This window comes from Streptomyces sp. NPDC028289 (genome assembly GCF_055565975.1).
Window position 1 is genome coordinate 111,501 of record NZ_JBVHTI010000003.1, and the last position, 55,738, is coordinate 167,238.

General features: G+C 70.2%; 55 protein-coding genes (2 of these 55 only partly in view). 32 read left to right on the plus strand and 23 right to left on the minus strand.

The window, feature by feature from the left end:
- Position 1: a 1-nt sliver of a MaoC family dehydratase gene (locus ACZ4UV_RS14590; protein WP_467838112.1), read on the minus strand. It extends 839 nt beyond the left edge of the window; only 1 of the gene's 840 nt is visible here; the start codon is cut by the window's left edge — 1 of its three bases falls inside, at position 1; the stop codon falls past the left edge of the window.
- A 505-nt stretch (positions 2-506) separates the two neighbouring features.
- Between ACZ4UV_RS14590 and ACZ4UV_RS14595 the strand changes: the two genes are divergently transcribed.
- The 3 genes from ACZ4UV_RS14595 to ACZ4UV_RS14605 all read left to right on the plus strand — a co-directional run bounded on the left by ACZ4UV_RS14595 (position 507) and on the right by ACZ4UV_RS14605 (position 4,769).
- Positions 507-2,411 (plus strand): AMP-dependent synthetase/ligase, encoded by a 1,905-nt coding sequence (locus ACZ4UV_RS14595; protein ID WP_390043459.1) that lies wholly within the window; start codon positions 507-509, stop codon positions 2,409-2,411.
- Between the two features lie 154 nt (positions 2,412-2,565).
- Positions 2,566-3,549 (plus strand): DUF1259 domain-containing protein, encoded by a 984-nt coding sequence (locus ACZ4UV_RS14600; protein ID WP_467838115.1) that lies wholly within the window; start codon positions 2,566-2,568, stop codon positions 3,547-3,549.
- A 26-nt stretch (positions 3,550-3,575) separates the two neighbouring features.
- Positions 3,576-4,769 carry a cytochrome P450 gene (locus tag ACZ4UV_RS14605; protein WP_390043175.1) on the plus strand — a complete coding sequence of 398 codons (1,194 nt, stop codon included), beginning with the start codon at positions 3,576-3,578 and terminating at the stop codon, positions 4,767-4,769.
- 9 nt (positions 4,770-4,778) lie between these two features.
- Here ACZ4UV_RS14605 and ACZ4UV_RS14610 read toward each other — a convergent pair whose 3' ends face one another.
- On the minus strand, positions 4,779-5,480 hold the full coding sequence (locus ACZ4UV_RS14610) for a TetR/AcrR family transcriptional regulator (RefSeq protein ID WP_390043177.1): 702 nt from the start codon (positions 5,478-5,480) through the stop codon (positions 4,779-4,781).
- A gap of 93 nt (positions 5,481-5,573) precedes the next feature.
- Here ACZ4UV_RS14610 and ACZ4UV_RS14615 point away from each other — a divergent pair, with 93 nt between their 5' ends.
- Entirely contained in the window at positions 5,574-6,413 is an 840-nt protein-coding gene (locus ACZ4UV_RS14615; RefSeq protein ID WP_467839362.1) for an SDR family oxidoreductase, read from the plus strand.
- Positions 6,414-6,754: 341 nt separating this feature from the next.
- On the opposite strand, the gene ACZ4UV_RS14620 is transcribed toward ACZ4UV_RS14615, so the two are convergent.
- Genes ACZ4UV_RS14620 through ACZ4UV_RS14630 form a run of 3 tightly spaced genes read right to left on the minus strand, consistent with a single transcriptional unit; the run spans position 6,755 to position 8,428 of the window.
- Positions 6,755-7,393, minus strand: a complete 639-nt coding sequence (locus ACZ4UV_RS14620) for a class I SAM-dependent methyltransferase (RefSeq protein WP_451021518.1) — start codon at positions 7,391-7,393, stop codon at positions 6,755-6,757.
- Positions 7,394-7,430: 37 nt separating this feature from the next.
- The gene (locus ACZ4UV_RS14625) at positions 7,431-7,745 is read right to left on the minus strand and encodes an AzlD domain-containing protein (RefSeq protein ID WP_467838120.1); all 315 of its coding nucleotides are present in this window, start codon (positions 7,743-7,745) and stop codon (positions 7,431-7,433) included.
- Entirely contained in the window at positions 7,742-8,428 is a 687-nt protein-coding gene (locus tag ACZ4UV_RS14630) for an AzlC family ABC transporter permease (protein ID WP_451021520.1), read from the minus strand. The genes ACZ4UV_RS14625 and ACZ4UV_RS14630 overlap by 4 nt, the downstream gene beginning before the upstream one ends.
- A 71-nt stretch (positions 8,429-8,499) precedes the next feature.
- Here ACZ4UV_RS14630 and ACZ4UV_RS14635 point away from each other — a divergent pair, with 71 nt between their 5' ends.
- On the plus strand, positions 8,500-9,081 hold the full coding sequence (locus ACZ4UV_RS14635) for a helix-turn-helix domain-containing protein (RefSeq protein WP_390043184.1): 582 nt from the start codon (positions 8,500-8,502) through the stop codon (positions 9,079-9,081).
- Between the two features lie 93 nt (positions 9,082-9,174).
- Here the strand turns inward: ACZ4UV_RS14635 and ACZ4UV_RS14640 are convergent, their stop codons facing one another.
- On the minus strand, positions 9,175-9,378 hold the full coding sequence (locus tag ACZ4UV_RS14640) for a cold-shock protein (RefSeq protein WP_003992177.1): 204 nt from the start codon (positions 9,376-9,378) through the stop codon (positions 9,175-9,177).
- A gap of 316 nt (positions 9,379-9,694) precedes the next feature.
- On the opposite strand from ACZ4UV_RS14640, the gene ACZ4UV_RS14645 reads away from it, so the two are divergent.
- Both ACZ4UV_RS14645 and ACZ4UV_RS14650 read left to right on the plus strand, forming a co-directional pair.
- Positions 9,695-10,543, plus strand: a complete 849-nt coding sequence (locus ACZ4UV_RS14645) for a menaquinone biosynthetic enzyme MqnA/MqnD family protein (RefSeq protein WP_390043186.1) — start codon at positions 9,695-9,697, stop codon at positions 10,541-10,543.
- Positions 10,544-10,690: 147 nt separating this feature from the next.
- Positions 10,691-12,352: a serine/threonine-protein kinase gene (locus tag ACZ4UV_RS14650; protein WP_467838125.1), complete on the plus strand. Its 1,662-nt coding sequence runs from the start codon at positions 10,691-10,693 to the stop codon at positions 12,350-12,352.
- A 30-nt stretch (positions 12,353-12,382) separates the two neighbouring features.
- On the opposite strand, the gene ACZ4UV_RS14655 is transcribed toward ACZ4UV_RS14650, so the two are convergent.
- Positions 12,383-16,963, minus strand: coding sequence for an FtsK/SpoIIIE domain-containing protein (locus tag ACZ4UV_RS14655; protein ID WP_467838128.1), 4,581 nt, complete (start codon positions 16,961-16,963; stop codon positions 12,383-12,385).
- 241 nt (positions 16,964-17,204) lie between these two features.
- On the opposite strand from ACZ4UV_RS14655, the gene ACZ4UV_RS14660 reads away from it, so the two are divergent.
- Positions 17,205-17,507 (plus strand): WXG100 family type VII secretion target, encoded by a 303-nt coding sequence (locus ACZ4UV_RS14660; protein WP_093499785.1) that lies wholly within the window; start codon positions 17,205-17,207, stop codon positions 17,505-17,507.
- Between the two features lie 66 nt (positions 17,508-17,573).
- Here ACZ4UV_RS14660 and ACZ4UV_RS14665 read toward each other — a convergent pair whose 3' ends face one another.
- On the minus strand, positions 17,574-18,266 hold the full coding sequence (locus ACZ4UV_RS14665; RefSeq protein ID WP_451017442.1) for a hypothetical protein: 693 nt from the start codon (positions 18,264-18,266) through the stop codon (positions 17,574-17,576).
- Between the two features lie 321 nt (positions 18,267-18,587).
- On the opposite strand from ACZ4UV_RS14665, the gene ACZ4UV_RS14670 reads away from it, so the two are divergent.
- Positions 18,588-19,964: a hypothetical protein gene (locus ACZ4UV_RS14670; protein ID WP_467838132.1), complete on the plus strand. Its 1,377-nt coding sequence runs from the start codon at positions 18,588-18,590 to the stop codon at positions 19,962-19,964.
- Between the two features lie 712 nt (positions 19,965-20,676).
- Here the strand turns inward: ACZ4UV_RS14670 and ACZ4UV_RS14675 are convergent.
- The 6 genes from ACZ4UV_RS14675 to ACZ4UV_RS14700 form a co-directional block, all read right to left on the minus strand.
- A complete protein-coding gene (locus ACZ4UV_RS14675) occupies positions 20,677-21,351 on the minus strand; it encodes a hypothetical protein (protein WP_467838135.1) in 675 nt (224 codons plus the stop codon).
- 31 nt (positions 21,352-21,382) lie between these two features.
- Positions 21,383-22,048 carry a hypothetical protein gene (locus ACZ4UV_RS14680; RefSeq protein WP_451017445.1) on the minus strand — a complete coding sequence of 222 codons (666 nt, stop codon included), beginning with the start codon at positions 22,046-22,048 and terminating at the stop codon, positions 21,383-21,385.
- 24 nt (positions 22,049-22,072) lie between these two features.
- Positions 22,073-23,416, minus strand: coding sequence for a putative T7SS-secreted protein (locus ACZ4UV_RS14685; RefSeq protein WP_467838140.1), 1,344 nt, complete (start codon positions 23,414-23,416; stop codon positions 22,073-22,075).
- Entirely contained in the window at positions 23,413-23,730 is a 318-nt protein-coding gene (locus ACZ4UV_RS14690) for a hypothetical protein (RefSeq protein WP_451017447.1), read from the minus strand. Before ACZ4UV_RS14690 ends, ACZ4UV_RS14685 begins: the two co-directional genes overlap by 4 nt.
- A gap of 805 nt (positions 23,731-24,535) precedes the next feature.
- Positions 24,536-24,925, minus strand: a complete 390-nt coding sequence (locus ACZ4UV_RS14695) for a hypothetical protein (RefSeq protein ID WP_451017448.1) — start codon at positions 24,923-24,925, stop codon at positions 24,536-24,538.
- Entirely contained in the window at positions 24,925-25,272 is a 348-nt protein-coding gene (locus ACZ4UV_RS14700) for a hypothetical protein (protein ID WP_451017449.1), read from the minus strand. The genes ACZ4UV_RS14695 and ACZ4UV_RS14700 overlap by 1 nt, the downstream gene beginning before the upstream one ends.
- 181 nt (positions 25,273-25,453) lie before the next feature.
- Here ACZ4UV_RS14700 and ACZ4UV_RS14705 point away from each other — a divergent pair, with 181 nt between their 5' ends.
- Entirely contained in the window at positions 25,454-25,711 is a 258-nt protein-coding gene (locus tag ACZ4UV_RS14705) for a winged helix-turn-helix domain-containing protein (protein ID WP_451017450.1), read from the plus strand.
- 172 nt (positions 25,712-25,883) lie between these two features.
- Here the strand turns inward: ACZ4UV_RS14705 and ACZ4UV_RS14710 are convergent, their stop codons facing one another.
- From ACZ4UV_RS14710 to ACZ4UV_RS14735, 6 genes are all read right to left on the minus strand, one after another.
- Positions 25,884-26,774 carry a hypothetical protein gene (locus ACZ4UV_RS14710; protein WP_451017451.1) on the minus strand — a complete coding sequence of 297 codons (891 nt, stop codon included), beginning with the start codon at positions 26,772-26,774 and terminating at the stop codon, positions 25,884-25,886.
- Between the two features lie 36 nt (positions 26,775-26,810).
- Complete coding sequence (locus ACZ4UV_RS14715) at positions 26,811-27,479, minus strand: hypothetical protein (RefSeq protein ID WP_451017452.1); 669 nt, start codon at positions 27,477-27,479, stop codon at positions 26,811-26,813.
- A 9-nt stretch (positions 27,480-27,488) separates the two neighbouring features.
- Complete coding sequence (locus tag ACZ4UV_RS14720; protein WP_451017453.1) at positions 27,489-28,631, minus strand: enoyl-CoA hydratase/isomerase family protein; 1,143 nt, start codon at positions 28,629-28,631, stop codon at positions 27,489-27,491.
- A gap of 58 nt (positions 28,632-28,689) precedes the next feature.
- Positions 28,690-28,992 (minus strand): hypothetical protein, encoded by a 303-nt coding sequence (locus tag ACZ4UV_RS14725; RefSeq protein ID WP_451017454.1) that lies wholly within the window; start codon positions 28,990-28,992, stop codon positions 28,690-28,692.
- A gap of 61 nt (positions 28,993-29,053) precedes the next feature.
- Positions 29,054-30,043, minus strand: coding sequence for a hypothetical protein (locus ACZ4UV_RS14730; RefSeq protein WP_451017455.1), 990 nt, complete (start codon positions 30,041-30,043; stop codon positions 29,054-29,056).
- 53 nt (positions 30,044-30,096) lie between these two features.
- Complete coding sequence (locus ACZ4UV_RS14735; RefSeq protein WP_451017456.1) at positions 30,097-30,756, minus strand: hypothetical protein; 660 nt, start codon at positions 30,754-30,756, stop codon at positions 30,097-30,099.
- Between the two features lie 363 nt (positions 30,757-31,119).
- Here ACZ4UV_RS14735 and ACZ4UV_RS14740 point away from each other — a divergent pair, with 363 nt between their 5' ends.
- From ACZ4UV_RS14740 to ACZ4UV_RS14760, 5 genes are read left to right on the plus strand one after another with little or no spacing between them, the layout of a single operon-like run.
- Positions 31,120-31,422, plus strand: a complete 303-nt coding sequence (locus tag ACZ4UV_RS14740) for a hypothetical protein (RefSeq protein ID WP_351487450.1) — start codon at positions 31,120-31,122, stop codon at positions 31,420-31,422.
- Complete coding sequence (locus ACZ4UV_RS14745) at positions 31,419-32,822, plus strand: hypothetical protein (protein WP_451017457.1); 1,404 nt, start codon at positions 31,419-31,421, stop codon at positions 32,820-32,822. The genes ACZ4UV_RS14740 and ACZ4UV_RS14745 overlap by 4 nt, the downstream gene beginning before the upstream one ends.
- Positions 32,823-32,857: 35 nt before the next feature.
- A complete protein-coding gene (locus ACZ4UV_RS14750; protein ID WP_390043223.1) occupies positions 32,858-33,703 on the plus strand; it encodes a hypothetical protein in 846 nt (281 codons plus the stop codon).
- Positions 33,700-34,353, plus strand: coding sequence for a hypothetical protein (locus ACZ4UV_RS14755; protein ID WP_467838150.1), 654 nt, complete (start codon positions 33,700-33,702; stop codon positions 34,351-34,353). Before ACZ4UV_RS14750 ends, ACZ4UV_RS14755 begins: the two co-directional genes overlap by 4 nt.
- Complete coding sequence (locus ACZ4UV_RS14760) at positions 34,353-34,952, plus strand: hypothetical protein (protein WP_467838153.1); 600 nt, start codon at positions 34,353-34,355, stop codon at positions 34,950-34,952. Before ACZ4UV_RS14755 ends, ACZ4UV_RS14760 begins: the two co-directional genes overlap by 1 nt.
- A gap of 9 nt (positions 34,953-34,961) precedes the next feature.
- Here ACZ4UV_RS14760 and ACZ4UV_RS14765 read toward each other — a convergent pair whose 3' ends face one another.
- Entirely contained in the window at positions 34,962-35,633 is a 672-nt protein-coding gene (locus tag ACZ4UV_RS14765; protein WP_467838156.1) for a hypothetical protein, read from the minus strand.
- Positions 35,634-36,127: 494 nt separating this feature from the next.
- Here ACZ4UV_RS14765 and ACZ4UV_RS14770 point away from each other — a divergent pair, with 494 nt between their 5' ends.
- The 9 genes from ACZ4UV_RS14770 to ACZ4UV_RS14810 are packed head-to-tail and all read left to right on the plus strand — an operon-like array spanning position 36,128 to position 42,638.
- Positions 36,128-36,859 (plus strand): hypothetical protein, encoded by a 732-nt coding sequence (locus tag ACZ4UV_RS14770; RefSeq protein ID WP_467838159.1) that lies wholly within the window; start codon positions 36,128-36,130, stop codon positions 36,857-36,859.
- Between the two features lie 17 nt (positions 36,860-36,876).
- On the plus strand, positions 36,877-37,728 hold the full coding sequence (locus ACZ4UV_RS14775) for a hypothetical protein (RefSeq protein ID WP_467838162.1): 852 nt from the start codon (positions 36,877-36,879) through the stop codon (positions 37,726-37,728).
- Positions 37,725-39,032 carry a CpaF family protein gene (locus tag ACZ4UV_RS14780; protein ID WP_351487472.1) on the plus strand — a complete coding sequence of 436 codons (1,308 nt, stop codon included), beginning with the start codon at positions 37,725-37,727 and terminating at the stop codon, positions 39,030-39,032. The genes ACZ4UV_RS14775 and ACZ4UV_RS14780 overlap by 4 nt, the downstream gene beginning before the upstream one ends.
- A 6-nt stretch (positions 39,033-39,038) precedes the next feature.
- Entirely contained in the window at positions 39,039-40,046 is a 1,008-nt protein-coding gene (locus ACZ4UV_RS14785; protein ID WP_351487474.1) for a type II secretion system F family protein, read from the plus strand.
- Positions 40,043-40,963 (plus strand): type II secretion system F family protein, encoded by a 921-nt coding sequence (locus tag ACZ4UV_RS14790; RefSeq protein WP_467838166.1) that lies wholly within the window; start codon positions 40,043-40,045, stop codon positions 40,961-40,963. The genes ACZ4UV_RS14785 and ACZ4UV_RS14790 overlap by 4 nt, the downstream gene beginning before the upstream one ends.
- Positions 40,964-41,022: 59 nt before the next feature.
- Complete coding sequence (locus ACZ4UV_RS14795; RefSeq protein ID WP_390043234.1) at positions 41,023-41,274, plus strand: hypothetical protein; 252 nt, start codon at positions 41,023-41,025, stop codon at positions 41,272-41,274.
- A 36-nt stretch (positions 41,275-41,310) separates the two neighbouring features.
- Positions 41,311-41,760, plus strand: a complete 450-nt coding sequence (locus tag ACZ4UV_RS14800; RefSeq protein ID WP_467838169.1) for a TadE family protein — start codon at positions 41,311-41,313, stop codon at positions 41,758-41,760.
- Entirely contained in the window at positions 41,761-42,180 is a 420-nt protein-coding gene (locus ACZ4UV_RS14805; RefSeq protein ID WP_467838172.1) for a TadE/TadG family type IV pilus assembly protein, read from the plus strand. It begins immediately after the preceding gene.
- Positions 42,177-42,638, plus strand: a complete 462-nt coding sequence (locus ACZ4UV_RS14810) for a TadE/TadG family type IV pilus assembly protein (RefSeq protein ID WP_351487486.1) — start codon at positions 42,177-42,179, stop codon at positions 42,636-42,638. The genes ACZ4UV_RS14805 and ACZ4UV_RS14810 overlap by 4 nt, the downstream gene beginning before the upstream one ends.
- Positions 42,639-42,752: 114 nt before the next feature.
- On the opposite strand, the gene ACZ4UV_RS14815 is transcribed toward ACZ4UV_RS14810, so the two are convergent.
- A complete protein-coding gene (locus tag ACZ4UV_RS14815; RefSeq protein ID WP_467838175.1) occupies positions 42,753-44,294 on the minus strand; it encodes a sigma-70 family RNA polymerase sigma factor in 1,542 nt (513 codons plus the stop codon).
- A gap of 196 nt (positions 44,295-44,490) precedes the next feature.
- On the opposite strand from ACZ4UV_RS14815, the gene ACZ4UV_RS14820 reads away from it, so the two are divergent.
- From ACZ4UV_RS14820 to ACZ4UV_RS14840, 5 genes are all read left to right on the plus strand, one after another.
- The gene (locus ACZ4UV_RS14820) at positions 44,491-44,841 is read left to right on the plus strand and encodes an SsgA family sporulation/cell division regulator (RefSeq protein WP_351487492.1); all 351 of its coding nucleotides are present in this window, start codon (positions 44,491-44,493) and stop codon (positions 44,839-44,841) included.
- Positions 44,842-45,061: 220 nt separating this feature from the next.
- Positions 45,062-48,037 (plus strand): BTAD domain-containing putative transcriptional regulator, encoded by a 2,976-nt coding sequence (locus ACZ4UV_RS14825; protein ID WP_467838178.1) that lies wholly within the window; start codon positions 45,062-45,064, stop codon positions 48,035-48,037.
- Positions 48,034-48,897, plus strand: coding sequence for a prepilin peptidase (locus ACZ4UV_RS14830; protein WP_467838181.1), 864 nt, complete (start codon positions 48,034-48,036; stop codon positions 48,895-48,897). Before ACZ4UV_RS14825 ends, ACZ4UV_RS14830 begins: the two co-directional genes overlap by 4 nt.
- An 84-nt stretch (positions 48,898-48,981) precedes the next feature.
- Entirely contained in the window at positions 48,982-50,181 is a 1,200-nt protein-coding gene (gene mqnC, locus ACZ4UV_RS14835; protein WP_467838184.1) for a cyclic dehypoxanthinyl futalosine synthase, read from the plus strand.
- 7 nt (positions 50,182-50,188) lie between these two features.
- Positions 50,189-50,638, plus strand: coding sequence for an imidazolonepropionase-like domain-containing protein (locus ACZ4UV_RS14840; RefSeq protein ID WP_467838187.1), 450 nt, complete (start codon positions 50,189-50,191; stop codon positions 50,636-50,638).
- A gap of 92 nt (positions 50,639-50,730) precedes the next feature.
- On the opposite strand, the gene ACZ4UV_RS14845 is transcribed toward ACZ4UV_RS14840, so the two are convergent.
- Positions 50,731-51,777, minus strand: coding sequence for a chitinase (locus tag ACZ4UV_RS14845; protein ID WP_467838190.1), 1,047 nt, complete (start codon positions 51,775-51,777; stop codon positions 50,731-50,733).
- Between the two features lie 305 nt (positions 51,778-52,082).
- Between ACZ4UV_RS14845 and ACZ4UV_RS14850 the strand changes: the two genes are divergently transcribed.
- The 3 genes in view from ACZ4UV_RS14850 to ACZ4UV_RS14860 are tightly spaced (at most 22 nt apart) and all read left to right on the plus strand, a layout consistent with a single transcriptional unit that may run on beyond the window.
- On the plus strand, positions 52,083-52,460 hold the full coding sequence (locus ACZ4UV_RS14850) for a hypothetical protein (protein WP_351487509.1): 378 nt from the start codon (positions 52,083-52,085) through the stop codon (positions 52,458-52,460).
- A 22-nt stretch (positions 52,461-52,482) separates the two neighbouring features.
- Positions 52,483-54,900 (plus strand): bifunctional polysaccharide deacetylase/glycosyltransferase family 2 protein, encoded by a 2,418-nt coding sequence (locus tag ACZ4UV_RS14855; RefSeq protein WP_467838194.1) that lies wholly within the window; start codon positions 52,483-52,485, stop codon positions 54,898-54,900.
- Positions 54,900-55,738, plus strand: the 5' portion of a protein-coding gene (locus ACZ4UV_RS14860) for an acyltransferase family protein (protein WP_467838197.1). 541 nt of this gene lie beyond the right edge of the window; 839 of the gene's 1,380 nt are visible here — the first part of the coding sequence; it begins with the start codon at positions 54,900-54,902; its stop codon lies off the right edge, out of view. The genes ACZ4UV_RS14855 and ACZ4UV_RS14860 overlap by 1 nt, the downstream gene beginning before the upstream one ends.

The following is a 55,738-nucleotide window of genomic DNA, read 5'->3' on the forward strand; positions in this document are numbered from 1 at the left end:
CAGAGGTTCACCTTTCGATGCCGTCGGCGAGAGCGCCCCGTCAGGGGCGCTGGGGGTACCCCCAGCCGAAGGCTGGGGGAGGAACCGCGCGATCAGCCACAACGCACCCGCACCCGCACCACAACCGTCACGCCCCCAAAAAAAGGCTCTTCCCGCATGTCGTCCGATTCCTGACTCTGGAGTAAGGTTACCGTAGGTAAGCCTATGTCGCAGCTGTCAAGTACCGGGAAACGGGCGGAACGTGAAGGACCCTCACGTAACCTCCGGGATTGCACAGGCCCGTCCCCGGACAACCCCCGAAACCCCACAAGCCCGCCACAGCGGCCCCGTACGATCTCCAGCCTGAACCGCCGGTAACCCCTTTCCGAGGGGCGGTGCCGGTGAACGCCTCGGTGCGCGAGGCACGTACGTCATGCAGCAAGCAGTTCACCGCTGCACGCCCGAGGAGCCGCCCCGTGTCCACGTCCTCTTATCCGAACGCCGCCCCCGTCTCCCCGGGCGCGTCGATCCAGGCCACGGACTACGACGGGAACCCGATCCTGGTCGAGCCCCTCGTGCAGCGGCTGGACGGGGTGGTGCGGGAGGCGTACGTACCGCCGTTCGCGCCGCCGGTGCGGCACGGCTCGCTGGCCGACCTGCCCTTCGAGAACGCGGAGGCGGAGCCGGGCGCCGTGGTGCTCAGCCGCAAGCCGGCCGAGGGGGAGGGCCGCTGGGAGCACGTGACGGCCGCTCAGTTCGCCGCGCAGGTGATGGCGGTGGCGAAGGGCCTGATCGCCGAGGGGCTGCTGCCGGGCGACCGGATCGCGATCATGTCCCGGACCACGTACGAGTGGACCCTCCTCGACTTCGGCGCCTGGGCGGCCGGCCTGGTGACCGTGCCGATCTACCCGACCTCCTCGGTCTTCCAGACCCGCTGGATCATGCACGACTCGGGTGCCGTCGCCCTGGTCACCGAGTCCAGCGCGCAGGCCGCCGCGCTCGGCCCCGAACTCGACCGGCTGCCCGACCTCAGGCACCTGTGGGTGATGGAGAAGGGGCACGTGGACCGGCTCGCGGAGGCCGGTGCGCAGGTGCCGGACGCCGAGGTGGGCGTACGGCGGGGCATGCTGGGCCCCGACACCCTCGCCACCCTGATCTACACCTCGGGCACCACCGGCCGCCCCAAGGGCTGCGCACTCTCGCACGGCAACTTCTTCGCCGAGGTCGACAACGCGATCGAACTCCTCTACCCGATCTTCAAGGCACGCAACGACGAGGAGGTCTCCATCCTCCTCTTCCTGCCCATGTCCCACGTCTTCGGCCGCATGGTGGCGATCGCCTGCGTCCGCGCCGGGGTCCGCCTCGGCCACGCCCCCAGCCTCAAGGCCGAGGACCTGCTCCCGGACCTCGCCGGCTTCAAACCGACCTGTCTGCTCACCATCCCGTACATGCTGGAGAAGGTCTTCAACACCGCGCGGGCGAAGGCGGAGTCGGGCGGGCGGGTCTCGGTCTTCGACCGGGCCACGGGGGTCGCGCAGCGCTACGGCGAGGCGCTGGAGGCGAAACAGACCGGCGCCGGCAGCGGGCCCGGCCGTGCCCTGAAGACCGCCCGCAGCTTCTACGACCCGCTCGTCTACCGCCGTATCCGCACCGCCATGGGCGGCCGCGTCCGGCACATCATCTGCGGCGGCTCCCCGCTGGGCCGCCGTCTCGCCGCGTTCTACGCCGGGGCCGGCATCGAGATCTACGAGGGCTACGGCCTGACCGAGACCACGGCGGCCACCACCTGCACGCCGCCCCTCAAGCCCCGCCTCGGCACGGTCGGCTGGCCCATGCCCGGCACCAAGGTCCGGATCGCCGCCGACGGCGAGATCCTGGTCGCCGGCGACCACGTCCTGCGCGGCTACTGGGACCCGGCGGCCGGCGGCGTCGTCCCGGCGACCCGGGACGGCTGGCTGGCCACCGGCGACCTCGGCGAACTCGACGACGAGGGCTACCTCACCATCACCGGCCGCAAGAAGGAGATGCTGATCACGGCCGGCGGCAAGTCGGTGGCCCCCGCCCCGCTGGAGAACTGGCTGCGCTCCCACCCCCTCATCTCCCAGGTGATGCTGGTCGGCGACGCGCTGCCGTACGTCAGCGCCCTCATCACCCTCGACCGGGACGGCCTCACCCACTGGCGCCAGATGAACGGCAAACACCCGGTGCCGCCCGAGCTCCTCATGGACGACGCCGAACTGCTGGCCGTCCTGCAGCGCGCCGTCGACGAGGCCAACAAGCTCGTCTCACGCCCCGAGTCCATCCGGCGCTTCGCCATGCTCCCCGTCGACTTCACCGAGGAGGCCGGGCACCTGACCCCGTCGATGAAGCTGCGCCGAGAGGCGGTCATGAAGGACTTCGCGACGGAGATCGAGGGCCTGTACGCGAAGTGATCCGCGGCCGTCGCCGAAGGTGATCCGCGGCCGTCACGCGGAGTGGTCCGCCTCCGTGCCCGGTGACTTGTGTTAGTCCACCTGGCCCCACTGGCGCGATGGAATCACGGGACCCGCCCGGGACCCGTGATTCCATCGCGCCAGGAGGTGCACCATGGTTGACGACCGGCAGCAGAAAACCCACCCCAGACCGGCCACCACCCGTCGCCGCGTCCTCGCCGCGGGTGCCGTGGCCCCTGTCCTGGCGAGCGCGGCGACCCCGCCCGCGCGCGCCCTCTCCCACGAACACCCGCGCACCCTGGTCGAACCCGAGTTGACCCAGCTCGCCGACTGGGCGGAGGTGACCAAGGCCCTGGGGCGGCCGGGCGACATGAAGCGGTACATGTACCACACCGGCCTGCCCCGCCGGGACCTCAAGGTGGTCTCCCGGGGCGTGCGGATCGAGACCGCGCTGGCCCTCGGCACCCACACCGCCTTCGTCCGGTACAAGGACGGCAGCCATCTGCTGATGGGCGACGCCGTGGTCACCGAGCACGAACTGGACGGCTTCACCGACGCGCTCCTCGCGCACGACATCGCCATCAACGCCGTACACAAGCATCTGCTCTCCCACCAGCCCGCTCTGTGGTGGCTGCACCTGCACGCCCACAGTCACGACCCCGTACCCATCGCCAGGGGACTGCGCGCGGCCTTCGACCGCACCGGCACCCCGCCCGACCAGCCGCCCACCACCCCGACGCTCGACCTGGACACCAAGGGCATCGACGACGCCTTCGGCAGCAAGGGCTCCCAGGACGAGGGCATCTACAAGAGCGTCTGGGCGCGCGCGGAGCAGATCGTGGACGGCGGCATGATCCTGCCGGCCGGCCTCGGCTCGGTGACCACCATCAACTTCCAGCCGCTCGGCCGGGGAAGGGCCGCGATCAACGGTGACTTCGTGATGACCGCGGACGAGGTCCAGCCGGTCCTGAAGATCCTGCGCAAGAGCGGGGTCGGCCTCGTCGAACTCCACCACCACAACCTGATGGACGAGCCGCGCCTGTTCTTCCTCCACTACTGGGCGATCGGCGACGCCGTGCGGCTCGCGAAGGACCTGCGCGCCGCCGTCCACGCAACCAACGTCGTGCCGTTCCACTGAGCGGCCGACCGACGAAGGAGAAGAACGTGCAGGCGATCAACTGTCCCTTCGGTTTCAGCGAGGCCCTCGACTTCGATCCGGCCCTGGCCGGCTTCATGGAGCGCGAGTCCCTCGGCACCATCCGGCTGCCGTACGGCGACTCGGACGCCTGGCTGGTCACCAGATTCGAGTCGGTGCAGCAGGTGACCACGGACCCCCGGTTCAGCCGGGCAGCGATCATCGAGTACGACTATCCGCGCCTGACGGCCGAGCCGATCGTCTCTCCGGAGTCGATCAACGTGATGGACCCGCCGCACAGCGGCCGGATCAGGCATCTGGCCACCCAGGCCTTCACCCCGCGCCATGTGGACCGGATGCGGGGCCGGATCGGCCTCCTCACGGACCGGCTGCTGGACGAAATGGAAGACGCCGGTCAGCCCGCCGACCTGGTCCGGCACCTGTCCGACCCCCTTCCCCAGCACACGATCCTGGACCTGCTGGGCATCGACCGCGCCGAGTGGCCCCGGATGCAGGAGCAGGTCCAGCGGCTGCTGGTGGTCGGCGCGGGCAACCGGGACGTCGCACGCGCGGCCAAGGAGGACCTGACCGGCTACTTCACCGAGCTCGTCGCCGAACGCCGGAAAAACCCCGGTGCGGACATCATCAGCGTGCTCACCGAGGCACGGGACGGCACGGACCAGCTCGACGACCGGGAACTGGCCGTCCTGGCACTGACGTTCACGCTCAGCGGCCAGGACACGGCGACCTGCCAGATCAGCGACATCGTGTATCTGCTGCTGACCCGCCCGGAGCTGGCGGAGTACGCCCGCGCGCACCGGAAGGACCTGACGGACTTCATCCACGAAATGCTCCGGTACATCCCCTTCCGGAAGGGCGTGGGCATTCCCCGGGTGGCACTGGAGGACGTCGAGATGGACGGGGTGGTCATCCGGCGCGGCGACTTCGTCCACGTCTCCTACCTGACGGCCAACCGGGACCCGGACCGCTATCCGGACCCCCACGAGATCGTGCCCGACCGTCCCGTCGCTCCCCACATGACCTTCGGCTGGGGCGGCCACCGGTGCATCGCGGTGCCGTTGGCGATGGCCGAACTGGAGGTCGCCCTGGAACGCCTCCTGGACCGCTTCCCCACGCTCCGCCTGGCGGTGCGCCCGGAAGAGATCCGCTGGGACACCGAGACCATCCGCCGGTTCCCACTGGAGCTGCCGGTGGCCTGGTAGGCCCGGGTCTCACTCCTCGTCGGCCAGGCGGTCCAGCCATTCCCTCAGCAGGTGCTGTTCCGCGCTGCTGAGGGTCGTCTGGCCGGGGAGGCCCGCGCGCAGGGCGCGGGCCGCGGCCGCCGGCCCGCCGCCGGTCCGGACGGCCGGTTTCTCATGCGTGACCGCGCTGACCATGGCCTCCCGGAGGGTGGCCAGCAGGGCCGGGTCGCGGTTGGCCTCGGGCGCGGACAGCCAGGTGAGCACGGCGCCGCGCGCGGTGGCGTGGATGACGTCGACCGCGAGATCCTCGCCGACCCGCAGCCACCCGCCGGCGGCGAGCCGCCGCACCCGCCCCCGCAGGATCTCCAGCCCGGCCCGGAAGGCGGCCGACCCGCTGTGCGAGGTGCCGCCGTACATCAGCAGGTACAGCGCGGGGTTCTCCAGCCCGAACTCGACCGCCAGGTCCCAGCCGCCACGCAGGTCCTCGATCAGGTCCTCGGGGTCCGGATCGACCCGCTTGCCGGCCAGGAACGTGGCGAAGCCGTGTTCCGCAACGGCCTCCAGCAGCCCGTCCTTGTCGCCGAACAGCCGGTAGATGGCCGGGGGTTGCAGCCCCGCGGCGACCGCGACCGCCCGGGTGGTGACGGCGTCCCGCCCCTCCCGTTCCAGCAGTCCGATGGCGGCGTCGACGACGCGCTGCCGGGTGTCCGTGTCACGTGATTCCGAGCCCATGTATCAATGATATCGCTCGTGTGCTGCCATCGATAATATCGGTGTTACGCTGAATCTGTTTCCATCGATATCGCCATCGTGCTGGAGGACATAGTGATCGTCGTGACCGGAGCCACCGGACAACTCGGCAGCCGGATCGTGGAGCGACTGCTGACCCGCGTACCAGCCGCGCGGGTCGGCGTCAGCGTCCGCGACCCGAAGAAGGCCCAGGCCCTGGCGGACCGGGGCGTGCGGGTGCGGCAGGGCGGCTTCACCGACCCGGACGGCCTGGCACACGCCTTCGAGGGCGCCACCCAGATCCTGATCGTCTCCGTCGACCGGCTGGGCGAGGAGGGCGTACGACAGCACCGCACCGCGATCGACGCCGCCGTCGCGGCCGGCGTCCGCCGCATCCTCTACACCGCCCACATGGGCACCAGCCCCACCTCCCGCTTCCAGGCCTGCCGCGACCACGCGGCCACCGAGGAGGCCCTGCGTGCCTCGGGCGTCCCCTACACCTCCCTCCGCAACGGCTTCCACGCGGCGAGCGCGCTGCAGTTCGCCGGCCACGGCCTGGCGACCGGCGAACTGGCCCTCCCGGCCGACGGCCCGGTCTGCTGGACGGCCCACGACGACCTGGCGGAGGCAGCAGCCGTGATCCTGGCGGACGAGGGCCGCTTCGAGGGGCCGACGCCCCCGCTGACGGGGGCGCAGGCACTGACCTTCGCCGACATCGCCGACCTGGCCGGCGCGACCAGGACCATAGCCCCCGACGACACGTTCCGCAGGCAACTGGCGGCCAACGGCGTCCCCGAGGACACGGCCGATCACCTCCTGGGCGTCTTCCTGGCCGCCCGTGAGGGAGAGTTCGCGACCGTGGACCCGACCCTGGCGGACCTGATCGGCCGCGAACCGATCGGCATGCGGGAGCTGTTGAGCGAGCGGCCCGCCTAGAGAGGCAGCTCCGCCCGGACCTGGCGGCCGGTTGGGCCGCGCGCAGGGTCGGCCCGCGCAGGTCCGGCAGCTCGGCGGTCTGCTGCCGGGCGTGCTTGTCGTGGACGAGGGTCTTGGTCTTCTCGCTGGTGGGTGCGCTGTTGGGGACGACGGTGACGATCGCGGTGTCGCCGGCCGGGTTGTAGGTGGCCGGGGTGACGGCGGCCACGTCCTTCATGCCGGTGATGCCGTCGCGGAGTTCACCGACGGCCTTCTTCGTCGCCGCCGGGTCGGTGTCGGTGACGACGACGGTGAGCGGGCCGTTGAGCAACGGTTCCTTCTTGGGCGGTGGCGGCAGCCGGTCAGGAGGTGGCGATCAGATGCGCCTGCGAACTCGTCTCCCCGAGCCCCGCGTCCGCCTCCCGCACCGTGCGGGAGTGGAGCCGGAAACCTGCCTCCGTCAGCAGCCTCGCCATCTCCTCCGGCCGCCGCCGCTGGAAGTCCAGCGCCACCGGATGCCCCCAGGGGTCCTCGAACCGGCGCGCCGCGTCCCCCACCTGGAAGGCGAGGAGCAGATGGCCCCCCGGCCTCAGTACCCTCCTGAACTCACCGAACAGCAACGGCAGATGGTCGTCCGGGGTGTGGATGGACGAGTACCAGCACACCACCCCGTCCAACGCGCCGTCCGCCACGGGCAGGTCGAGCATCGAGCCCTGGACGAAGGGGAGGCCCGGGTTCTCGCGGCGGGCGACGGCGAGCATCGACGTGGAGAGGTCGAGGCCGAAGACGGAGAGTCCGAGCCCGGCGAGCCGGCCCGTGACGCGGCCGGGGCCGCAGCCGAGGTCGGCCACCGTGCCGCCCGGGCCGACGAGTTCGGCGTACGCGGCCAACAGGGCGCGGTCCAGGGGCCGGTTGGAAACATCTTCGCGGAAGTGGTCGGCGTAGTCTTCGGCAATCGCGTCGTAGAACGTACGCGTGGCGGTGAGGAAGTCGGCGGTCATGCCCGCGGACCCTAACGGGCGGCACTGACAACGACCGTCAGCCGACCCCGGCCGCCCGCAGCAGTCCCGTCACCGCCGCGGCCCCCAGGACCACGACCGCGAACGGCGCCCTGCGCCAGGCCAGTACGCCCGCCGCCAGCACCCCGGCCGGGCGGGCGATCCCCGCGAAGCCGCCGCTCTCCGTCAGCGCCCCGGTGGCCAGCAGGGCCACCAGGAGCACCACCGCCCCGGCCGACGCCAGTTCCTGGACCCGCGCCGGGATCTCCACCCGGCCGTGCAGCACCGGGCCCACCAGACGGAAGGCGTACGTGCCGAGAGCGAGGGCCAGGATCATGACCACGGTCGCGTTCATCGTCGTACCCCCGGCAGCGTGAACAGGCCCAGGAGGGCGAGGAGGACGGGGATCCCGGCCGGGACGGCGGGGGTCGCCGCGAGGGCGATCGCCGCGCCGAGCAGGGCCGCGCGCCGTACGCCCGGGTCCGCGCGGAGGGCGGGCAGGACCAGGGCCACCAGGACTGCCGGGAACGCCGCGTCCAGGCCGTAGCGGTCGGTGTCGCCGAGGGTGCTGCCCGCGAGGGCGCCGGCCAGGACCCCCACGTTCCAGGCGGCGAACAGGCCGAGCCCCGAGACCCAGAACGCGGCGCGGCGGCGGGCCGGGTCCGGCTGGGCCAGGGCGAAGGCGACCGTCTCGTCGGTGACCAGGTGGGCGCCGAGCAGACGGGTGGCGCGGCCGGGGCCGAGCAGGTCGGCGACGGCGAGACCGAAGGCCGCCGTGCGGGTGTTGAGGAGGAGACCGGTGGCCGCGGCCGCCAGCGGACCGCCGCCGGCGAGCAGCACGCCGACCGCGCTGAACTGGGCCGACCCCGCGTAGACGACGAGGGACATCAGGACCGGGACCCACACGGGCAGGCCGCCGGCGACGCCGACCGCGCCGAAGGAGACACCGACGATCCCGCCGGCCAGCCAGACGAGTGAACTGTCCCGGACCAGGGAGGCCGTCCTCCGAGGCCGGGTTGTTCGGTTTGGCGAACGCATGTTCTTTACAGTGAACGAGTAGAGTGTGTTCGTCAAGGCGAACGATCGTACCGATGGAGTGAACGAACGAGATGTCCGAGGCAACCGACCGGCCGGAGCGGTCCGACCGGCTTCCGATGGAGTGGATCGCCGGGTCGCTGAAGCGCGAGCGGGCCCGGGCCGGGCTCTCCCTGTCCGAGCTGGCCAAACGGGCCGGCGTCGCGAAGTCGACGCTGTCCCAGTTGGAGGCGGGCGGCGGCAACCCGAGCGTGGAGACGCTGTGGTCGCTGGGGGTGGCGCTCGGCGTGCCGTTCAGCGCGCTGGTCGAGCCACCGGTGTCCGGCGTTCAGGTGATCCGGGCGGGGGAGGGGCCCACGGTCGCGTCGGAGCGGGCCGACTTCGCCGCCACCCTGCTGGCGTCCTGCCCGCCCGGCGCCCGCCGGGACATCTACCACCTGCGGATGGAGCCGGGCGTGGCACGGGAGTCCGAGCCGCACATTCCGGGGACGGTCGAGCACCTCGTCGTATGCGGCGGGCGGGTTAAGGCGGGGCCACGCGGAGAAACCGTCGAATTGAACCCCGGGGATTATCTGACGTATCGCGGCGATGTTCCGCATGTGTACGAGGCGTTGGCGCCCCGCACCACGTTCGTGCTGGTCATGCAGCACATTTAGGCGGCGGCGAAAAGGCAGGAGCCCCGTCGCCTGACGGCGCGGGGCTCCTTGGGTACTGCACTCAGTCTGCGATCAGACTTGGTTTGTCTGGGATCAGACGGGGGTGACGTTCTCCGCCTGCGGACCCTTCGGGCCCTGCGTGACGTCGAAGCTCACCTGCTGGTTCTCCTCCAGGGAGCGGAACCCGCTGGCGTTGATCGCGGAGTAGTGGACGAAGACGTCGGGGCCGCCGCCTTCCTGGGCGATGAAACCAAAGCCCTTTTCGGCGTTGAACCACTTCACGGTTCCGGTAGCCATAAGCCCTCCTTGGGCCCAAAGGGTCGCCCTGCTCCAGAACCTGCAAGTGTGAAAACAAACTAAGTGCCGCACAACTGCATATGTCTGAAAACTACGAGAGCCCGCGGTTACATGCTCCGCAGGCTCTGTACTGCAAGGGAAACCAAACTGCAACTTGCGGCGAGCCTAGCATGTAGGCAGCCGAAAGCAACAGAGGCCAAGATCACGTCACCCGGACGTTTGAATGCCTCCGAGGGCGGGTTGACCGGAGGGGCGGTCGGGACTCCAGGGTGGGGGCGGTCCCAGCACGGTACCTCACGGGGTCTAGTCTCGCGATGTGGACAATTCTCGCACCCGGCCGCGCGTCGGCCACATCCAGTTCCTGAACTGCCTGCCCCTCTACTGGGGGCTCGCGAGAACCGGCACCCTCCTCGACTTCGAGCTGACCAAGGACACCCCTGAGAAGCTCAGCGAGCAGCTGGTGCGCGGCGACCTCGACATCGGGCCCATCACCCTCGTCGAGTTCCTGCGCAACGCCGACGACCTGGTCGCCTTCCCGGACATCGCCGTCGGCTGCGACGGGCCGGTGATGTCCTGCGTGATCGTCTCGCAGGTGCCGCTGGACCAGCTGGACGGCCGCCGGGTCGCCCTCGGCTCCACCTCGCGCACCTCGGTCCGCCTCGCCCAGCTGCTGCTCGCCGACCGCTACGGCGTCCAGCCCGACTACTACACCTGCCCGCCCGACCTCAGCCTGATGATGCAGGAGGCGGACGCGGCGGTGCTGATCGGCGACGCGGCCCTGCGCGCCAACCTGCTGGACGGCCCGCGCTACGGCCTGGAGGTCCACGACCTCGGCTTGCTCTGGAAGGAATGGACGGGCCTGCCGTTCGTCTTCGCGGTGTGGGCGGCGCGCCGGGACTACCTGGAGCGCGAACCGCACATCACCCGTGAGGTGCACGGCGCCTTCCTCGACTCCCGCAACCTCTCCCTGGAGGAGGTCGCCAAGGTCGCCGAACAGGCCGCCCGCTGGGAGGCCTTCGACGAGGCGACCCTCGCCCAGTACTTCACCACCCTCGACTTCAGCTTCGGCGCGCCGCAGCTGGCGGCGGTGGCGGAGTTCGCCCGCAGGGTGGGCCCGACGACCGGGTTCGCGCCGGACGTGAAGGTCGAGCTGCTGACGCCGTGAGAGCGGCCCCGTAGGGGCGCGGGGCTGTATCGGACATGCGGCTACCGCCGCGTGGGCGCGCCCAGCCCCCACCGACCCGCGGCAAAAGAACCGCCCCACTCGCGGAGCGAATAGGCTGCTGCCGAACTCTCTGGGGGGTGAGGGCGCATGCAGCCGCTCGCGGGCGACGAACCCACGGCCGTCGGGCCGTACCGGCTGCTCGGCCGGCTCGGCTCCGGCGGCATGGGCCGTGTCTATCTGGGCCGTTCGGCCGGCGGCCGCTCCGTCGCCGTCAAGATCGTGCACCCGCACTTCGCGCTGGACGAGGAGTTCCGCGCCCGCTTCCGCCGCGAGGTGCAGGCCGCGAGACGGGTCGGCGGCGCCTGGACGGCCTCCGTCCTGGACGCCGACCCGGACGCGCCGGTGCCCTGGGTCGCCACGGCCTACGCGGCCGGTCCCTCCCTGACGGCCGCCGTGACCGACGGCGGCCCGCTGCCCGCGCACACGGTACGGGCGCTGGGCGCGGGGCTCGCCGAGGCGCTGGCGGCGGTGCACGAACTGGGCCTTGTGCACCGGGACGTGAAGCCGTCCAACGTGCTCCTGACCCTCGACGGGCCGCTCCTCATCGACTTCGGCATCGCCCGCGCCTCGGACGGCACGGCGTCGCTGACGTCCTCGGGGGTGTCGATCGGCTCACCCGGATACATGTCCCCGGAACAGATCCTCGGCAAGGGCGCCACGGGCGCCGCGGACGTCTTCTCCCTCGGCGCGGTACTGGCGTACGCGGCCAACGGGGCGCCGCCGTTCCCCGGGGACTCCTCGGCCGCCCTCCTCTACAAGGTCGTCCACGAGGAGCCCGAACTCGGCTCGCTCGGCGGTGAGCTGCGGGAGGTGGCGGAGGCCTGCCTCGCGAAGGAGCCGGGACGGCGGCCGGGCCCCGCGGAGGTGGCCCGGCGGCTGGCTCCGGAGGGCGCCGCACGGCTGGTGGCCGGCGGATGGCTGCCGGGGGCGCTGGTGGAGCGGGTGAGCCGGAGCGCGGTGGAGGTGCTGAACCTGGAGGCCGCGGAGGCCGTGCCGGCCGCCGTACCCGCGTCCGGGCCGGTGGAGTTCAGCACCCCTTCCGTGGCCGGGGAGTTCGGACCGCCGCCGACGGTGCCGCCCGTGGCCGTACCGGCGGTCGTACCGGAGCCGCGGGATGCCGCGCCCGCGTCGGAGGGGACCCCCGAGGCGCCCGGGAAGCCCGGCAAGGTGACCGTGAGTGTCGCCGCGACCGCCGTACCGGCGGAGGGCGGGCGTGGCCGCCGGGTGAGCTGTACGGTCGCGCTCGCCGTGGCCGCCGCGCTGGCGGTGGTCACCGTCGGGGTGGGGTTCCTGGTGCAGCCGTTCCTCGGGACCGACGGGGGCGAAGGGGGCAGCGACACGGGCGCCGCCGCCAAGCCGCCCTCGACATCGGCGTCGTCCGCCTCCGGCGGCGGGAAGATCCCGGCCGCCTACCTCGGCACCTGGCAGGGCTCGGCCACCGCGCTCTCCGGCAACCTGCCCATCGGCACCTTCCGGGTCACCGTGGAACAGGCGGCGGTCGGACAGGAGTTGGGCCGTCTGCGGCAGACCGACCAGCTGGGCGGGGTCTGCACCGACATCCTCACCCTGAGGGCGGTGACGGCGGCCAGGCTCGTCGCCTCCTCCACCGGCGCCGAGGGCAACCACGACGGCTGCGACCCCGGCACGAACACCGTCTACCTGACCCCGAGCCACGGCGACCTGGTCTACACGTCGGACAGCTCGGCGGAGGGGAACCCGGTGGCGGTGATGTCCAGGTCTGGGGACTGAGAGTCCCCAGACCGCCGAATCCACCGCGTGTTACTGCGGGGTGGTCACCGTGACGTGCTCCCCGCTGCCCAGGTGCAGCATGCCCTTGCCGGGCTGGATCGGGCCGCCCACCATGGCCCGGGTGGTCCGGATGCCGATCAGCTCGCCGGAGCCGGACTCCTGCGGGGAGAGCAGGATGCCCCGGCGGGCCTTCTTGGCGTCGACCTGCCAGCCGGAGAAGCCGTCGCAGATCTCGTCCTCGTCACCGGCGATGACGACGGCGAGTCCCTCCTCGGTGCCGCGCTCCACGATCCGCTTGAAGACGTCCTCGGCGTCGCAGTCGTCCAGCACCTCGGCGTCGTCGACCAGCACGACGATCGGCTCGGCCGGGGACGCCGACGACAGCACCTCCGTCAGCTCGTCCTCGTCCACGTCCCGCCCGGTGAATACCTTCAGCACGCCTTCCCTGCCCTCCAGTTCGCGCAGCGGCGACTGCCGGGGGGCGGCGACGACGATCCGTACGCCGTTCGCGAGGTAGGAGCGGGCGAAGCCCAACAGGGTCGTGGAACGGCCGGACTTGGCGGGCCCGCCGATCACGAACGCGGGGACGCCCTGCGCCAGGTCCGGGCCGAAGGCGGTGAGTTCGTCGCCGCCGACGCCCACCACGGCCCACAGCGGGGCGGCCGCCGCGGCCGGGGCCCGCATCGCCCAGGCCTCCTCGAAGGAGATCCGGCTGGGCAGCACGTCCACGCGGAACGGCCGCCGGGAGCGCTCCACCTGGGCGTCGCGGGCCTCGGCCGCCTCGCCGATCGCGACGATCGCCGCGTTCTGGCCCTGACCTGTGGTGTCCGCGGAGAGCAGCGCGAACTGCGTCTCGGCGGCCGTCTCGCTGCGGAAGGCGCGGCCGGGCGGGATCTCCTCGGGAACCTTGCGGGAGTTGATGTCCAGCATCGAGAAGTCGGCGCGGTCGGCGAGCCGCAGACCGTACTTGTCCTCGGTGAGGGAGGAGATCCGGCCGGCCAGGATCTGCCGGTCACCGGTGAGGACGAGATGGATGCCGACGCTTGCGCCCTCCCGCATCATCACCATGATCTGGTCGGTGAGGTCGCCGTGGTTCAGCTCGCCGAGGGTGGGCAGCCAGCCCTCCCAGCGGTCCAGCAGCAGCACGATGTGCGGCAGTCGCTCCGCCTCCGGTACGGCGGCCCGCTGCTCCCCGATGTCCGCGAACCCCCGGTCCGCGAGCAGCTCCTGACGTCGGCTCAGCTCGCCGGAGAGGCGGGCCATGAGCCGCTCCACCCGCTCGGTCTGGTTGCGGCCGACGACGGCACCGCAGTGCGGCAGCCGGGTCAGCGCGTTCAGCGCGCCGTTGCCGCAGTCGATGCCGTACAGGTGCACGTCGGCACAGGAGTTGGTGCGGGCCAGCGAACCGGCGATGGTGCGCAGCACCTGGGAGCGTCCGGTGCGCGGGGCACCGGCGATGATGAGGTGCCCGAAGGTCGCGAAGTCGACGGCGACCGCACGGCGGGCCTGGTCGGCGGGCAGGTCCTCGACACCGTACGCGGCGGCGGGCAGCGCGCCCTGCGCCTGCACGGCCGGCACGTCGTCGAGCAGCAGCATGTCGTCGAGGGCGGGCAGCCACGGCGAGTGCTGGGCCGGGATCCGCAGGGCGGTGTTGGCCTCGCGGACGGCGTCGACGAGCACCTTCAGGTCGGTGATCTCGTCGTCCTCCTTCGCCTCGGACTTCGGCTTGCGCAGCGCGGCCCGCCCGAGGTCCTGCCAGGACAGCGCCCCGGCCCAGGGCGCGAGGGTGGCCGGATCCGCGGCACCCGGCCGCCGTCCGCCGACCCGGCCCGACTGGAAGGGGACCAGCGAGGCGTGCCCGAGCCGGACGTACGCCCGTCCCGGCGTGCTCTTGGCGATGTGCCCGGCGTCGGGCGCGTCGATGACGTCGGTCGACTCGCCGGCGTCGGTGACGCGCAGCGCGATCCGGAGGTTGGTGTTGGCCCGGATCTCGGGGGACACGACACCGGAGGGCCGCTGGGTGGCGAGCAGGAGGTGGATCCCGAGCGACCGCCCTCGCTGGGCGATGTTCACAAGTCCCGTGACGAAGTCGGGCAGATCGCGCACCATCGACGCGAACTCGTCGATGACGATGAGCAGTCGGGGCACCGGGGAGCGCGAGGGGTCTCTCCTGACGAGGTCCTGGTAGTCCTCGATGTCCTTGGCGTCGGCGGCGGCGAGGATGTGCTCGCGCCGCTTCAGCTCCGCCCCCAGCGACTCCAGGGCCCGCTCCACGAGGTGGGCGTCGAGGTCGGTCACCATGCCCACGGTGTGCGGCAGCTTCACGCAGTCCTTGAACGCCGAGCCGCCCTTGTAGTCGACGAGCACGAAGGTCATGTTCTCGGGGGTGTTGGCGACGGCCAGCGCGGCCACGATGGTCTGGAGCAGCTCGGACTTACCGGAACCGGTGGTACCGGCGATGAGTCCGTGCGGCCCGTCGCGCCGCAGGTCGATGCCGAACGGGCCGTCGTACGACTCCCCGATGACGGCCATCGTCGACTGCCCGCCCATCCGCCAGCGCGCGGCGATCGCGTCCCGCGTGGGCGGCTCCAGCTGGAGCACGTCGAGCAGCCGGCTGGCGGCGGGCAGGGCGGAGTCCTCGCTCTCGCCGCTGATGTCGCGGAGCGGGGAGAGCGAGCGGGCGAGCCGTCCGCACCAGGCGGCGGAGACGAAGTCGGGCCGCACGTTCCGCTTGCGCAGCGCCCCGCTCTGCTCGACGCGCAGCCGCAACTCCAGGTCCTGAGGCGCCTGTTCCTCACCGCCGCCCTGCTGGGGATGCCAGGCCTGGAAGGACGGAAAGCCGCCGACCGCCTGCTGAGCCACGGGCGTCGAGGCCTGAGCGGCGGCCTCCTTGGCGGCCCGCGGCTCGGCGACCACGACCCCCTGGCACTCCCCGGGCAGGAACCGCTCCTCCTCGTCGAGGCAGATGGACCGGATGGCGACGCCCGGTCCCTCCTTCAGCAGCCGTACGACACCGGGCATGGACCGCAGCCGCCGCGACCCGTCCCACACCACCACGATGTCGGGGTCGGAGAAGGCCGGCCCGTCGGTCTTGCTCCGCCCGCCCTTCTGCAGGGCCTTCTGCCGGCCGTCGAGCAGCTGGGTGAGCTCGCCGACGCGGGCGCCGACGGTCTCGGAGTCGGTGCCGATGAGGACGTTCACGTCCTGACCGCCGCCCGGCCGGGAGTGCGGCAACCACCGCACCCAGTCCCAGCGTTCACCGGCGTCGTTGTCGGTGAGGACGTAGAACTGCACGTCCATGGGGCTGTGCAGGACGGCGGTCTGGGCGACCGCCCACCGGCCCAGCGCATGCGCCGAATCGCCCGGCCCGGCGACCCCGATCACCCCGAGGTCGCGCAGCGACAGCCCGACGGGGGCGTCCTCGATGTACCAGCGGACCTTGCGCTTGTGCTCGTCCTGCTCGGGGTCGTCGAGCTCGACCTCGGAGGGCACGCGACCGGTGCCGAACCTGATCAGCAGATGGTCGGCGTCGGTGCGCCGCCGCTCCCACAGCCGCGTCCGCGGCCCGGTGCCGTACGTCAGCACGGCGGCCGGATCCGGCACCGCGGCCCGCCGCTCGGACCGCTCCGCGACGAGCGCCTCCTGCGCCTCCCCCTCGATCCGCGCCTTGTGCTCCTTGTACTCCTTGAGCTGTTTGGCGTGCGACTTCCTGCCGTGCTTCTTGTCCATGAAGTAGTTGCCGAAGAGCATGAGGGGGCTCATCAGCGCCATGATCAGGTAGTACCAGCGCCCGAACATCATCACGGAGACGACGGCACCGACGAGCGGCAGCAGCGCCATCAGCCAGGGCAGCGGCCGGGCCTCGTAGTCACCGAGCGGGTTGGGCAGCGAGAAGTGCGTCTGCCGTTCGGCGGGGCGCAGCCGCGGGGGCCGGTTGTAGTCGAGCCCCGCACCGTCGTCGGACCACTTGAGGGCGGCGTTGGGCGGGGCGTACCCGATGATCTCGAGAAGGGTGTTACCGAGGGCGAGCTGGGCGCCGAGCGGCCAGTCCCCACCGCTCTGCAACTCCTCCCCGTCCAGCCGGGCGTCTTCGCTGTGTATCTGGACTTTGCAGGTGCCGTCGATGGCGATGGTGAGGGTGGCGGCGCGGGCCGGCAGCTCGGGGTCCTCGACGCGGAGGTGGGAGGCCGGCCCGCTGCCGATGTCGTACCGCCCGACCCCGAGCCGGTGCACGGCGCCGGCGGCCGGACCGCCGGCGACGCGGAACTCGACGATGCCGGTGGGCTCACCGAGCAGACACCCGGCGGGATCGTGGAGACTGACGACGACGCCGTCCCGCAGCGGCGAGCCGACGACGGTTGCGGCGGGGTCGAGGGCGTACCCGTCGACGTAGGCCAGCGGACCGGACACGTGGACGGCCGCGGCCTGTTGCCGGTGCGCGCCGATGGGGATGACCTGGGCGCCGCCCTCGCCGGGATCCGGATACCCCAGACCGACCTGCCGGGCCAACTCCCTCGCGACGTCACCGACGGTCGACTCGGGATCCGCGTCGAGCACCACGTCGGCGGTGGCACCGCCGACCGGGTCGACGACGGTCAGACTCAGGCGCACGTTCCGTCCCCCAACACACCTAGAGCACCCAACACAGTGGAAGTGACCTTAGCCGCCCGGCCTTTCCCGGGTGCAACGGGATGTGGACGGTTCACGATTCCGCCGCACAAGGCCCGTGCGGTCGCACGCGTCACCCCCGTAGGATCTTTGCTCGTGCGGACGGCCATGCCATGGCCAAGGATCCGCGCGAACGGTGCCACGGGGGAAGGCCCTGAGGCCACACGAACGGGAGGGAGCCGTCATGGCCGGCAAAGACACGGACCTTACATATGCCGAGATGGAGAAGGTCGCTGGCGACCTGATCAAGGACATGCACGAGCTTGAGGACAAGATCAAGAACGTCGAGAAGCGCGTCTCCGCCCTGGTGGAGAACGGCTTCACCACCCAGAAGGCCTCGGGAGCGTACGACGACTCCATGAAGGACTTCACGAAGGGCGCGACGAAGACGATCCAGGGCCTGCACGGGCTGTCCGACTTCCTGAAGAAGGCCAAGGAAGCGTACGAGCAGCTGGACGACTCGCTGGCGAAGCAGGCCAAGGGCTAGTAAAGTCCGAGGTCATCTAACGACCGGTGCGACGGAGCACGTGCTGTGCTCCGTCGCACCCGGCTGTCAGGCCTCGGTGGCTCTGGCCTCGCCCGGCTGCTGTCGACGCGCCAGGTACGTGTGCAGTTCGCTGCGCCGCTCCTCGGTCGTCAGCCTGATCCATGAGCCGTCCTTGAACCGCAGGAGCAACCTGTTGTTCTCGAACTCGGGGAGCGGGTCCGTGAGAACGGCGTCCCCGGCCGGAATCTCGGCGACGACCTGCGTGAGGGCGTCCCGGCGGACGGACACGCGCTTGGGCGGAGCGGCCAGAAGGATGCGGTTCCCGGCAAGCGCGACCAGGCGTTGATGGTGGGAGGAATGGCTGTACCACTGCAGGAGGAAGCGACCGGCCGCCCCGTTCCAGTCGCCGTCGAAGGTCTTGTCCAGGCCGAGTTCGACGACGGACGCGTCCCGCCGCTTCCTGTCGAGCTGCGCGGCGCGGTGGCGCTCCTGCTCTCCGTCGGTCGACAGCATGCGCTTGACGGCCTCCTCGGCCGCGCCGACGAGACCCAGCAATTTCCCGATGTACAGCAGGGGGGTCCCCAGAACGACACCGAGCATGCCGAGCGGCGGCATGGAGGCAGGGCCCAACGGCCCCGATCCTGTTGCCCGGTGGACCTCAGCGGGTGGTTCGGGGATCTTGCCGATCGTGCACCAGGCTGCTGCGTCGGGCGTGACGCCGAGTCGGTCCCGTATGGTGCGGTCGGTGCTCGTGGACAAAACCCGTCCCACCTTCCAAGTCGTTTGCCGATGGCCGACAGAATCAGATACGACCTTGACATGATCAAGGGGTGCTCGCGGACCTGGGCAAGCTCCACAACGAGTTCGATCAGCATGGGAACTCTGCGGACGGCTAAGAGGACGAACTGGGGCACGGTGGCCTGAAAGACGCTTTCGACGAGTTCAGTAACACCTGGAAGAAGACGCGCAAGAAACTGTCGCAGGAACTCAAGAAACCGGCCGGCTCCACCGGAGCTGCAGCCCAGAAGTACGAAGAGATCGACCACGAGTTGGCGAAGGCCATTGCCGAGTGAGCGGACAGTGAAGGCCGAGCAGCGGACGGCGGAGGAGGTGCCGGGCAGGCAGAACGCCCTGGTGCGGCCCAGACGTATGCGCCCGCACAACGTCGATGTCGTACGTCGGGCTCGTCTCTACGCGGACGGAGGGACCCTCGTCGTACGCGACCGTCACTTGCGAGAGCGCCGGTATCCGGTCGGCCCCGGAGGCATTCGGCGAGCAGTGTTCGTCCCGCCGCCGACCGACGCGTGGGAAACCGTCACCAAGCGGCCTGCGGAACGCTGGGGTGCGCTCGTCTTCCAGAACGAGGACGGGCATGACGTCCTGTGCGTCCCGCTCGCCGAATGGCTGCCGGAAGCCGGCGTCGTGGGGATCCTGAACCTGAAACCGGCGAAGTGCCTGGACCGGACCGGGCTGCGAGAACTCGCAGCGGCCCTCGGCATTCCGGTGGAGGAGAAGCCGCGTTCGAAGACCGGTGAACGTGAGTTGCCGGAACCGGGCAGCTCGGGACCGGCTCCGGACCGCGCAGTTCATCGCGAACTGCCGCGCTGGCACAGCTGGATCAGAGGACTCGGCTTCTTGGCCTGGCTCGTCGCTCTCGTCATCGCCTTCGCTGGTGATGTCGACTGGTGTCTGCCGATCGCCGCGGGCGCTCTGTTCGGCGTACCGGCAGCCGACTCCGTGGTGCGTGTGGGCGCATGGTGGCGCAGCCGAGGGGACTCCCGCCGATGCTTCGCCGAGGCGGTGGTGATCAGGCCCGATCCGGCGACAGGGGAGGGGGCCACGCCGCGGTTCCGCCGTACGGCGTCCGTACGCGTGCTGCCCGGTGATGTGGTCCTGACCGACACCATCGGGCAGGAGCGCTGGCTCGGACGTGACGGCGCGCACGACGTCGCGCGGCTCGTACGCCTCGTGTCTCCGGGCGAACGGCAGCCGCTGGGCGTCGAGTTCAGGGACCGCCGTGGCACGGCCCGGGCGCTGTTGCCGTGGCGGTACTGGTTCGCAGGTCCGCAGGGCCGGAGTCGCTGGGAGGAAACGGCCTCGGCGCTCTCGGTTGCCGTCGTGGACGAGGAGACGCGAAGCGCCAGGTGGCGCGCGGAGGCGACGAAACCCTGGTGGAGCGGCCATCCCCTCGCCGCGGACGTCCCAATGATGTCGCCGCTGCCTGCCAAGAGGGCTCGGGACGAGACGAGTTGGCACAGCTCGGTGGTCGGCGGCAACGAACTGCTGCTGGTTCCTCTGTTCAGCCTCGTGCTGCTCGCCGGACTCTTCGGTGACACCGTCACAGCGCGCCTGGCCGGTCTGCTCTCCGCGCTGACCATCGTGGCGGAATGGGGTCCGGCCGCGACGAAGTCGCTGTTCAGCCGTTTCCACTACGACAAGCCGGACGAGAATGCATGACACACCGGCCGGACGGACGAGCCCGGAGTCACTGTGACCGCGAACGTGGGCAGCACCCGCACGCCCGCATCCCCTGCCGACTACCGGCTGTTGCTTCCGGACGGCTGGTTCCGGGTACGGATCGACCCGGACGGGCGCGAGCGCGCTTGATCGATGCGTTGGTCGACCGGTAGTTCGAGGGCGTCGACAACGCGCCCCACCTCAAACGGCAACTGCGCTACGAACCCCTGGCGCAGGCCACAGCGGCCTACCGGGACGGCGGAATCGAGTGCTTGCTCTTCAGGACCATTCCGGTCTTGACCTCTTTGGTATGGAACTTGCTCGAGTCCATGGAGAAGTCAATCTCCACCGAGCTGCCGTTGGAGGTGGACCGGGCGGTGGCGTCGTAGTGGCGGGCGCGGCCGAGGACATTGGTGGCCGTGGTGAGTTGGGTGGCCTCCAGGCCGTCGGCTAGGCGGTAGCGGGATCCGCCGCGAACGAGGCGCGATGCGTCAAGGCGGAATCCGTGCGAACAGTCCAGGAGTGGGCGATCGGGAGTATTCGCACTTCTCCGTGGTGGTGTAGGTTCGGTCGTATGTCCACTTCTTCCCGTCCGTCGCTCGGATGACCGCATCGGTAAGCAATTCGGCTTGACAAGCTGAAGGTGTCAGGAGCGTCGTGTTCCGCAGCTGGGGCGAACGTAAGCGAGAGGTGTGCGGCTCGTGCCCTTCCTTCACTTCTCTTTCCGGGAGTCACCCAAGGGCGATTCGAAGCTCGTGAGTTCCGCGATGTTATGGAGGATCGCGCGGTATTGGACGCGTCGTTCCACCGCGGTGGTGCTGAGTGTGAGAACTGCCATGCGCCTGCGGTCCGGGTGGGGAAGGTAGGCGTGGATCTGGAGCAGCGGGGTCGAGGGAAGACCGGACTCGGGGGATGGGGTGCGTACCGTCTCGCCCATGGACGCCGGTCCGCTGGGCAGGTCCAGGTACTCGACGTGCGCATGCTCCGCCGTCGCCACCGCCCGTGCCGCGCTCACCGGCCGCGGTGCCCAGGCCACGTCCCGCCATGACACGGTGAAGAGAGAGTGCAGGGTACCGCCGCTGTCCACCGCGACATCGTCGCGGTGGACACCCAGAGCGCAGTGGACGGTGCCCACCTCGCGCAGGGCGCCAAGGAGCTGTTGTGCCGATGCCAGCTGGGCGATGAACTGCTGCCTGGTGACGCCGTCGGGGATGGCCTCGACCAGGGGGGCCAGTGCCTGACGGAGCCGTTCCGCGTCGGCAGAAGCGGGCGGCGCGAGAAGCACGTCGATGGGCAGCTCTGTGAAGCCGCCGGGGGTGGCGAACCAGATTCCGGCGTGCGGGTCGGTGGCCGAGTCGTCGATGACGAACTGGGGCGTTGGGTCCATGTTCTTCGAAAGTTCCGTCGGTATCGGGGGTTCAGGGACGGGCGGGCACGACCCCGGCACGACGACCGCGCTCGATGTCCTCGGCGGTGGCCCCCCAGTCGACGACACCGCGAGTCCCTCCGTCCGCCCCGCTCTGCTGGTGAAGGAAACGGAGGCGGCGTGGCATCGACCCGTCGGACGCGGGCGCGCCGAGCACCCCGATGAAACGGGGGTCGCCGGCGAACCACACCTCGCCGATCTGGGCCTTCAGCTCGGATGCCGCACGGGGAGACATACGTCGGCTCCACCAGCCCACTCCCCAGTGCCGGCCGAACACCATGGGCAGCGACTCCTCCGGCCGAGCCGGGTTCGGGAACTCGAACCAGCCGAACTGCCTGCCGACGACATCGGTTCGCTTGGTGAGGCCAAACCGGATCTCGCGGGACAGCTGCCAGGGGTACACCCGCAGCACCCGGCGCATCCGGAAGACGCTGGCGATCACGAAGAGCTGAAGGAAGGCCCGGTAAAAGCTGTAAATCAGGAACGGTACGACGACGACCACGAACCCGGGCCCCAGGAACACCGCCAATGCGGCCAGCAGGGCGAACCATGACGCGATCCAGGCGACGAGAGCGGCCACGTTCATCGCCAGCTGCTTGCCCCAGGCTTGCCGGGTCGGAGGGTGCTCCCACGCTGTGGGGTGGTCTGCGGGGTTCATATGAGCTCTTTCTCGTTCTTCGAATCAGAACACATGCCGTGCGAGGTCGATCAGCGCGCCGCCGTCCAGGATGCTTCGAACGCCGTCGATTCCGGTGCCGCTGTCCTTGGCACCGTCGTTGTCGAACTCGTCCACGGCGCTGGACACCAGTCCGTAGCCCGCAGTCACCACGCCGAGCGAAGCAGAGGTGATCTCCACGATCTCACCGGCCCGTGCCGAGTCCCGTGCCCCACGCACGACCAGGTTCAACGCCGGATTTCCGAGGCCGGTGATCGCCTTGGCATGAGTCATCGTCTCGCCGCCGAATGTCCTCAGCACCGTTCCGAGGGTGACGGCCTCCTCGCCGGCGCGGAGGGCGTTCACTGCGCCACGGGCGCCCAGACCCACTGCGCCCACACCGGGAATCGCTCCGAGCACGTCGCCGCCGAGACTGACGACATTCCCCCAGAAGTCGGAGTCGAACTCACCCTTGGTGAATCCGTCCTTGAGTGAGGCGAGCACCTCGGAGTCGCTCAGCCGCATGGTGAGGGCGGTCGCACTCAATGCGGCTGCCGTCAGCAGAAGCACCGCCGCGGCCACACCTCCGGTCGCCACGAACAGCGCCACCAGACCGATGACACCCGCGGTGAAACTCAGAATGTCGGGCAGGTTCTCGGTGAACCAGTCGCTGAACTCGTCCAGCCAGCCGGGCTCGTGCGGCGCCAGTTTCTGCGTGGCGTCGCGGATCTTTCCGGCGCGGTACCGAGCCTTCTCCTCGTGCTCCTCGGCGAGCTTCTTCGCCCGTCCGATGATCTCGTCGAGCTCGGACTGCGCTGTCTCCACGGCGGTGTTGGCGTGGGTCAGGCTCTTCTGTGTCTTGTCGTGCTCGCTTCCCTTGCCCTTGAGCCCGGGATCGTTCTTCGCCTTCGCGGCATTCCCCTTCGCCGCGTCCAGGGTGGACCGGGCGCCCTTGGCCTCCTGCTCAAGCTTCTTGGCCCGACGCTGGAACTCTTCGAGCTCGCCCTCCCAGCTGTCGAGCTGGCGAGCGGCCTTGCGGATGGAGTGCGTCGCGTTCTTCAGATTGAGCGGGAGGGGGCCTCCCTCGATCTGCTCGCGGAAGGCAACAGCGGCGTCGCCCTCCCAGTAACTGCCGTCCATGAGCTTGGTGACGAGCCCATGGGACTCTTCGAGGACCTTGGCGCAGTTGCCGAGCTTGAGGTACAGGTCGTGGACTGCGTCGGTGTCACCCGGCGTCGGGTTGAAGCCCAGGTGCGGATAGTCTGGGTTCGGGATGGACGGAGAGGATTTCAGGCCCTGGGGCAGAGTACCGTCGCGGACGGCCGGAGAGTTGGCGTACGGCGGCTTTTCGACGCCCGGCGTGTACGTCACTTCGTCCCCCCTGCGCCGCTGTGCTTGGACTTCCTCAAGGCCTCTTCCAACGCCTTGTCGACCTCTTCGTAACTCTTCTTGCTCTCGCCGATGATCTTGGCGAGGTCCTCGGTCTGCTTACCGATCTCCTCGGTCCCGTACTTCCAGTCGTCCTGGAAGTCCTCGCAGGCCGAGTCCAGGTCGTCGGTGCCCAGACCCGTGACCGTGGCATCGCTCAGGGCTTTGCGCAGGCCCTTCAGTGAACTGCTCGACTTGTTGAGCAGCTTCATGAAATGGGCGAGTTCGCCGCCGTCCACGACCAGGCGGTCAGCCATATGCTTCTTCCCCGCGGCAATCAGGGCTCTTCGCACTCATGGCGGCAGGGAACCCGGAGGAGCAGTGTGCGGCGCCGTCGGCGGCAAGGGCTCGCTCGCCCCCGTCGCATCGCCTGGCAAGGATCCGGTGTCCTTCGCTGTGGCTCGCGTGGGGCAGTGTTCGGCGGCGCTTCAACAGTGGACTCCCCCGAGAGTCAGAAGTTCGTCAAGAGAATCCAACGCTATCTTCAAGAAGTGTGGTTCGCCAGCGTGAACTTCCCCGCAGATCCGGTCATTCCGGAGACCGGCTTCCTGGTGGTGGGTGGTGGTGGGGCGGGCGGCTGGGAGGCTGCCAGCCGCTCCGTCGTTCCTCAGGTAAGCCGAGCCGGCCGTCGTTTCCACGGCCATGAGGCGGCCGCACGTTCGTCTCCCTGGTTTCTCGACGCGCCCCCACTGGCAAGGCGGAGCGGTCCGTGCATATGTGAATGCCGTGAACGGGCCCAGAAACGCCGTGGGGCGAGCGGGCCCTTGACGGGCCGCCCGCCCTACCGCGATCACCCGGCGATCCTCTGCTGCCACCAGTGTGCTCGGCTTGGCTTCGCCGCCAGATGACCTCCACTCGAAGTACAGAATCCGCAGCCCCTTGGAAGCGGTGGACTGGACGGGGTCGATGTGCTTGTTCTCCGGAAGGCCGGCGGCGGAGTCGAAGCTGGGAGGTAGCTGCGGGGTGTCCCGCGCAATCGCCGCGCGGGGCCTTTGAGGTGCTCCGGCATGGGCACGACGGTCGATACTGGTTCGGCGGCGTCGGCAATCATGACTGGTGAACTCATTCGACGCGTGGTGATTTCAACCGTAGCCCGGTCGCCGTGTTCTGCGTTGCCTGTCCGTGGGTGCCTTCGTGCTCATCCTCATCGTCCGGTATGCCCAAGCGCATGCCTCGGGACTCGGCGACGCGCAGCGCATCGGCGAGGCATTCGGCGAGACGGATGCCGACGTAGCGGACCTCGGTGTACGGCGACATCAGGTCGTCGAGCACCTCGCGGGCACTGCCGAGGACGTCGGTGGCGGTGGTGAGCTGGGCGGCCTCCAGGTCGTCGGCGAGGCGGGTGAGATACCCGCCGTTGTGGTCCGTGACCAGGTAACACGGCTTGCCCTCGGGGGTGGGCCAAGGGAGGAGGCGGGGGGAGGCCGGGGTGTGCGCGTTGCCCCGTTTCATCAGGCAGCCACCTCCGGCGCGCCGACCACGTGCTGGTCGAGGTCGATCCCGAAGTCGGCGGCGAGAACGAGGGCGAGGCGGCGGCGCTGCTGTAGGTCGGCCTCGCGCTCGCCCGCGGCGAGGTAGCGGCGGACCAGGGCGGAGTCGGCGCCGTCGAGGAAGGTGTCCAGGCTGTACGGCGACCGGTGGCCGGGAAGGTGCGGAGGCTCGGCGGTGAGGGGGCAGCGTACGAGGGTGAGGTGCAGGTGGGGGAACAGCGGACGATGAGGGCGGCGGCGCCGTTTCCCGGTGCCGGGGGCGAAGAGGAGGCGCAGCCATTGGAGGGCGCGGGGGATAAGGTCGTGCATGTCGACGCTCCTTGTAAGCGTTGGCCATGCCCCGGGAGGTCTAGCCACCTCGCCGGGGTCCTGTCATTTCGACCATACCGTAACTGCGTCCCCCTGCACCCCGCAGATGTATTCCGCGTCCCACTGCGGCGGGACGCGTTCTACTCCTGCGATGTGCGTAGGACTGCGGCACGGTGGAGGCATGACCGAGCTTCCGCGTTATGAGTACGTGAAACTCGCCGACGCCATCGCGGCGGACATCGCCTCTGGAAAGCTGCCGCAGGGGGCGGCGCTGCCCGGCGAGCGTGCCATGACGGATCTGTACGGCGTGAGCATCGGAACGGTGCGCCGCGCCATCGTCGAACTCCGAAAGCGCGGGCTGGTCGCGACGCTGCCCGCGAAGGGGACGTACGTCATCGGGATGCCGGACGCCCACAATGAGGACGGATCGAACGTCTGAAGGGGGCGCGCGTTGCGTTCCGCGGACCCTTCAGGTGTCTTCGAGCCGCGCCGGCTGTTCGGTTCCGGGGTGCGGCACAGTTCCGGAGAGCGTCCCGGGGAGTGGCGACACCCGCTTCACGCGACGGAGCGCGCGGCCATCACCGGCGTCGTGCCTTCGGAGGCGTTCGTTGCTAAAGGTCGCCCGGCCTCGGCACTGCCGCTTCTCCGGAGGGACCCATGAGGATGGAGTGGGTCTCATGAACGTCCTTGGCTGCCTTCGAGGGCACGCTCACCTCCACCATGACGATCCCGCTCCGGAGCCGGGTGATGACCGGGGGCTGGGAACGGCTGGGGAGTTCGCCGAGGAATCGCGTCAGCCGGGCACGCTGGCCCGGGGACAACTCGCTTTCGGAGACGGTGCGGACGGCTCCGGAAAGGAGTTGGCATAGTCGCTCGGCGCTGTCGGGATTTCCGGTGAACAGGCGGATCCAGGATTGGTCCACGAAGCTCAGTCGGACGTCTGCTTCGGCCTCGCTGTATGTCATCCGCCTCGCTCCGGCGAGAGAATCGCGAGGGAATTCCGCGAGCAAGTCGGCCTTGTCCAGTGTGCCCGTTCGGGTGCCGAGGAAGAGCAGGCGCCGGCTGGTGAGGACGAGGTCGGTAGCGTAGCCCTTGGGACGGCGCCCTGGATCTAGTTGCCAGGGCACGGTGCGCGCCAGTGCGCCGGGCGCGGCCCACATGACGGGAAAGTCCTCGACCTCGTTCTCCGGTTCCTCCGGCCTTCCTCGCACGGGTACATCGCCGAACGGTGAGCCAGCGGCCCCGCCGATGTTCGCGATGAGATTGGCGATCAGTGGAATCCCGACGGCGAAGGCGCGACCCGTACGACGCGCGACGCGGTCCCCGGTCGCACGCAGGGCGTAGGTCGGACCCGCGGGCCAGTCCTGCAGCTCCTGCTGGATGTCGTTGCGATCGAGATCTCGGAACCAGCGGGATCCGGCGACTGCGGGTGAGATGCCGGTGGCGAATTTGGCCGCGGTCCTGATCAGCAGATCCTCATCGGCTTCGGGATACCAGTCCATCAGTACGTCATCTCTCCACGGAGGAACACAATTCGGTCAGTCGGGGGAAACGGCAGCATCGGTCGAGGTAGGGAATTCCACCGAGCCGACGATTCCCGCGACGGCGTGCGCGAACTCCTCCCACTGTTCTACGGAAGCCGTGTCCAGGGTAAACACAGCGGTGTACGGACCCGTCGCGAAGGGGACGTGTACCTGCATTTGCCCCATAACGAGTTCCTCGTCCTGGCCGGACTTCGTGTACTCGCCGTCCACGATAAGTTTCTGGAAGGTGACTCCGCAGACCGCAGGCCCGCACGGGAGGTCCAGCCAGGTCACCTCACGCATCGGGTCCCGGAGCAACAGTGACTGGATACCCTGCGCGACGACCTCCTGTTCCGTCTCACCCGACTCGAAGACCGCGATGGTGAGCGAGCAGTGCGCCACGCCTCCGCCGTCCTCCAGCCCGTAGAGTCCGATGCCGAAGAAACCGACTCCGCTCGCGAGCATCTGATCGGCCATGGCGCTGTACAGCGAGCCCATGGTTTCCCACAGGGGCACTTCGCCACGCGGATAGATGTCGCGGACGAGTCGGTGTGCTGCCTGTGCCCGCTCGTCGGCATCGAGTGAAACCTCGATCGCATGCATGCCGTGGGGCAGCCGGAAGGCCATCGGGGGCAGTACAACGCCCTCAACGGTCAGGTCCTGGAGTGTTTCGAGGGTGTCCATGAACGGCACTCAGCCCCCAAAGTCATTTTTTGCGATGGTATGCACCTTGTAGGCATCGAGAGCGCCCTTGATCGAGCCGTCGATGATGCGGCCTGCCTTGCCCATGGGGGCGATTGCTTCGGCGCCCTTGATGAACTTCAAATTCGACACCATGTTGATGCCCTGAGTACCGAGCCACTGTCCCTTGCGAATGTTCTGCAAACCGCTCTCGACCGCCAAGGTCAGTCGGCTGCCGCCTTCACCCAGTTTCACCATGGGCACGGCCTTGATGGGGCCGAAGAGAACGAAGGCCTTCCCGACGCTGGTCACGCCACGGTAGCCCTCGCCGAGTTCGGCGGCTCGTGCGGCCGCATTGGCGCCCTTCGCGAGTTCGGCGCTGCCCGTGAGGCCCTTGACGCCAGGCAGGACACCGAGTGCGTCGAATCCGATCTCGGTCCAACTGACGTCCGCGCCCGCGGCTTTGGCGACCAGATGGGTCAGCAGGGCTGCGCCGCTCGTGATCATCGCTGCGGCGGCGAAGATGGCGCCCAGGGGCTCGAAGGGGGCGGTGATGATGGCGAGGAGTCCCAGTACGCCGCTCGCCAGACTGAGGAGGTCGCCGATCGCCTTGAAGACGTCTGCGTGATCCTTGATCCAGTCCCCGGTGGCATCCCAGGCATTCTCGATACCGGTGCCCAGCTTGTCCCAGAAGCCGGGCTCGTCGGGGGCGATGTCGCCGGCCTTGTCCAGTTCCTTGCTGACCTGACGGGCGGCCGCCCGGTAATCCGCCTCCAGTTCGTGGACCTTCTGGATGACTCCGTCGACCGCGCTGGAGGCCTTCGCGAGATCCGTGCTGCCGTCGCTGCCGGCCTTGGCTTTGGCCTGCGACTCGGCATCGAGTTTGTCTCCGGCGCTCTTCTCCAGGCGGTCCGCGCGGTCCTGGAAGTCCTGGAGGTCGTCGGCCCAGCGGTGCAGGGCACGCGATGCCTTGTCGAAGGACTCGTGGCTCTTGCGGATGAGCGGGGTGACGTCCTGGCCGACGTACTCGCTGAAAGCGATCGCGGTCTTGCCCTTCCAGGCACCGGTCTCGATGCGCTCCAGCTCGCTCAGCGCCGTCCCCAGCTCGCCGGCCAGCTTGCCGAGCTGCTTGGCGAGGTTCCGGGTGTCCTCCACGCTTCCCGGCGTGGGGTCCCAGCCTATGTGGGGGAAGGCAGGCCGTTGCCCAGCCACGTCAATTGCCCTTCCGCTGCGGAGCCTTGAGGGACTCGGCCAGGTCCAGGTCGAGCTTTCCGAAGCTCTCGCCGATCTTGTTGATCATCTTCACGGCGCCCTGGGTGTGCTTGCCGAGCTGCTTGATGCCGTAGCCCCAGTCGTCGGCGAAGTCCTGGACGTCTTCGATGAGTTGCTTCTCGCCGACGGCCGAGGCGTCCGCGCTGCGCAGGGTGCGGCGGGTGGTCTCCATGCGGTCACTGATGGACGAGAAGGTCTTCTTCAGGTCCTGGAAGATCGTGTCTTCGAGGCGCAGGTCACTCATGTCGGATTCCGGTCTCCTGGAGCGGCTCGGAACCGGAGCTCGGCGGGCCGCTCGCGTCTCATCAGCGGTTGACCGCCTGGATTTCCTTCACGGTCACGTTCTGCTCGTACGTGGACAGGCCGTCGGGCAGGCCCGGCTGCCGTACGGGCCCGTCCGGGTCGGCCGAGTCCGTCCACGTCACCTTCCAGGTGATCGACGCCTTGAAGGGGTAGGTGCCGGTACCCGACGAGCGGAGGTAGGTGATGTTGCAGGCCGCGTCCTTGCTGTCGACCGTGTAGCCGTTGTCGCCCTTCACCAGGTCGTACGTGCAGGTCTGCGGATCGGCGTCCGACGTGCCCGCGTCGACCCTGAGGGCAACGGGGGTCGCGACGGTCGTCGCGGCCATCTCGACGCCCTTGTAGTTGATGCTTGCAGTCGTCCAGACCCGGTCGAAGTTCCCCTCGAACTTCACCCGCGTACCGAGGTTCACCTTGAGCCGGTCCGGGCTCGGGTTCAGCACCACGGGCGGCTTCGGCAACTTCGTAGAGTTGTAGGCGAGTTCGGAGAGGATCTCCGGAGTCAGCTGGTTGGGGTCCGCCTTCGGCTGGGCGGGCGGAACCCAGATCTCCCAGTTGCCAGGGGTCACGGGACAGGCGTCGGTGTAGTTGTCGTTACGGAACTGCACCTGCCACCACAGGCCCTTGTCGCCCTTGTGGTAGTCCTCGTCGGCGCGCTTCTTCGCATAGCTCGCGGCCGGTTCCTGAGCGCCCTTGTACGAGGACTTGATGAAGTCCGCGTACTCGTCCGGCGTGTACATCGGCTCGTACCAGCAGACGGGGGGCTTCCAGTTGGCGTTCGAGGAGGTCGTGGTCGCGGTGGAGGTGGACGAGCCAGTCGTCTTCTGGTTGATGCGGATGTGGGCGCCGATGGTGCCGGCGCCCGAGTCGGCGCCGGAATCCGAACCGGAACCGGTGCCGGAGCCGGCGGGCGGTTGATCAGTCCGAGTACCGCCCCCCTTGCCATCGACCTGGCCGTCCCCCGCGTAGGCGGGAGACAGGGTCCCGAGGGCCACAACGAGAGTCGCCGCAACGAGCGTCCCGAGAAGCGGACAAGCGGCTGTTGACCTCAGCCCTGTACGCACGCGGAGTCCGCCTTCTTCCAGTTCTGCTCGGTCACTTGCCAGTCACCGTGTGAGTCCTTCGCGGCCTGAAGCGTGTAGAAGATGAAGTCATCATTGCTCGGCTTGGTGCGCAGCACTTTGCCGGTTTTGATTTCCTTGCTGTAACCCTTGCTCTGGTCCTCGCAGTAACGGACGGCGGCCGTCTTGCCGCTCGCTACATCCGTGACCTTGAAGTTGAAGAAGCGGTAGTGGCCAGTGACGGTGAGGCCTTGTTTTCTGACCGTCGCAACTCGCTGAGTCCAGTATGAAAGGGCCGATGCGGCGAAGTAGCGGTTCATGTTGGCGGTCTGGCCCTGGCCCTCGGCGAAGGCTTCGAGCCGAGCCTGTGCCGAGTAGGAGACGTCCCGCAGGATGGCGTCCTTCGTGGCGTCCCCGGTCGACTGCCGCTCCACGGTCGTGTGGATATCCGATGGATAGGCGAACGTCGGTGCGTTCTTGTCGGCCGAGGCAGAGGCGGAGGGTGACGGAGAACTCGACCCTCCCGCACCGGCCCCCGCGATCTTGTCATTGCCCTTGGAGCTGTCGTCCCCGCCTCCGCACGCCGTCAGCAGCAGGGCTGCGGTCGCGGCGAGCGCGGCGGCAACGGGCAAGGTGCGGCGCTTCACTGTGGACTCCCCCGTGAGAATGAAGTTCGGCAAGAGTGCAAACGGTATCTGCGGGATCCCGGGTTTCGCCACCGCGAACTTCGCTGTAAATGTCATGATTGAGGACATTCGGGGTGGCCCTGCAGGGCGAGGTGGCCTCTGGAGATGGCGTGACATGGCCCCACCCCAGGCCGGCCGCATGGGCATTGTGAAGGTTGCGCGGGCATGGCGTGGACGCCTGTATGGCCCGGCCGGGCGCCGCCCCCTCCTTTGAGCTCCCTTTACGGTCCGTTGGTTGTAGCCCCCAAAACCCTCGACACACAGTGACCCTGGCCCTCTGCGTCTCGTGGGGCGGCCGGTAGGCAGGTGTTCACGGGGGTAGTTGTGGCGGATCACGTCAAGGTGTCCACGAGTGAGTTGCGGGAGATCAGCAGATCTGTCGCGAAGTTGAAGTCCAACTTTGAACATGCGAAGGATCTCGTCGACTCGTACGGCTCCGAGATCGGGTCCGGCGAGGTGGCCGATGCCCTCGGCGACTTCGCGGACGACTGGAAGAAGAAGCGCAAAGAGCTCTGCGACGGGCTGGAGTTCCTCGGCAAGACCGCGGGCGAGGCGGCGAAGGCCTACGACGGGATCGATCAGCATCTTGCCGACGCGCTGGTCAAGGCTCAGCCGGGGGACAAGTGAGCGATCACGACTTCGCCGGCGTCGACTGGCAGACGGCCCGGTACGACGACAGGGAGTTCACGCCGGGAGATCCGTACGAGGTGGCCCGGCTCGGGAAGCGGATCTCCGACACCGCCAGGCTGATCGAGGAACAGGCCGGCAAGCTGAACAACCTCGTCGACGGGAACGGGTGGGACTCCGATGCGGGGAGGGAGTTCACCAAGAAGACCGGCGACACCGTCAAGCTGCTGAGCCAGTCGCATCAGCGGTATGCGGCGGCGGGGGCGGCGCTCGGGTCCTCCGTGCCGTACGAGCCCATCGCCGACACCGTGCGGGAGAACTGGGCCACTGCCCTCAACCATGCGCAGAATCGCGTGCGTTCCGCTCTGAAGAAGGCCGCGGCTGCCGATGCCGACAGCAGTAACTACCAGAAGCAGATCGATCAGCATCCGTCCGGTGACGACAACCACCCGGACAAGCAGAAGCTGAAGCGGCAGAAGGAGGCCTCGGACGGGGATCTCGACGCCGCGAAGCGGGAGCTCCGGGCCGCGCTCGAGTACCGGGACACGCAGGCCGGGTACGCCGCCAAGGCGATACGGGACGCGATCGACCACGACGGGCTGAAGGATCCCAAGCACCACTGGTGGGACAACTGGAAGGACTGGGTTGCCACGATCGGCCACTGGGCAGGGGTGGTCGCCGGTGTGCTGTGCCTGCTGTCCCTTGTCTTCGGCTGGATTCCCATCATCGGTCCTTTGATCATCGCGGTGGCCCTGGTCGCATCCGTAGTCGCCCTTGTCTGCGACACGGTCTCCGCCCTGGACGGCAAGGGCACCTGGTTGGACGTCGCCATCGACGTGGTCGGCGTGCTGTCGTTCGGGGCCGGGCGGATCCTGGGGACGACGGCCAAGGAGGCGGCCCTCGCGGCTCGTGGCTCGTCGGCGGCGAAGGACGTTCTGGCCGCGCGTGAGCTGGGCGCGAGCAAGGAGTTCGCGGCCGAGATCGCCGAGACGCTCTCGGGGGTCAAACCCGGCAAGATCGGTGAGGCGCTGGCGAAGGGACCGACGAGTCTGCTGCCCAGGATGCGGTCGGTCGTCAGGGAATCCTTCGACATCAAGTCCTACTTCACCGCCATCGGCAAGAACGAGGACCTGGCCAAAGGCATCGTCCGCGAGGGCAAGCTGCCCAAACTGCGGATGCTCTCCGACTCCGAGTTCAAGGGTATGGCCCGTTCCGCCAACCGCCTCTACTGGGCGAGCCAGGTCGGGCCGACGGTCGCCGGCGTCCTGAATCTCTCGCCCACGACGGGCTTGGAGCGGTACGCCGAGGCCGACTTGTTCAGCAGCATCAAGAAGGGCGTACCCGGTCTCGGCGCCAACGGAATCCCCTTCTACAACGGACATCTGACCGTCCAGGGCTGACGTCCGGGGCCGACGAGAGAACGAGGGCACAGCACGTGGCACGACAGGGTGACGACGACAGCGTCGACGAGCGGTTCGCCCGGCTTCCGCCGACCGCGCAGACGGCGCTCGAGGAGAATGGGCTCGGTCTGCCCCAGCTGCGCCGGATGGCGCAGGAGGAGGGCGGCGAGCGGCGGGTGCGGCTCATCCTCTCCGAGTTCTCGCCGTCCCCTCCCGATCCGGTCGGGTGGTGGGAGTACGGCGGTGACATCGACGGACTGCGTCGCGGGCCCGTGTGGCCCTGGCTGCGGCTGCTCCTGGTGGCTGTCGCGAGCGTCGCCCTCTGCCTGCTCACCACGTACTGGATCAACCGCCAGGCGCTGTTCGTCGGCGTGGCCCTCGCCGTCCCCGTGGCCTGGGCCGCGTTCAGGACCCGATGGTCGCGTGGCGGGTTCGTGGCCCTTGGCCTGGTCGGGGCCGCGTACGTCGTCCTGGTCTGGACGGGCTCCTATGCCGCCGACGAGTGGTATCTGCAACTTCGCGGCCAAGAGGTCAAGGTCACTTATGAGAAGCCCGAGAACGTGGGCTCTCACGGGGTCGCGACTCTGGCCTGCCGGGTCAAACTTCCCGATGGATCTGTCCGTCAGGTGTTCGAGAACGACAAGGTCTGCACGGACGAGGTCATGGTCGGTACCAAATGGACCGCGGTGATCGACCCGTCGGACCATTACCGGCCGTTCCTGGGGCACAAGTCCGACATCGGCGGCACCGTGCCCGGCTACCTCTGCCTGGGCGCCGCCGCTGTCCTCGTCCTCGCCCCGCTGACCGCCGCCGTCATGAGCCGCACGAACGAGGTGCGGAGCAGGCGAGGCGGCGAGGCAAAGAGGACGGCGAGCATATGACCGACGCCCAGTCGGCCTCGGTCACCGCCACCCCCGTCCCACCCCCCTCCGACTACCGCCTGGCCGTCCCCGACGGCTGGGAGCGGATCGTGCTGGACAGTCCGGAGCGGTGGACCCACCGCATCGACAAGCTGGTCAAGCGGGGGCTGCGGCGGACACAGGCCACCCCGCAGCTGGAGGCCGCGCTGGCGGAGCGGATGCGGGCGCAGGCCGAGGCGGCGCAGGCCAACGGCGGTGTGGAGATGTACGTCGTCAACCAGGTCCTCGGCCAGGTCCCCGTCTCCGCCGGTCTGGTCGTGACGGTGCTGCGGCCGTCGCCCGGCACCGAACCCGGCGACCTCGGCGATATCGCCCGCTCCCTCGCCCTCCGCACCGACGCCGGTGACGGCGGCGCCGACGGCGTCACCCTCGTCAACCTTCCCGCCGGCCCCGCCGTACGCCACCGCTACCTCCGCCGGCCCGCCGCCGACGACCCCGACGGCAACAAGCTTGCCGTCGCCCACCTGGACGTCTACCTCGCCGTCCCGCAGAGCGGCCAGCGATTGCTGCTCTCCTTCTCGACGCCGACGGCTCCGCCCCTGGAGCCGCTGGCGGACGCCTTGGTCGGCCTCTTCGACGCCGTCGCCCGCACTCTGCAATGGATGGCCTGATGCCCGAGTTCGCCGCGTCCACGGTGCGTATGAAGGTGCCCGGGGACGCCGTGTCCCTGCCGGTGCGCGTGGCGCAGGTCGACCTGCACGCGTGGGCCACGGAGGCGGCCGCGCGCCGCGTCGGCCCCGACACCCCCGACCCGAAACTCCTCGACGCCCTCGCCGCCGAACTCCGCGAGGCCGCCGCCGACTCCCGCGCGCGCGGACCGGTCACCGCGCTGTCGTACGTCCCCGAGCCGCGCCTCGGTGAGCTCGCCCGGATCGAGTTGTCCGCGCTGGTCGCCGACGACACGTACCCGACCCTGACCGTCGACCTCCTCCGGCGCTATCTCGCCGCCCCCACCGCCGACTCCTACCGGCCGCCCGAGGCCGAGCTCCGTACCCTGCCCGCCGGGCCCGCGGTGCGCGTCCGGCACGCGTATGTCCGGGACGTGGGCCGGGACGGGTTGGGGACGATCATGGAGACGTGCGCGTACGGCATCCGGGCCGACGAGGGGTGGGGGCTGGTGCTGCTGACGTCCTGGCAGGCGCCGGCCCACACGGACGCCCTGTGCGAGCTGACCGACGAACTGGCGCGGACCGTACGGGTCACGGCCTAGCCGGAACGGTCAGGCCGCGGTGAGACAGCTGACCAGGGGCTCGCCCTCCAGGGACGTCAGGCGGCACCAGGAGCCGTCCGTGAAGGTGATCCTGAAGTCCCGTCCGCCGACGCTGAACGGCCGCCGCTCGACCGTGGCGACCGTGCTCAGGTCCGTCTCCCAGAGGACTTCCTCCCAGGGGTCCCTGGGGTCCTGGAGCCCGCCGAGGACCAGCAGGCGGCGGTCGGTCAGGACGAGGTGCGTGATGTCGGTGTCGGGGCGACGGGCCGGGTCGAGTTCCCAGGGGAGGGTGCGGGCGATCGTGCCGGGGGCGGCCCACAGCACCGGGAAGTCCGTCTCCTCGTTCTCCGGGTCCTCGCTCCTGCCCAGCGAGCCGGATCCGCCGGGGCCGCTGCCGGAGGGCACGTTGCCGTCGAAGATCACGGCCACGGCGAGCACACCCAGGAGGAACGCGACGCCCAGGACGGCCCGCACCACGAAGCCGATCGTCGATCTGAGGCGGTATGCCGGTCCCGTCGGCCAGCCCGGCAACTCGCCCTGTATGTCGCGGCGTTCGGGGTCGCGGAACCAGCGCCTGCCCTTGACCCGGTCCGCCGCTCCGGTCGCGAAGGACACCGGGGCGCGCGCCACCAGCTTCTCGCCCTGCGGGGGTTGCCAGGAGCGGCGCTGCGGCACGGTCACGGTCTGCCATCCTCACGGGTCGTTCACGGCGGCGGGACCCGTCGTCCGGCCGGGTGATCCGTGATCCCGAGATCCTAGTCAGGCCGCCGTCCGGAACCGGCCGCCGTCGTGAGCACTTCGTGCAGGCCTCATGGGCGCACGGTGACGGTGCCGGGGACGGACCGGCCGCGAGCGGGGTGAGGAGGATTCACCGGCGCACACTTCGGCATCCCTTGATGTGTCCCGAGTCTCAACCGCCGCACAGTTCACCGCCGTTGCAGATCGCAACGACGATTTCGGTGAGGTCAAGGAGTCCCGGCGCGCCTTGAGGGGCTTATGTGCGGCTGATACGGTGCGATCGCTTGACACTCACCCCGCGGCCGAGTATTTGGCCGGTTCGGGGTGATTGGTGTGGAGTGTCCGCTCTTGCTGTGCCGGTGGGCAGGGTGACGAGCGTTGACAGGTTTTCAGAGTTCTTGACAGACACTGTCTTGGCTGTAACGGGGAGCGGTTGCGTGAAGATCCAAGAGCGTACGGGGGCGGGCGCCGGTCGTTCCGCCGGGCCGGCTCAGCCTTCGGTCGGTGACCGGCTTCCCACCGCGCCTCGTGAGCGCAAGCCCGCTCTGGCCGCGCTCGCGGTGCTGCTGATCCTGCTCGGTGCGCTGGGCGCCACGACGCTCGTGCTGCAGGCCGGTGACCGGATCGAGGTCATCAAGGTGACCTCCGACATCCAGCCCGGCGAGTCCGTGACCAACGGCGACGTGACGTCCGTGATGGTCGCGGCCGACGACAGCATCAACTACGTCAGGTGGTCCCAGCTCAGCGCCCTGGAGACCCTGAAGGCCAAGACGACCATCTACAAGGACACGGTCGTCATGGGGCAGATGTTCGGCACGGGGAGCACCCTCTCCGCCGGCAAGGCCGTGGTCGGCCTCTCCCTCAAGGAGGGCCAGTACCCCGCCAAGCTCAAGACCGGTGACGTCGTCGCCGCCTACCGTGTCAGCAGCAACGGCTCCTCCTCCGGGGACAGTTCCTCCTCCTCGTCGTCCGGCAGCAGCAGCTCCCCGATCGTCAGCCAGGCCAAGGTCAGCTACGTGCCGGACAAGCAGAGCGGCGACAGCTCCCTCGTCAGCAGCACCAACCTCGCCGTCACGCTCACCGTCGACAGCGGCGACGCCGCCGCGCTCGCCCAGGCCGCCGCCACCGGTTCGGTCGCCCTCGTCCTCGTACCCGGCAACGGCAACTAGAAGGCGGCACCCACCCCATGGCGCTCATCGCAATCGCCGCCGACAAGGGTTCCCCCGGCGTCACCACCGCGGCCGTCGCGCTGGCCGCGGTCTGGCCGCGCCGGGTCCTGCTCGCCGAGGCCGACCCGGCCGGTGGCGACCTCGTCTACCGCAGTGCCGCCGCGCACGGCGGGCCGCTGAATCCGAACACCGGCATGCTGTCCATCGCCGCCACGGCGCGCCGAGGGCTCGTACCGGATCAACTCTGGGACCACGTACAGCCGTTGAGCGGCGGGCTCGAGGTGCTCGTCGGGCTCGGGATAGCCGAGCACGCCGCCGGGCTCGCCGGGCTGTGGCCCACGCTCGGGCACGCCTTCGCCTCCCTCGCCGACTCCCCGAACGCCCCGGCCGACGTCATCGCCGACTGCGGACGGATCAGCGGGGACACCCCGGCCGTGGAGATGTTCCCGCACGCCGCCCTGGTGCTGCTGGTCTCGCGGACCGAGCCCGAGGCGCTCGCCCGGGTCCGGGACCGGGCCGCCGCCCTCGCGCAGAAGCTGCACGGCGGTCCGCGCGGCGCCGCCGCCCTCTCCACCCCGCTGATCGGGGTGATCCTGGTCGCCGACCCGGCCGGTGCCGGCAAGCTGGTCAACCAGGTCAACGACATGCTCGTGCACGCCCAGACCGGCGCCCGGGTCGTGGGCAGCATCGCCGACGACCCGGCCGGCGCCGACCAGCTGGCCGGCCGCAAGCGCGGGCGCCTCGACAAGTCCCTGCTCATCCGCTCGGCCCGCAAGGTCACCGCCGACCTCCACCAGCAGTACGGCGCCGCCTGGACCGTACCGGCGTCCGTACCGCCGCAGGCGCCCCACGCGGGGGCCGGCCGATGACCGCTGTCGACCACCAGTTGGTCAAGCGGTTCCGGCAGGACGCCGGCGACCGTATCGCCGAGCAGCGCCGCCAGGACCAGGCGTCCGGCGTGACGCCGATGTCCACCGAGGACGAACGGCAGTACGCCCGCGCGGTCATAGCCCAGATCCTGGAGGAGTACGCCCGCGCGGAGATCAACGCCGGGCGCACCCCGCTGGACGCGGAGACCGAGGAGCAGTACGCGGCCGCCGTGCACGCGGCGCTGTTCGGCGTGGGGCGGCTGCAGCCGCTGCTCGACGACCCGGACGTCGAGAACATCGACATCAACGGGTGCGACCAGGTCTTCGTCGGGTTCAGCGACGGGCGGGAGGTCGTCGGGGATCCCGTCGCGGAGACCGACGAGGAGCTCATCGAGCTCATCCAGGTGCTCGGCGCCTACTCCGGTCTGTCGTCGCGGCCCTTCGACTCCGCCAACCCGCAGCTCGACCTCCGCCTTCCCGACGGCTCCCGGCTCTCCGCCGTCATGGACGTCACCCGGCGGCCCGCGCTCTCCATCCGCCGCGCCCGCATGGGCAAGGTCTTCATCTCCGACCTGGTGGGAAACGGGACGCTCACGCCCGAGGTGGCGCACTTCATGGCCTGCGCCGTCCGTGCCCGCAAGAACATCATGATCGCGGGGGCGACCAACGCCGGCAAGACGACGCTGCTGCGCGCCCTTGCCAATGAAATCCCGCCGCACGAACGGCTCATCACCGTGGAGCGGGCGCTGGAGCTGGGGCTGGACACCTTCCACGACCTGCACCCGAACGTCGTCGCGTTCGAGGAGCGGCTGCCCAACTCCGAGGGTCAGGGCACTATTTCGATGGCAGAGCTGGTGCGCCGGTCGCTTCGTATGAACCCCTCGCGGGTCATCGTCGGCGAGGTCCTCGGCGACGAGATCGTCACCATGCTCAACGCGATGTCGCAGGGTAACGACGGGTCGCTGTCCACGATCCACGCGAACAGCTCCAGCGAGGTCTTCAACCGCATCTCGACCTACGCGCTCCAGGCCTCCGAGCGGCTGCCCATCGAGGCCAGCCAGATGCTGATCGCGGGCGCGGTGAACTTCGTCGTCTTCATCCAGCGGCGCAACAACTACCAGACCGGCGGCCGCCTCCAGCGCATGGTCACCTCGGTCCGTGAGGTCAACGGCGTGGACGGCAGGGTGCTGTCCAGCGAGGTGTTCGCGGAGGCCCCCGACGGCCGGGTCGTCCCGCACGCGCCCATAGCCTGCCTGGAGGACCTGATGGCCCAGGGCTACCAGCCGCACGGGGCGTGGGGGTGACGTGACATGAACCTGGATTCCCTGGGCTCCATGGGCGGGCTCTTCTCCACCACGGTCCTCTACGCCCTCGGCTGCGGAGTCGCCGTCGGCGGCGGGCTCGCGCTGCTGATCCTGGCGGTCCGCGGCCTGCCCGCCAAGCCCGACCACGAGAAGCAGAAGGCGAACGAACGGGCCGCCGAGCTCATCCGGTTCGCCGGACAGCGCGGTTCGCTGGCCGCCATCATCGGGCTCGCGGTGCTGCTGCTGACCCGCTGGGCGGTGGCCGGCATCGCCGCCGGCGTCCTCGTCTTCTTCTGGGACAGGCTGTTCGGCGGCGCCGCCGAGGAGCGGGCCGCGATGAAGCGGGTGGAGGCGCTCGCCTCCTGGACGGAGTCGCTGCGCGACACGATCGCCGGTGCGGTCGGTCTGGAGCAGGCCATCCCGGCCTCGGCCCGGGCCGCAGCGCCGATCCTGCGGCCGCACCTCGACGCCCTCGTCGACCGGCTGCGCGCCCGCACCCCGCTGCCCGACGCGCTCCAGCACCTCGCCGACGAGATCGACGACGCGTCCGCCGACATCATCGTGGCGGCGCTCATCCTCAACGCCCGCCTCCGCGGGCCCGGTCTGCGCCAGGTGCTGGGCGCGCTCGCCAAGTCGTCGCGCGAGGAGGTCGACATGCGCCAGCGCGTGATGGCCCAGCGGGCGTCCACCCGGCGCTCGGTGCAGATCGTCGTCGCCGTGTCGGTCGCGTTCGTCCTCGGCCTCGCCGTCTTCAACCGGGACTTCGTCGAGCCGTACGGCACCGCCGTCGGCCAGCTGGTCCTCGCCCTGGTCTGCGGGCTGTTCGCGCTCGGCTTCTGGTGGCTGCGCAAGCTGTCCACCATCGAGACGCCGGAGCGGTTCCTGGTCCGCGACCAGTCGTCCGTGCAGTTCGTACGGCCGCCCCGCACCGCTCCCGGCCAGCCCGGCCACTCCGGTGCGCCCGGCCACCCTGGTCAGCAGACCCTCCCCACCGAGGAAGGAGCCCGCCGGTGAACCTCACGATGCCGATTCTCGTCGGCGTGACCCTGGGGCTCGGCGTCTACGTCCTGATCCGCGCCCTGATGCCGTCCAGGCGCAGCGCGGTCGCCCAGGTCGCCCGGATCGACGCGATGCGGGCGCGCGGCGCGGCCTACGAGTCGGCGCGGCAGACGCAGGACACCGGCCGGCTCGGCACACTGCGCGCCGAGGTCGGCGAACGCGTCGCCGAGTTCTACCGGCAGCAGGGCTGGGAACAGCGCTCGCTGCGGGCCGACCTCGCCGTGCTGGACCGCAGCTGGGAGAAGTTCCTGGCGACCAAGGTGCTGCTCGCGGCGGCAGGCCTCATCTTCGGACCGTTCCTGTTCGCCGTCGTCTACACGATGGGCTTCGGCCACAACCCGGTCATCCCGGTCTGGCTGGCCCTGGCCTGCTCGGCCCTGTTCTTCTTCCTGCCCGACCTGGAGGTACGACGGGACGCGGCCGAGAAGCGCCGGGATCTGCGGCGCGTGATCGGGGCGTACCTCGACCTGGTGTCGATGAGCCTCGCCGGCGGCCGCGGCCTGCCCGAGGCCCTGATGGCGGCCGCCGAGGTCTCCGACGGCTGGGCCAACCAGCGCATCCGCAACGCCCTCGCCGACGCTCGCATCACCGGTGTCAGCCAGTGGCAGGCGCTGGGCGCGCTCGGCGAGGAGCTCGGTGTGGAGGAGCTCAAGGACCTCTCCGCCTCTCTCGCCCTGGTCGCGGACGACGGTGCCAAGGTCCGCGAGTCCCTCGCCTCCCGCGCCGAGACCATGCGCCACCGCGAACTCGCCGAGATCGAGGGCAGCGCGGGCGAGAAGTCCCAGTCGATGCTCGTCGCCCAGCTGCTGCTGTGCGCCGGCTTCCTGGTTTTCCTGATCTTCCCGGCGGCGATGCGGGTGTTCCAGGTGTGAGCTGACCCGAGCTGAATCGAGAACCTTCGCCAACTGCTGTTTCGAGAGGACAAGTCATCATGAACACACGGAACTTCAGCACCGGGATCCCGGCGGTGGACTTCCTGGTCACCTTCCTCCAGGGCCGGGTGCAGCGCGCCCGCTCCGGCGAACTCGACCGCGGTGCCTCCGCCGTCGAGTGGGTCATCATCTCCGCGGTCGTCGTGGCGATCGTCGGCGTGGTGGCCGCCATCATCAGCAAGGCGCTGCAGGGCGGTGCCACCAAGGTCGGCAACTGCATCCAGGGTGCGAGCGACAGCAAGACCTGCTGAGCGGGCGGGCAGGCGCACGACGGGGACGAAACGGGGATGACGGGGGTCTGTGTGGACGTGAACGGATGGCTGCGCCGCCGGGCCGCCGCCGCGCGCGGTGACTCGGGCATGACGGCGATCGAGTTCGTGTTTCTCACCCCCGTTCTCTTCTTCATGATCTTCGCGACGGTGCAGTTCGCGCTGTACTTCTTCGCCGACCACGTGGCCCAGGCGGCGGCCCAGGCCGGCGCCCGCAAGGCCCGCGCCACCGCCGACGCGGAGCCCGGCGCCTGGCGCGGTGAGGCCCAGGACGTGGTCGACTCCTACATCAGGCAACTCGGCCCGCAGCTGGTCCTGTCGCCCGACGTGAAGATGCTCCAGCCGGAGCAGACCACGGTCGGCGTCGAGATCACGGCCCGCATCCCGACGGTGTTCCCGGGCCTGGACCTGAAGGTGCACGCACGGTCCGCGGGACCGGTGGAGCGCTTCGTGGAGGACAGGAACTAGATGTCCGCCGTGGAGAAGAGAGCGCCGGCCGGCGACCGGGGGCTGTCGACCGTCGAGGTCGTCATCCTGGCCCCGGTCATGATCCTGTTCATCCTGGTCCTGGTCGCCTTCGGCCAGCTCGTCGACGGGCGCGGGGCCATCGACGGGGCCGCGCGGGACGCGGCCCGCGCCGGGTCCATCCAGAAGGACCACGCCACGGCCATGTCGGAGGCCCAGAAGGCCGCCGAGGCCGACCTGTCCGACGTCTGCTCGGGGCCGGTCTCCGTCGTCCAGACCAGCGCGGGGTTCGAGTCCGGCGGCATCTTCACGGTCGAGGTGAGCTGCAGGGTGCGGGGCCTGGCCATGCTGGGCCTGGACATCCCGACGACCCTGTCCTCGACGTTCTCCTCGCCCCTCGACCCCTTCCGGAGGGCGGCATGAGCCTTGCGGTGCTGCGCAGTTGGTGGACCGCCCGCCGGCTCCGTCTCGACGACCGGGGCTCGGGCGCCGGCGCGGTCATCATCTTCGCCCTGGTCTTCCTCGCCCTGTCCGCGTTCGTCATCGACGGCGGCCTGTCCATCTCCAAGCGCGAACGGGCCGCCGACATCGCGGAACAGGCGGCCCGTTACGCGGCCCAGGACATCGACCTGGACAAGCTGTACGAGAACCAGGGCGAAGCACCGATCAACTTCCAGGACTGCGACGCCCGGGTGAAGACCTTCGCCCGCGAGATGGACATGTCCGCCGCCGACGTCGCGGGCACCCACTGCACCGCCGCCGACACCCAACAGGTCCAGGTCGAGGTCCAGTTGACGTACGAACCGGTCTTCACGGGGATGTTCTACGGCGGCGCGATCGTGGTGCACGGCGAGGCCACGGCGGAGAACGAGGTCGGTTAGGCGCTGGGCGCTCCGCTGGAAGGGCTGCGATGTGCCGTCGTTCGTCCGCGGCGTCGTTGTGGCTGGTCGCGCCCACGCGGCGGTAACCGCACATGCAATGCAGCCCGCGCCCCTTCAGGGCGCTGGCTCAGGCCTTGGGTCAGAGGTGGTGCGGCTGCCGTGGCCGTGGGTGCGGTCGTTGCCGTTGCCGTTGCCGTGACCGTGCGGGGGCGGGCAGTTGTCGTCGGGCGGAGTGACCGGGTCCGGGTCGGCCGGTGCCGGGTCGGGGTCCGTGACGGGCGGGGGGTCCACGGGAGCCGGGTCCGCCGGGGGCGTGGGCTCCGCCGGGGGAGCGGGATCGGCGGGCGGTGTCGGCTCCGCCGGGGGAGTGGGGGCCGTGGGCCCGGAGGGCGGCGTCGGCTCCGTCGGCGCGGGCGGAGTGCTGCCCCGGTCGCCGTCCCCGGTCCCGTCGCCCCCTGGGGGTTCCGTCGTCGAGCCGCCGTCGCTGCTGCCCGAGGGCGACTGCGCCGCGGGCTCGGGAGAGGACACGGCCGCCGCGGAACCGCCTCCGCCCGCACCGTCGTCGTCCGCGGCCTGCGGCCGTACCGCCTCCCCGCCGCCCTGAACCGGTGTCACCGCCTGCCGCGTCGCGGGCGCGTCCGTCGGGGCCACCGGCTGTCCGGCCACGGGTACCTGCGTCACCGGCGCGTCGGCGACCGGTGTCCGGGCGGGGACGGAGGCGGACTGGCCGGGGCCGAGTATCAGCACCAGCGCGGCCGCACCGGCCGCCATCGCGCCCGCCGCCGCGACCACCACCGGCGCCTTCGTGCCGGCGACACCGGTGGCCTGCCGCACGCCGTGCAGCACCCCGCTGCCGCCCCCGCCCGCGGCGTGGCCGCCCGCCGAGGCCCCGGCCGCGGTCAGGGCCAGCAGGAACCTGCCGGCCGTGCCGCCCACCGCGAACACCAGCAGGGCCGGGCCGACCAGGGCGGGGAGCCGGTCGTTGGCGCTCATCAGGGCGGCGAGCCGGGTCCGGCAGTCCTCGCAGGCGTCCACGTGGCCGAGCAGCCGGTCGGACTGACGCTCCGTCGCGGCACCGCGCACGTACGCGGGCATCCGGCTCCAGTGGACCTGGCAGGCGGGGTCGTCCGGGGCCCCGGTCTGGGTGCGCAGGAAGGCCTGCCGCATCCCCTCCCGGGCGCGGTGCAGCAGGACGGCGGTGGCTCCCTCCTTCGTGCCCAGCTGCGGACCGATCTGGGCCAGCGGCTGGCCCTCCGCCTCGGCCAGCCACAGGGCCTTGACCCAGCGTTCGGGCAACTGGGCCAGGACGCGGACGAGCAGGTCGACGGAGGAGACGTGCTCTGCGGGGTCCTCGCCGTGCCGGCCGGACTCGGCCTGCTCGTCCCCGTGCGGGTCGCGGGGCGTCTCGCGCGCGGCACTGTTCGCGGCGTACGCGAGGTGCCGGACGGTCGTCGTCAGGTACGCCGACACGTTGTCGATCTCGTGGCCCTCGGCCAGCCGCCGCCAGACCCGGAAGTGCGCCTCGGCGACGAGGTCTTCGGCGACCCAGGCGTTGCGGGTGAGGGAGCGGGCGTACGCGACGAGCCGCGGCTGCTGTTCCTCGTAGATCCGGGCGTAGGCGGTGGTGCTGATGACTGCAGAGGAACCGTCGTGCATGGCGGAACGCTCCAGGTGCCGGCTCAGGGGCGGGAGAAGGTTTGTCAGCGTAGATGACGAAACTTTCAAGCAAAGTTTCCAGAGCATCAAGAAGTGACGCATGTCACTCAACTTCCTTGCGTTTCCGGCGTAATCAATCCGGGGCCGGGAGCTCTCACTTGTACGACGGCCCACCACGCACCCCCGGAGACGATCCGTGCCCATCACGCTCGAGCAGCCCACCGGCGCCCGCCTGCTCACCGCCGACGAGCAGGAGGTGGCGGTCCCCGCGACGCTCCGCTACACCTCGGCCGACCCGCAGGCCGTGCACTTCGTGTTCCCGCCGTGGATCTCCCTGGACGGCGAGGAGGTCACCTGGACCTTCGCGCGGGCCCTGTTGGAGGAGGGCCTGGCGGGTCCGGCCGTGCTCGGCAACGTGCACGTGCGCCCGTACGGCGACTCCCGCACGGTCGTCGAACTCCGCGCGGAGGAGGGCGTGGCGGCGATCAGCTTCCCGACCTCCGCCCTCACCCGCTTCCTGCTGTCCTCGCTGCGGGTCGGCGGCTGACGGACTGTGCGGGATGTGTGGAGGGGGTGTGCGCGGGGCGGGTGGCGGTAACTCCGGCCAATGGGGAACGGGTTGCCGAAAGCGGAGAAGTCGGGCGGTGGTTGGTCGTTCTACCCCTTCGACGCTGTCGGTGCCAGTCAATAGGATCGTCAAGGGGACCTCGGCAGGCTCGATGTGCCCCCGGCCCACTCCTTCCGCACACGACCCCGGGACACCCGCCATGGCGCGACGCAGCACATCAAGCTCGACGGGAAGGCCGACGGGCACCGGTCCGTCGGGTCCGCGGAACCGGACCCCGCAGCCGGTGCGGCTGCGTCGGCGTACGTTCGGGGACGTCGTCAAGGCGTTCCTCGCCTTCGTGGTGCTGCTCGTCCTCGTCGTCGGCGTCCCCGGCGCCCTCGCCGTGACGGTCGGCTGGCCCCTGCCGCGCAGCGCGCCCAGCATGGACTGGCTGTCGCAGCCGATCGACGTACAGACGTTCCTGAACGCGCTGACGGTCGTCGTCTGGCTGGCCTGGGCCCAGTTCACGGCCTGCGTGCTGGTGGAGGTCAAGGCGGCCGTCTCCGGTGTCGGCCTGCCCGGCCGGGTCCCCGGCGCCGGCCCCAGCCAGCTGCTCGCCCGTCAGCTCGTGGCCGCGCTGCTGCTGGTCGGCGCCACCGCCGCCAGCTTCACCCCGGGCCTCTCCCAGCTCGGCCACAGCCTGGAGGGCAACCAGAAGGGCACGGTGGCCACCGCGCAGGCGACCCCCGGCATCCTCGCCCAGCAGCAGGAGCAGGCGAAGAGCACCGCCGCCGCCCTCGCCGAGCAGGCCGGCCATGCCGCGGCCCAGGCCGAACAGGGCGGCTCCACCGCCACGCACGGGGCGACGAAGTACTACCGGATCCAGCCGCCCGAGGGCCGCCACCACGACTCCCTGTGGGAGATAGCGCAGCGTCACCTCGGCGACGGCCGCCGGTACAAGGAGATCTACGAGCTCAACAAGGACCGCGTCCAGCCCGACGGCTCCCGGCTCTCCGAGGCCAGCCTCATCCGTCCCGGCTGGATCATGGAGATGCCCGGCGACGCGCACGGCGGCGAACTCGTCGCGAACCCCGACGCGCACGTCTCGCCGGAGGTCCGGCAGCAGATCGGGGACTACGCGCAGACCGGTGACCACGCCCAGCACCAGCAGCAGCACCAGGAGCAGGGCGGCGGGCAGCACGCGGGCGAGGACGGCGCCACCGCCCAGATCACCGTGCCCGCCCAGCGCCAGGCCGGCGACACCGCGACGCCCGCCGCACAGGAGTCCGGCAGCCACTCGTCCGGCCACTCCTTCGGTCTGCCCGAAGCCCTCCTCGGCGCCCCCCTCCTCGCCGCCGGCCTGCTCGCCGCCCTCGGCCGCCGGCGCCGGCAGGCCCTGTGGCAGTCGGCGCTGGGTGCCGTCGGCGGCCGCCGCGGCATGGAGCCGCCGATCCCGGCCGGCGACGCCCAGGACGTGCAGGACGCGCTGCTGGTCGGCGCCGACCCGGAGGGCGTACGCCTGCTCGACCGGTCGCTCCGCGCCCTCGCCGCCGCCCTCACCGCCGAGTCCCGTTCCCTGCCCGTCGTCTACGCGGCCTGGCTCAGCCACGGCGACCTGCACCTGCAGCTCGCCCAGCCGGCCGGCAAGCCCCCGGCGCCCTGGCAGCTCGGCCAGGACCAGACGTTCTGGACGCTGTCCCGCGCGGACGCCGAGCGCTACGAGGACACCGACGCGGCGGCGCCGTACCCCGGTCTGGTCAGCCTCGGCACCATGGACGAGTCGCGGCTGCTGCTCAACCTGGAGGCCGTGCCCGGCATCGTCTCGCTGAGCGGCCGCGAGGCCGACCGGGCCGCCGTGTTCGCCTCCGTCGCCGCCGAACTCGCCACCAACGGCTGGTCGGACCGGATGACCATCACCCTCGTCGGCTTCGGCGCGGACCTCACCGCGCTCGCCCCCAACCGGCTGCGCCATCTCGACGACGTGGAGGCGCTGTTCGAGACGATGGAGGCGGAGACCCGGCAGCGGCGGGGCGCGCTGGGCGCCGCCGACCACCACTCGGTCCTCACCGGCCGGACCGGGCCTGCCCAGCACACCCGCTGGGCACCGAACCTCGTACTGCTCGCCACCCAGCCGACCGCCGAGGACGCCGTGCGTCTCGCCGAACTCGCCGCCGACGCCGCCCGGCTCGGCATCGGCTACCTGGTCGGCAGCGAGAGCGACGACCTGCCCGGCGCCGCCTGGGCGATGGAGATCACCCCGGACGGCAGGCTCCTCGCCCCGCTCCTCGGCCTCGAACTCGAGGCCCAGCTGCTGCCCGCGGTCCAGCAGCGCGCGGTCGTCGAACTCTTCGTGGAGGCCGACCCCGAGCGCGACCCCGACGGGCCCACCACCACCCCGCCGTTCCTCGTCGACATCAGCGAACAGGGCCGTCCCGCGGTGTACGCGCGGCTCGTCGGGCCGTACGAGATCATCGGCCTGGAGACCCCCGACGGCGAGCGCAGCCCCCTCCTCCACGAGGCGCTCGCGCTGCTCCTCCTGCACCGTGAGGGCGTGCACCCGCGCGTGCTGTCGTCCGCGCTGTGGCCGCGGGGTGTGACGGAGGACGTCCGCGACGCCCTGCTGGAGCGGCTGCGCGGCTGGCTCGGCACCGACCCCGACGGCAGCCCCCGGCTGCGCGCGGACGCGGCCGGCCGCCTCACGCTCGCCAAGTCGGTCGTCTCCGACCTGGACGTGCTGCGCTCCCTCTACCACGAGGCCACCCAGGGCAAGGGCGTCGAGAGCCGCGCGGTCCGCGGCCGGCTGCTCACCGACGCGCTCGTCCTGGTGCGCGGCCCGCTCCTCGCCGACCGTGCTGAGGGCCGCTACCGCTGGCTCACCCACGAGATCATCGACGCCCAGCTGCCGCTCCTCGTCGCGGACATCGGTCTTGCGCTGTCCGCGTTCCACCTGGAGAAGGACCGCGCGGAGAAGGCGATCGAGGCGCTCGGCGCGGCGCTCAGGACCGCCCCGGCGGACGAGCGCCTCTGGAACGAGCTGCTGCGTGCCACGCACGCCACCGGCGACCCGGACCGGCTGCGCGCCCTCGCCGCCGACCTGATCGCCCGCAGCGGCGCGCGCGGTCTGCCCCCGCGCACCGAGGCCCTCCTCGACGAACTCCTCCCGACCTGGCGCGACGGCGCCGCCGCGACCGGATGACGACCGCCCTGGACCTCGCCCTCCCGGCCGCCGCCGCCCTCTGGGGCGCGACGGCCGGCGCCCTGCTGCCCCGCGCGGCGTACCGTTTCTCGGTCCCGGCGGGGGAGGAGTGGCGCGCCCAGTGCCTCGCCGGCCACCCCGTCAAAGGCTGGCTGGGCCGCGTGCCCTGCGGCGACTGCGCGACGACCGCGGCCCCACACGTCCCCGACGACGAACCCGCGGTCGCCGACGGGGAGAACGGCCCACAGGGGCCACCCGCACCCGACCACGAAACCCGCACGGGTGGTGCGGGTGGGAACACCAAGACCGCACCCACCCACCCACCCGCACCCGCCCCCCTGGCCCTCGCCACCGCGACGGTCTGCACAGCCCTCGCCCTCGCCACCGGCACCCGCCCCGAACTCGCCGTCTGGCTGCTCCTGGCCCCCGTCGGCGTACTTCTCGCGGTGGTCGACTTCCGCGTCCAACGGCTCCCCGACCCCCTCACACTCCCCCTCGCGGCCGCCGCCCTCGCCCTCCTTGGGGCGGTCGCCCTGCTCCCCGAGCACGCCGGCGACTGGTTCACCTCCCTCTACGCGGCCCTCGCCCTCGGCGGCGCCTACTTCGTCCTCTTCCTCGTCAACCCGGGCGGCATGGGCTTCGGCGACGTCAAGCTGGCCCTCGGCACGGGCGCCGTCCTCGGCTGGTACGGCTGGCCCACCGTGCTGCTCGGCACCTTCGCCGGTTTCCTGCTGGGCGCCCTGTACGGCGGTGCGCTCGTCGTCGTACGCCGGGCGGGGCGCAAGACGGCGATCGCGTTCGGGCCGTTCCTGATCGCGGGCGCGTTCGCGGGGCTGCTGGTGGGGGCGTACACGGCCTGAGGTCGGGCCGTTCGAAAGGCGGGCACGGGGCTGGCGTAGGCTGGTTCGGTCCGTCCACAAGCCATTACGAAAGGGACGCGCCCGGTGACCGAGAAGGCCGACCTTCAGTCCGTCCTCGACCGTGCCGCTGCCGGTGGGCGGATCACTCCGGAAGAGGCGCTCGACCTCTACCGCGACGCCCCGCTGCACGCGCTGGGCGCCGCCGCCGACGCCGTACGCCGCCGCCGGTACGCGGGCACCGAGCACATCGCGACGTACATCATCGAGCGGAACATCAACTACACGAACGTGTGCGTCACGGCGTGCAAGTTCTGTGCCTTCTACGCGGCCCCCAAGGACACCACCAAGGGCTGGACCCGCGACCTCGACGACATCCTGCGCCGCTGCGCGGAGACGGTCGAGCTGGGCGGCACCCAGATCATGTTCCAGGGCGGCCACCACCCGGACTACGGCGTCGAGTACTACGAGAAGCACTTCAAGGCCATCAAGGACGCGTTCCCGCAGCTGGTGATCCACTCCCTGGGCGCCTCCGAGGTCGAGCACATGGCCCGGATCTCCGGCGTCTCCGTCGAGGAGGCCATCACCCGCATCCACGAGGCCGGTCTGGACTCCTTCGCGGGCGCCGGCGCGGAGCTCCTCCCCGAGCGCCCCCGCAAGGCCATCGCGCCCCTCAAGGAGAGCGGCGAACGCTGGCTGGAGATCATGGAGACGGCCCACAAGCTGGGCGTCGAGTCCACGTCGACCATGCTCATGGGCACCGGCGAGACCAACGCCGAGCGCATCGAGCACCTGCGCATGATCCGCGACGTCCAGGACCGCACGGGCGGCTTCCGCGCCTTCATCCCGTACACCTACCAGCCCGAGAACAACCACCTGAAGGGCCGCACGCAGGCCACACTCTTCGAGTACCTGCGGATGATCGCGATCGCGCGCCTCTTCATGGACAACGTCGCCCACATCCAGGGCTCCTGGCTGACGACCGGCAAGGAGGTCGGCCAGCTCTCGCTCCACTACGGCGCGGACGACCTCGGCTCGATCATGCTGGAGGAGAACGTCGTATCCTCCGCGGGCGCCAAGCACCGCTCCAACCGCCTGGAGATCATCGACCTGATCCGCAAGGCGGGCCGCGTCCCGGCGCAGCGCGCCACGACGTACGAGCACCTCGTGGTCCACGACGACCCGGCCAACGACCCGGTCGACGAGCGGGTGATGTCCCACATCTCCTCGACGGCGATCGAGGGCGGCACCGCCCACCCCGAGTTGAAGCTCCTCGCCTCCAACTGACGTAGCGGTGGAGACGATTCACACGGCGGACCGGGTCTTCGTCAGCTGGGACGCCGAGCCGGTCGAGAACGGCGCGGTGGTGGTCGTGACCGACCGGATCGCCGCGGTCGGAGCGTACGACGACCTGCGCGCACGCTTCCCGCGAGCACGGGTCCGCACCTGGCCGGGCGCCCTCGGCCCCGCCCGCCACCACGACGGCCCCCTCCCGGCCGCCCCCAGCCCACGGGAGCGCGTGCACGCCGTGCTGAAGCAGGGGGCGGCGGCGGTCCTGGAGCGGTACGCGGACTCGCCCGAACTCCGGGCGGCGGCTGAGCGCAACGACGTGGTGGTCCTCCCGGGCGCGCCCTCGGAGCCGGCGCTCGTGCGGACCGCCAGGGCCGACCTGGCGGTGTTCGACGAGGCGGGGGAGTGCATCGCGACGGTGTGTGCGGGGCGCCTTGTCCACAGGCGGCGCTAGTCCGACCTGCTTTTAGGGGTGCTGGGGGCACCCCCGGCCGAAGGCTGGGGGAGGAACTTCGCGATCGACCCCCACCTGCCGCCAGACGACACTCAACCGGCGAACGCCTCCCCAAACGCCCCCGAGCTCTGACTCACCCCACTGCAGTTCGTGGCCGCATCGTCGTCCCCCGAACTCCCGCTCGCACACTGCTGGTCCCGGAACGTCGACCACATCGACACCCACGCGATCCCCTCCTCCTCCGCGAACGCCCGCACGTCCTTCGCGTCGGACAGCGAGAACGTCTCCCCGTCCACGTCGTTGACCCCGATCATCGAGGTCAGCGCCATCCCGCCCCACGCCCCCGCGTCCGACAGCCCGAACACCTTCTTGAGCTGCGTGTGCGTGGCCTTCGCCGAGGTGACCGCGTAGTCGCCCATGTCCCCGTCGTACGACTCGCCGTAGTTCATGGTCATGATGTCGACCGTCGCGACCTGCACGTCGTACTTGTTCGCGGACGCCAGCAGCGCGAGGCTGTCGGAGTCCAGCCCGGACGGCATCACGGGCAGCGTGAAGGACACCTCCAGGTCCGGCCGTTCCTTCTGGAGCAGCGCGATCGCCTCCGACCGCCGCGCGACCGAGGCGGAGTCCGCCAGCGTGTCGCCCTCGATGTCGAAGTCGGCCTGTGTGGAGCCCGCGGCGTCCAGCGCGGCGCCGTACGCGGCGGCGAGTTTCGCCGCGCTGGAGCATGTCGTCGCCAGCTCCTTCCCGGAGGCCCCGCCGAAGGACACCCGGACCGACGCGTCGTCCTCCTTCAGCTCGGAGATCCGTGACTTCACGGTCGAACTGCCTATGGCGTCCGTCCCGTTCCACGCGGGCGTGCAGCTGCTGCCGCCGGCGATCACGAAGGCCAGGTTGTAGGTCGAGGGCGATCCCGCGTCGTCCGTGTCGGCGGCCTCCGTCGCGCTGACGTACGGCGCGTAGGACGTGCCGGACCCGTCCGAGCCGTCCGACCCGTCGGCCGCGCTCGCGGAGGCGGACGCCTTCTGTGACGGGGCGGGCGCCGCGTCCGACGTGCCGTCGGAGCCCGAGGAGCACCCCGTGACTGCCATGGCAAACAGGCAGGTAAGCCCAGTAGCCGGCCTGAGGAAACTCCGCATTAAGATGCACCCGCTCTCGTGATTTGTGTCTCAGGCTCGAAACAAAGCCTGATTCCAAAGGAAAACGTCTCACACGGTCATGGTGTTCAACGGTTCGATCAATACATAGAAACCTCATGGAATGAAGAGCGCTAAAAGGGCAAAAGGTTCGGAATGAAAGGGGCGTTAAGGTGGATTCCCCTCCCGGTCACGCACCGCAGGTGTTCACAGAATCTCTCAGCGAAAAGACAGGTTAAGGGGTTTCTCATGGGGACCTCACAAGAACTCCGAAGGCGGTCACATAAAGGCTCCCTAATATCCGTGGAATGCAATCCGAGCCTGCCATCGAAAGCCGCGCCGCGGTGCGCGGTCGCCGCCGCAAACAAGGCAACGGGTCTGCCGAGGGGCCCGTCTTCGTCGACTCCTCCGGGCGCCGCTCCAAGGTGCTGCGGCGCGTCGGCCTCCTCCTCGGCGTCGTCTGCCTCGCCTACACGGGAGTGCTCGGCGCCGCCTTCATGGGCTGGGGAACCTCGCTCACCCCGGACTCGCTGATCCCCGACTTCGCGCGCGCCGGCAACGCCCCGGGCGGCGAGCGCCCGCAGGGCGGCGTCGGCCGTCAGGCCGGGCTCCCCAGCGGCCGTCCGTCGGCACCGCCCTCGGCCACCGCCACCCCGTCCGCCTCCGCATCCGCCACCGCGGACTGACCGGGAACGCAGGCCTCTCCCCATGACTACTCCGACCTCCGCACGCGGCCGCAGGCGCGCCCCCACCCGCATCGAGCGGGCGGCGGGCAGGGCCGCGGCGCTGCAGAAACCACGTGTCATCCTCGCCCTGCTGCTCCTGCTGGCGCTGACCTGCGTGATGCTGCTCGACGGCTATCTGCGCGCAGAGGTCGGCGGCGACCAGCGGGTGCGCACCGGCGCCAGCTCCAGCAAGGTGCCGGACAAGGTCCTCGACGGCGGCCCGATCCTCACCTTCCGGGGCGGCCAGGCGACCACTGTCTCGGTCCCCTCCAAGACCATCGCCCTCACCTTCGACGACGGCCCGAACCCGACGTACACCCCGCAGGTCCTCAAGATCCTCGAACAGTACGACGTGCCCGCCACGTTCTTCCTGGTCGGCTCGATGGTGTCGCGCTACCCGGGCATCGTGAAGACGATGGTCCAGCAGGGCAACGAGGTCGGCATCCACACGTTCACGCACGTCGACCTGTCGTACCAGAGCGACGCCCGGGTCAACCGCGAGATGCAGCAGACACAGCTCGCGCTGGCGGGTGCGGCCGGGATCACGACGACCCTCTTCCGTGCGCCGTACTCCTCGGAGACGGACGCCATCGACAACTACAGCTGGCCCGTCTACCAGAAGCTCGGCAAGGAGGGCTACACCAGCGTCTTCGTCGACACCGACAGCGACGACTGGAAGAAGCCGGGCGTCTCCAAGATCGTCAAGTGGGCCACGCCGAGCGGCACCAAGGGCGCCGCGGTCCTCTTCCACGACGCGGGCGGCGAGCGCTCGCAGACGATCAAGGCGCTGCCGCAGTACATCAAGAAGATGAAGGCGAAGGGCTACACCTTCACCACCGTCAGCGGTGTCATCGAGAAGCGGAACGCCGCGAGCCGGCAGACCGCCGCCGCGAGCACCACGTCGAACGGCCAGACCACCACGGGCCTCACCGAGGCCGGGGTGACCGGAACCGGCACGGGCAGCACGGGCACGGGTACCGGTACCGGCTCGGGCACCGGCTCCCAGCCCGGCGGCACCGGCCCGAACGGCGAGGGCGGCACCGCCCCCGAGGGCGGGACCGGCACCGGCACCACCACCACCGTCTCGCGTCTCCAGGCCGCCCACCGCACGGCCACCGGCATGACCCTCTACGAGGGCAAGGCCCTCATCGTGGCGGTCGCGATAGCCGAGTGGGCCCTGCCCGTCCTCTCCGGCCTGCTGTTCGTCGTCGGCGTCGCGGTGATGGGCCGCTTCGGGATGATGCTGCTCATCGCCCGCCGCCACTACAGACAGCGCAACAAGCGCCGGTTCAGCTGGGGTGCGACGGTCACCCGGCCGGTGAGCGTGATCGTCCCGGCGTACAACGAGAAGGAGTGCATCGCCAACACCCTGGAGTCGCTGGCGCAGAGCACCCATCCGATCGAGGTCATCGTCGTCGACGACGGTTCCACGGACGGCACCTCGGAGATCGCCCGCGCCGCCGCCGACAAGCTCGGCATGTACAACGTCCGGGTCATCCGCCAGGAGAACGCGGGCAAACCGGCCGCTCTCAACAACGGTGTGCGCAACGCCAGTTACGACATCGTCGTGATGATGGACGGCGACACGGTCTTCGAGCCGGAGACGGTACGGCACCTCGTGCAGCCGTTCGCCGATCCCGAGGTCGGCGCGGTCGCCGGCAACGCGAAGGTCGGCAACCGCAACACGATCATCGGTGCCTGGCAGCACATCGAGTACGTGATGGGCTTCAACCTCGACCGGCGCATGTACGACCTGCTGCGCTGCATGCCCACCATCCCCGGCGCGATCGGCGCCTTCCGCCGCGAGGCGGTCCTGGAGGTGGGCGGCATGAGCGAGGACACCCTTGCCGAGGACACCGACATCACCATCGCCATGCACCGCGCGGGCTGGCGGGTCGTCTACCAGGAGCACGCCAAGGCCTGGACGGAGGCGCCCGGTTCGCTGAAGCAGCTGTGGTCCCAGCGCTACCGCTGGTCCTACGGCACCATGCAGGCCCTCTGGAAGCACCGCAAGTCCCTCACGGACAAGGGCCCTTCGGGCCGCTTCGGCCGCGTCGGCATGCCCCTGGTCGTCCTCTTCCAGATCGTCACACCGGTCTTCGCCCCGCTCATCGACGTCTTCACAGTCTACTCCATGATCTTCATCGACTTCGAGGCGGCCCTGCTGGCCTGGCTCGCCGTTCTCGGCATCCAACTGGCTTGCGCCGCCTACGCGTTCCGCCTGGACAAGGAGAGGTACCGCTACCTCGCGATGATGCCGCTGCAGCAGCTGGCCTACCGCCAGATGATGTACCTCGTCCTCATCCACTCCTGCATCACCGCCCTCACCGGCGGCCGCCTGCGCTGGCAGAAACTCAAGCGCACGGGCGAGGTCGGCACCCCGGCGGGGGTGAGCGGCTGATGACCTGGGACCAGCAGAACCCTTACCAGCAGAACCCGTACCAGCAGAACCCGTACCAGCAGAACCCGTACCAGCAGAACCCTTACCAGCAGAACCCGTACCCGCAGGGCTACAACGGCTACGACTACGGCCCCTACAACGGCCAGCAGCAGTACGCCCAGCAGCCGTACCCCGACTACACCTACACCCCGGCACCCCACCAGACGGCCCCACTGCCCCTGGTGGAACCGGAACCGGTACCGGCCTTCGAACCGGAGCCGCAGCCGACCGCTGCCACCGCTACCGCTACCGCTGTGCCCACAGCGCCGGGCACCGAACAAGCAGACGCCAAGGAGTCCACCCCCAAGCCCTCAAGGGACCGGTACTTCGACACCCTCAGGGCCGTCGCCCTCATCCGCGTCGTCACCTACCACACCTTCGGCTGGGCCTGGTGCGGCATGGTGTTCCCCTCCATGGGCATCATGTTCGGCCTCGCCGGCACCCTCATGGCGAAGTCCCTGGAGCGCCCGGCGCCGAAGGTCGTCAAGAGCCGCCTCCGCCGCCTCCTCCCGCCCTTCTGGTTCTGGGGCTTCTTCGTCGTCCTGGCGATGCTGATCCACGACTGGATGCCGGGCTGGCAGATCGTCTACTGGATCGTGCCGCTCGGCGACCCGCCGGGCAACGCGTGGGGCGAGCAGGCCTGGGAGATCCTCTGGTACCTGCGCACCTACCTCTGGTTCGTCCTGCTCTCCCCGGCCCTGCTGTGGATCTTCCGCAAGGCCCCGATCCCGGTACTCCTGGGCTCGCTGGCCCCGATCCTGGTCCTGAACTTCGTCTGGTCGGGCCCGGACAACCGCTT

Excerpts from the sequence above, each read along its gene's own strand:
- ACZ4UV_RS14700 (WP_451017449.1), bottom strand. The coding sequence starts at position 25,272 with ATGCACGACCTTATCCCCCGCGCCCTCCAATGGCTGCGCCTCCTCTTC.
- ACZ4UV_RS14705 (WP_451017450.1), top strand. The coding sequence starts at position 25,454 with ATGACCGAGCTTCCGCGTTATGAGTACGTGAAACTCGCCGACGCCATC.
- ACZ4UV_RS14830 (WP_467838181.1), top strand. The coding sequence starts at position 48,034 with ATGACGACCGCCCTGGACCTCGCCCTCCCGGCCGCCGCCGCCCTCTGG.
- ACZ4UV_RS14710 (WP_451017451.1), bottom strand. The coding sequence starts at position 26,774 with ATGGACTGGTATCCCGAAGCCGATGAGGATCTGCTGATCAGGACCGCG.
- ACZ4UV_RS14855 (WP_467838194.1), top strand. The coding sequence starts at position 52,483 with ATGACTACTCCGACCTCCGCACGCGGCCGCAGGCGCGCCCCCACCCGC.
- ACZ4UV_RS14780 (WP_351487472.1), top strand. The coding sequence starts at position 37,725 with ATGACCGCTGTCGACCACCAGTTGGTCAAGCGGTTCCGGCAGGACGCC.
- ACZ4UV_RS14695 (WP_451017448.1), bottom strand. The coding sequence starts at position 24,925 with ATGAAACGGGGCAACGCGCACACCCCGGCCTCCCCCCGCCTCCTCCCT.
- ACZ4UV_RS14850 (WP_351487509.1), top strand. The coding sequence starts at position 52,083 with ATGCAATCCGAGCCTGCCATCGAAAGCCGCGCCGCGGTGCGCGGTCGC.
- ACZ4UV_RS14785 (WP_351487474.1), top strand. The coding sequence starts at position 39,039 with ATGAACCTGGATTCCCTGGGCTCCATGGGCGGGCTCTTCTCCACCACG.
- ACZ4UV_RS14825 (WP_467838178.1), top strand. The coding sequence starts at position 45,062 with ATGGCGCGACGCAGCACATCAAGCTCGACGGGAAGGCCGACGGGCACC.
- ACZ4UV_RS14760 (WP_467838153.1), top strand. The coding sequence starts at position 34,353 with ATGCCCGAGTTCGCCGCGTCCACGGTGCGTATGAAGGTGCCCGGGGAC.
- ACZ4UV_RS14845 (WP_467838190.1), bottom strand. The coding sequence starts at position 51,777 with ATGCGGAGTTTCCTCAGGCCGGCTACTGGGCTTACCTGCCTGTTTGCC.
- ACZ4UV_RS14775 (WP_467838162.1), top strand. The coding sequence starts at position 36,877 with ATGGCGCTCATCGCAATCGCCGCCGACAAGGGTTCCCCCGGCGTCACC.
- ACZ4UV_RS14795 (WP_390043234.1), top strand. The coding sequence starts at position 41,023 with ATGAACACACGGAACTTCAGCACCGGGATCCCGGCGGTGGACTTCCTG.
- ACZ4UV_RS14610 (WP_390043177.1), bottom strand. The coding sequence starts at position 5,480 with ATGGGCTCGGAATCACGTGACACGGACACCCGGCAGCGCGTCGTCGAC.
- ACZ4UV_RS14680 (WP_451017445.1), bottom strand. The coding sequence starts at position 22,048 with ATGAACCCCGCAGACCACCCCACAGCGTGGGAGCACCCTCCGACCCGG.
- ACZ4UV_RS14640 (WP_003992177.1), bottom strand. The coding sequence starts at position 9,378 with ATGGCTACCGGAACCGTGAAGTGGTTCAACGCCGAAAAGGGCTTTGGT.
- ACZ4UV_RS14620 (WP_451021518.1), bottom strand. The coding sequence starts at position 7,393 with ATGACCGCCGACTTCCTCACCGCCACGCGTACGTTCTACGACGCGATT.
- ACZ4UV_RS14635 (WP_390043184.1), top strand. The coding sequence starts at position 8,500 with ATGTCCGAGGCAACCGACCGGCCGGAGCGGTCCGACCGGCTTCCGATG.
- ACZ4UV_RS14650 (WP_467838125.1), top strand. The coding sequence starts at position 10,691 with ATGCAGCCGCTCGCGGGCGACGAACCCACGGCCGTCGGGCCGTACCGG.
- ACZ4UV_RS14660 (WP_093499785.1), top strand. The coding sequence starts at position 17,205 with ATGGCCGGCAAAGACACGGACCTTACATATGCCGAGATGGAGAAGGTC.
- ACZ4UV_RS14810 (WP_351487486.1), top strand. The coding sequence starts at position 42,177 with ATGAGCCTTGCGGTGCTGCGCAGTTGGTGGACCGCCCGCCGGCTCCGT.
- ACZ4UV_RS14630 (WP_451021520.1), bottom strand. The coding sequence starts at position 8,428 with ATGCGTTCGCCAAACCGAACAACCCGGCCTCGGAGGACGGCCTCCCTG.
- ACZ4UV_RS14800 (WP_467838169.1), top strand. The coding sequence starts at position 41,311 with ATGACGGGGGTCTGTGTGGACGTGAACGGATGGCTGCGCCGCCGGGCC.
- ACZ4UV_RS14805 (WP_467838172.1), top strand. The coding sequence starts at position 41,761 with ATGTCCGCCGTGGAGAAGAGAGCGCCGGCCGGCGACCGGGGGCTGTCG.
- ACZ4UV_RS14755 (WP_467838150.1), top strand. The coding sequence starts at position 33,700 with ATGACCGACGCCCAGTCGGCCTCGGTCACCGCCACCCCCGTCCCACCC.
- ACZ4UV_RS14600 (WP_467838115.1), top strand. The coding sequence starts at position 2,566 with ATGGTTGACGACCGGCAGCAGAAAACCCACCCCAGACCGGCCACCACC.
- ACZ4UV_RS14690 (WP_451017447.1), bottom strand. The coding sequence starts at position 23,730 with ATGGCTGACCGCCTGGTCGTGGACGGCGGCGAACTCGCCCATTTCATG.
- ACZ4UV_RS14625 (WP_467838120.1), bottom strand. The coding sequence starts at position 7,745 with ATGAACGCGACCGTGGTCATGATCCTGGCCCTCGCTCTCGGCACGTAC.
- ACZ4UV_RS14715 (WP_451017452.1), bottom strand. The coding sequence starts at position 27,479 with ATGGACACCCTCGAAACACTCCAGGACCTGACCGTTGAGGGCGTTGTA.
- ACZ4UV_RS14675 (WP_467838135.1), bottom strand. The coding sequence starts at position 21,351 with ATGGACCCAACGCCCCAGTTCGTCATCGACGACTCGGCCACCGACCCG.
- ACZ4UV_RS14725 (WP_451017454.1), bottom strand. The coding sequence starts at position 28,992 with ATGAGTGACCTGCGCCTCGAAGACACGATCTTCCAGGACCTGAAGAAG.
- ACZ4UV_RS14815 (WP_467838175.1), bottom strand. The coding sequence starts at position 44,294 with ATGCACGACGGTTCCTCTGCAGTCATCAGCACCACCGCCTACGCCCGG.